Raw genomic sequence first — 56,484 nt, forward strand, 5'->3', positions numbered from 1 at the left:
CCCGAGGCCATCCAGTGGCCGGCTTCGCCATCCGGAGCCGCTTCGCCGGCCACCCCAGCTGTAGCGACAAGACACGTAATGCACTAAGATTGAAACCGGACCACCCGATAGGGGCAGGCCAAAGCGGTCAAAACGCGCCCTCAAGATAACTATTTATTCTCATTAGGTTACGCCTGCGCAGGTTATTCCTTTCCTGCGCAGGCTACTGCTTTTTTCAGTCAATCAGAGAGATTTGAACTGATTGAATCGATATATTTTTTTGATTCCTAGAATCGGCGTTCAGGCATGTCCTGCGCACGCTTTTCCTTTCTTTGGCAGCGTGACGGGGGCGGCCGCCGATCCCGCCCCTCAGGCCGGGTCGCGATAGCTGGCGGGTTTGATGCCGTGGCGGCTCAGCTTGTCATAGAAGGTCTTGCGGGGCAGGCCCAGCATCTCCATCGCCTGGGTGGCGTGACCCTGACAGTCGCGCAGCGTGTCGCGGATCAGCGCCGCCTCATAGGTGGCGACCATCTGGGCCAGCGGGGGGCGGGCAGGGACCGGGTTCCCGGCATCCTGATCCAGCCCCAGCAGGTGATGTTCCGCAAAGGCCTGCAATTCCCGCAGGTTTCCGGGCCAGCGATGCGCGGCCAGATGGGCCAGCGCCAGATCCGTCAGCGGCGGCACGCTGCGTGACAGGCGGTCGGCGGCCGATTGCAGGAAATGGCGGAACAGCGCAGGGATGTCCTGCATCCGTTCGGACAGGGGCGGGACCGTGACGATGGCGCGCGACAGGCGGTAATACAACCCCGGATGCAGATCGCCCTGCGACGCGGTTTCGGCGGTGGCGATGATCTGCAGGTCCAAGGGCCGCGGGGCGGCGGCTCCGGCGGGCCAGAATTCCGCCGCCTCGACCAGCTTCAGCAGGCGCGTCTGCGCGGCCTGCGGCAGGGCGGCGACATCGTCCAGGCAAAGAATGCCGCGATGGGCCTTTTCCAGCAGGCCCGGCGCGCGGGCATGACGCGCTTGCGGCCCGCCATCCTGGCCCAGCAGGGTGGCGTCGATCCGGTCGGGCGTCAGGGTCGCGCAATCCAGCGTCACGAAGGGCCTGGCGCGCCGGGGACCCTGCCTGTGGATGGCCCGCGCGACCAGCGACTTGCCCGCCCCGCCGGGCCCGGTGATCAGGGCATCGCTCTGGGCGTCGGCCACCCGCATCAGGCTGTCGCGCAGCTGCTGCATGGCGGGGCTGTCGCCCATCAGCGGCGGATGGGCCAGCGCGGCATCGGTCTGGGCCTGCCGCAGGCGGCGGTTTTCCAGCACCAGCCGCCGCGACGACAGAGCACGGCGCAGCGCGGCGGTCAGCACGTCCGAGGCGACGGGCTTGGTCAGGAAATCATAGGCCCCGGCATGCAGGGCGCGAACCGCCATCTGGACATCGCCATGCCCCGTCAGCAGGATCACCGGCAGATCAGCATCCATGGCGTGCAGGCGCGCAAACAGCTGCAACCCGTCCATGCCCGGCATGCGCACATCCGACAGGACCGCGCCGTCGAAATCGGGCGTCAGCATGGCCAGCGCCGAAGCCGCATCCGCGAAATCCTGCACCGCGATCCCCGCGATGGTCAGCATCTGCGTCAAGGCCGCGCGCAGGTCGTCATCATCGTCGATCAGGCAGATGCAGGGGGCGGGGGGCATCAGGCTCTCCTCAGGGTCAGGCGGAAGGTGGCGCCTTGGCCGGGGCTGGCGGGGTCCAAGGTCAGATCACCCCCGAAATCGCGGGCGATATCGCGCGAGATGACCAGCCCCAGCCCCATGCCCTGCGGCTTGTCGGTGGCAAAGGGCGTGAACAGGCGCGCGGCCCCTTCGGCATCCAGACCCGGCCCGTTATCGGTGACGGTCAGGGTGACGGCATCGGTGTCCCAGCTGGCCGCCAGCCTGATCCACGGGGCGGCGCAATCCTCTTGGGCGTCATGGGCATTGGTCAGCAGATTGACTAGGATCTGTTCCAGCCGCACGGATTCCGCCCGCACGCACAGGTCGTCGGGCAATTCAGGCAGGTCGAAGCGCATCGCGCTGGCCCGTCTGCGGCTGGCCGTCAGCATCAGCGAGGCCTGGATGGCCTGGTCCAGCGACACGGGCTGCAGCGTTCCCGTCGCCTTGCGTGAAAACCCGCGCAGGCGGTCGGTGATGACGGCGATGCGGTCGGTCATGCCGATGATGCGGGTCAGGTTGTCGCCTGTGGCCTGCGTCGCCTGCGCGGGCAGAAGGGCGCGGCCGTTTTCCGCCAGCAGGCGGATGGTGGCCAGGGGCTGGTTCAGCTCATGCGCGACGCCGGCGGTGATCTGGCCCAGGGTCGCCAGCTTGTTGGCCTGCACAAGGTCCGATTGCAGGCGGATCAGGCGCTGTTCGGCGGCCTTGCGTTCGCGCATCTCGTCCGAGAGGGCGCGGGTGCGGGCCTGGACGGCGTCTTCCAGATCGGCGCGATAGGCCGCCTGCGCGCGGGCCTGACGGGCGGTGCGGCGCATCCGGGCCGCGGTCAGCGCGGCGACGATGCCGCCCAGCAGCACGACCAGCAGGGCGGTCCCCGCAGCCAGCCCCGCAATGCGTCGTGCGCCGGCGGTGGGCGTCTGCACGACCAGCCGCCAGTCGCTGCGGCGCAGGGGCACGCGCGTCGTCACCAGACCGCGCGAGGACGGCAGGGTCTGGAACCTCAGCCGGGGCCTGCTGGTGATCAGCACCCGGTCGTCATCGCCCAGAACAAAGGTCGCGTCGCTGTCGCGGGCCCATGCGCGTTCCAGCTGGTCGAACTCGATCTTGACGACGATGACCCCGATGGGACGGCCTGCGTCGCGGATGTCATGGGCCAGATACAGCCCGTGCCGACCACTGACGGTGCCAAGCGCATATTCCTGGCCGGTGCCCTGCCGGATCGCCTGCTGGAAATAGTCGCGGAACCCGTAGTCATGGCCCACGAAGCTTTCGGGCCGATCCCAGTTCGACGCCGCGACCGTGCGCCCCGACGCGTCCATCAGATAGATCACGCTGCTTTGGGTTTCCTCGCGCAGCAGGTCCAGCTTGGCCGACACGTCCGGATCGGACAGACGTCCCGCGCGCAGGGTCGCCACGACCTGCTGATCGACCGACAGGACCGTCGCGACGGCACGCTGACGGTCCAGGATGCTGTCCAGCGCCAGCGCCCGCGTCTGCGCCGTGGCCAGGGCCGCTTGGGTCAGGCGCGCCACCGCGGCCCGTTCGGTCAGATGCCAGGTCGCCAGGGGAACCGTCAGCATCAGCAGGATCGACAGGGCGATGACGACGGGGCGGCGGAAGGGCGGGCTGCCCGAATCGGCGTGTCGGGCAGTGACGGACATGGGCGTGGGCCTTATGGGGCGCGGCGGCCCGGTGTTTCATTTCCGACACTAGCAGATGCGCATCGTGTGGGAAACCACACAGAAAACGACCCCTCCGGCGGCAGGAAAGCCATGTTTTCAATGCATTGCTGTCATGCAACGCCGCCCTTCGGAACCGTCCCGCATTCCTTATCCTGCGCGTGACATGACTGACACACGCAAAGGTAGGAGGAGACCTCATGCAGTTGGATCCATCCGCGCAGCCCCATGCGCCGACCCACAAACCCTTCTATGCCCATCTCTATTTCCAGGTCGTGACCGCCATCATCTGCGGCGCGCTGGTCGGGCATTTCTTCCCCCAGACCGGCGAGGCGCTGAAACCCCTGGGCGACGGCTTCATCAAGCTGGTCAAGATGATCATCGCGCCGGTGATCTTTCTGACCATCGTGACGGGCCTGGCCGGCATGGGCAGCCTGCGGGGCGTCGGTTCGGTCGTGGGCAAGGCCTTCGCCTATTTCCTGACCTTCTCCACGCTGGCGCTGATCGTCGGGCTGATCGTGGCCAACGTGGTCCAGCCGGGCAGCGGCATGAACATCGACCCCGCTACGCTGGATGCCAGCGCGGTCACGGGCTATGCCGAAAAGGCGCATGAAACATCGCTGACCGGCTTTGTCATGGACATCATCCCCGCCACGCTGGTTTCGGCCTTTGTCGAGGGCAACATCCTGCAGGTGCTGTTCGTGGCGATCCTGTTCGGCATCTCGATGATCCTGATCGGCGACAAGGCCAAGCCGGTGCTGGCCGTCTTCGAAAGCGCCAGCCTGGCGATCTTCCGCGTGGTGGACATCCTGATGAAGGCCGCCCCCATCGGCGCCTTCGGGGCCTTCGCCTTCACCATCGGCAAATACGGCATCAGCGCGGTCGCCAACCTGGCGGCTCTGGTCGGAACCTTCTATCTGACGGCGGCGCTGTTCATCATCGTGATCCTGGGCACCGTCTGCCTGCTGAACGGATTTTCGATCTTCAAGCTGATCAGCTATCTGCGGACCGAGATCCTGCTGGTGCTGGGCACGTCCTCCTCGGAATCGGCGCTGCCTTCGCTGATGGAAAAGATGGAGCGGGCAGGCTGCGCGCGTCCCGTCGTGGGCCTGGTCGTGCCGACCGGCTATTCCTTCAACCTGGATGGCACCAACATCTACATGACGCTGGCGGCGCTGTTCATCGCGCAGGCGACGAATACCGATCTGTCGCTGCAACAGCAGATCCTGCTGCTGCTGGTGGCGATGCTGTCATCGAAGGGCGCTGCCGGTGTCACCGGGGCGGGCTTCATTACGCTGGCCGCGACCCTGTCGGTGGTGCCGACGGTGCCTGTGGCGGGGATGGCGCTGATCCTGGGCGTCGACCGCTTCATGTCGGAATGCCGGTCGATCACCAACTTCATCGGCAATGCCGTCGCGACCGTCGTCGTCAGCCGGTGGGAAGGGGCGCTGGACCGCGATCAGCTGAACGCGGCGCTGAACGGCAACCTGCCCGAGGCCGCCGAGGAGGCGCTGGTGCCCGACGGCCCCACCGCGCGGTGACCGCAACCTGACCGGAATGGAAAAGGGGGCCCGCTGCGGCCCCCTTTTCGCGTCATGCCATCCCGCGAATGGGATAGTCGTTTTTCAGGATGAACTTCAGCCCCGACAGCAGGTCGTCGACCGTCGGACGCGCGAAGGGCACGTTCTGCAGATACAGCGAATAGATCCGCCCGTCGGGATAAAGGACCGCGATGCCCGGTTCGGCAAACCGCGCAGGTTCGGCATCCTTTTCCTTGTCCGAAATGAACAGGCCCCAGGCTCGGGCCGCATCCTCGGACAGGTTATGCCCGACATGCAGATCGCCCAGGTCCCATTCCTGCTGCTGGCGATCGAACCGCTCGCGTTCATCCATCGAAATGGCCGCCACATCGACACCCAAGTCGCGGAATTCACCCTGACGCCGTGCCAGTTCCTCGATCTGCTTCTTGCAGATCGGGCAATGGATGCCGCGATAGAAGAAGATCGCCGTCATCTTGTTGTCGGGCGTGGCGGGCAGGGCAAAGGCGTTGCCTTCGTGGTTATGGGCCTCGATCAGGGGGGCAAGCTGGCCGGGGATGGGCGTGGTGTGATGGGTCATGGTGTTCCTTATCCGTGAACGGTGAACTTGGGCCCCCAACGCGGCCGCGCAGGGGCGGTTGCAGGCGGTCCGAAAAACGATTGCGTGAATCGCGCCGGTGTTAACCATTTGTTCTTGCGCAAATCGGCGCTTTTTCCTAATTCGGTTCAAAAGGCTAGGGGTGGTTCCTGATACGTTTCGGGACGATCCGGCCAGCAGAAGGCCCGGTGCACGGGTCCGGCAGACAAAGGAACCCGTCCTTGGGCATCAAAGGCAAGCAACTTCGGACCGTGCGCGGCAGCTTCGACCTGTCCCGGACCGTCATCGTCGGATCGCCGACCAATCCCAACATCGTCTATGGCTATCGCTTTCCCAGCCACCCGCGACGCATCAAGATCGGCTATTCCAGCCGGGGACTGTCGCGGGTGGCCGAACAGGCGACCGCCTTTCCCGAAAAGCCGATCATCGAATTCGTCATCCACGACCGCCGCGCCCGCACCATCGAGGGCGCCTTTCACCGTGCCCTGCGCGGTCGCCAGGCCGATACGATCGGCACGGAATGGTTCGATGCATCCTGGGGCGACGTGCTGGCGGTGTCGCCGGTGCTGCGCAAGGCCAGCGTCGCCTATAACATCGTGCTGGGGGGCAAGATCATCGGGGCGGCCTTGCTGGGATTGGCGGGGTTGATGCTCTATCCGCTGCTGCTGGCGATGATCGCGGCACTGTTGAGGGGGGCTGCGATGGTGCCTTTGTGGGATTTCGGCCGCGACTATCTGCAAGGGGTCATCGCCCGTCCGCCTTCGGACAGCCTGGCGATGGCGCGATACCTGTTGCGGCAGGCGGCGATCCGGGATGTGCCGGGGCTGGTCCATCTGGTCGCGCTGGTGCCGGTGCCGCTGTTGGCCTGGTTGCCCTTCGCGCGCGTCAGGCCGCAGGCCTTCTGACGGTCACGTCCCCGAGTGTCACGCAATTCTGACGCGGGGACCCGCTTGCGGCCGCCCCCCGCTTGAGCGCATGGTTTCGACCGTGCTAGGCCGAAGGCCGATCAGGCCGGGCAGGCCGCAAGGGGGTGACAGATGCACAAGGAAATTTCCCAAAACGGGCCGGTGACGTGACGCCCGGCGCACGGGTTGCCGCCGCGATCACGGTTCTGGATCAGGTGCTGGCCGGTATGCCGGCGGAACAGGCTTTGCTGCGCTGGTCGCGGGGCAGCCGGTTCGCCGGGTCAGGCGACCGGGCGCGGCTGCGCGATCTGGTCTTTGGGGCGCTGCGTCAGCGCGACAGTCTGGCGGCCCTGGGCGGGTCGCTTGACGGTCGCGGGCTGATGATCGGCCATGCCCGCCGACAGGACATGGATGTCGCCGCGCTTTTCTCGGGCGAGGGGCATTCCCCCGCCCCCCTGACCAAAACCGAGCTGGACCATGTCGCGCCCGCCACCTTACCCGACGATCTGCCCGATTGGATCAGGCCGCGCTGGCACGCCTCGCTTGGGGATCGGGCCGAGCAGGTCGCGGCACTGATGGCCGATCGCGCGCCGGTCTGGTTGCGGGTCAATCCGCAGCGCGTCGACCCCGACAGCGCCGTCGATCAGCTGCAATCCGAGGATATTCCCACCCGTCCCGCCGACGACCTGCCCACGGCGCTGCAGGTGATGGGCAATGAACGGGCGGTGGCGCGCTCGGCGCTCTATCGCGACGGCGGGATCGAGCTTCAGGACCTGTCGCCGCAACTGGCCTGCGCCGCGCTGCCCTTGCGGGCCGATGACCGGGTGCTGGATTACTGCGCGGGCGGGGGCGGCAAGACCCTGGCGCTGGCTGCACGTCAGCCCAAGGCCCGATACGAGGCGCATGATGCCTTGCCCGCCCGCATGGGCGATCTGCCCGAACGGGCCGAGCGTGCGGGCGTTCCCGTGCGCATCCTGCGCAAGCCCGAAGGCAGCTATGACCTGGTCGTGGCGGATGTGCCCTGTTCGGGCACCGGCACATGGCGGCGCACGCCCGATGCGAAATGGCGGCTGACGCAGGATCAGCTGGTCCGCCTGACCGAAGTGCAGGCCCAGATCCTGGACCAGGTCGCGCCCATGGTTCGCCCGGGCGGTCATCTGGCCTATATGACCTGTTCGCTGCTGGATGACGAAAACGGCGATCAGGTCCGTGGTTTCCTGTCGCGTCATCCCGGCTTTGCGCTGGTTCAGGACCGGTCGTGGACGCCCATCGACGCGGGCGACGGGTTCTATCTGGCGGTGATGGCGCGCCGGTCCTGATGCCGCGGCGCGGGATCACGGTTAACGGCCTGTTAAGGTTGGGTCGGCTAGGCAGAGGATCGTCAAGGGACAAAAGGACGATTCGCATGGTGCATCTGGACCAACGCGCAGGACTGCCGAAGGGGGCGATCGCCGCCCTGCCGCTGCTGCTGACACCCATGGTGGCGGGGGCGGGCATCCTGGCCGTGGTGCCGGGGGCCGCGACCGGACTGACGGCGGTGGCCGTAGGGACGGTTTCGGTGGCATGGTACCTGCTGGGCGGGGCGGTCGGGTTGTCGCATCTGTCGCGCGGCATGGCCGCCAGGCGCGCCCTGTCCGCGATCCGGTCCGAGGTTGCGGCGGCCGCCGAACCGATCTGGTTGTGCGATGCGGATGGCCTGGTGCTCTATCAGAACCAGTCCGCCCATCTGGCCTTCGAGGATCTGACCGGCCGCAGCATCCTGTCGCTGATGACCCGGCTGCGGGCCGATGCGCCCGGCCATCTGCAGCAGATGTCCAGCCGCGCCCTGCGGCTTGGCAGCGCCGAGATGGACCTGCCCGAAGGCCATGTCCTGACGCTCAGCTGTCTGCCGGATGCGCCCTTGCAGGTCTGGTCCTATCTGCGTCCCGGCCAGATGGCCGAGCCTATCGAGGTCGCCATGGACCTGGAAGACGCCGAGGATCGCGACGAATTCGATGCCGTTCCGGTGGCCTTGCTGCGCCTGCGGTCGGACGGGGTGATCTGTCGCGCGAATGCCGCCGCCCGCGCCCTGCTGGACGGCATGCTGACAGGCGCCCTGGATCAGAACATCACCCAGCTTCTGGACGGACCGGGCAGGCCGCTGACCGACTGGCTGTCCGATATGTGCGCCGGGCGCGCCGTGAACCGGACCGAGATGCTGCGCCTGCGCCACCCCGACAGCCGCAACGGCGACATGCGCGACCGCCATTTCCAGGTGGCCCTGGCGCGCGACCCCCTGGACGGCGACCAGCTGATCGCGGTCCTGACCGATGCCAGCGCCTTGAAGACGCTGGAGGCGCAATTCGCGCAAAGCCAGAAGATGCAGGCCATCGGTCAGCTGGCAGGCGGCGTGGCGCATGATTTCAACAACCTGCTGACGGCGATCAGCGGGCATTGCGACCTGCTGATGCTGCGCCACGACAAGGGCGACCCGGATTTCGCCGATCTGGACCAGATCAGCCAGAACGCCAACCGCGCCGCCGCGCTGGTGGGTCAGCTGCTGGCGTTTTCGCGCAAGCAGACCCTGACGATGCAGATGCTGGACCTGCGCGACACGCTGGCCGATCTGACCCATCTGCTGAACAGGCTGGTGGGCGAACGGGTGGGGCTGACGATCATCCATGATCCGGCCCTGCATGCGATCCGCGCCGACAAGCGGCAGCTGGAACAGGTGATCATGAACCTGGTGGTGAATGCCCGCGACGCCATGCCGACGGGCGGCGACATCATCGTGCAGACCCGCAACGTCCATCTGGACACCCCCGAGCATCGCGACCGCGTCACGATGGCCCAGGGCGATTACGTCGCGATCACCGTGCGCGATGCAGGCAGCGGCATCGCGCCCGATCACCTGGAGAAGATCTTCGACCCCTTCTTCACCACCAAGAAGGCGGGCGAGGGGACCGGTCTGGGCCTGTCCACCGCCTATGGCATCGTCAAGCAGACCGGCGGTTATATCTTCTGCGACAGCGAGCTGGGCCGGGGCACGACCTTCACGATCTATCTTCCCGCCCATGCGCGGTCGTCGCTCAAGCCGGCGCCGGTGGCAGCGCCCGTCGGGCGGGCAGCACAGATGGCGCCCGGTCCCAAGGGGCGGGTCCTTCTGGTCGAGGACGAGGCCCCCGTGCGGGCCTTTGCGTCCCGCGCCCTGAAGCTGAAGGGCTTCGAGGTGGCCGAGGCGGCCTCGGGCGAGGCGGCGCTGGAATTGTTGGAAAAGGGCGATCGTCAGATCGACATCTTTGTCACCGATGTGGTGATGCCGGGCCTGGACGGACCGTCATGGGTGCGCCAGGCGCTGAAGCTGGTGCCGCAGGCCCGCGTCATCTTCATGTCCGGCTATACCGAGGATATCTTTGTCGACGGTCAGGTCCCGGTTGCCGACGCGGCCTTCCTGGCCAAGCCCTTCACCCTGACCGAGCTGACGGAACTGGTCCGCACCCGTCTGGCCAGCCCGGACCCGCAACCACCTCACAAGGTGTCGTAGAGGTCCAGGTCGAAGGACATCGCCTGGCGCAGATCGCGTTCGGCATCGCTGTCCAGATGCACATCGACGCTGGGAGGCACGTTGATGCGCGGCAGTTCGATCGCGCAATCCAGACGATTTTCCAGGAAATCGACGAAATCCTGAATGCGTTCGTACTGGAAGATGCAATCGACGCTGCGCAGCCCTTCGGTCAGGAAGGCGCCCTGCGATCCGATGCCCAGGGCCTCGGGGCCGCCTTCGCGGGCATATTCGGTGGCGAAATCGGCGAATGACATCCCCTCCATCGCGTGGTGGGGATCTTCGTGATCGTCGCGCAGCTTGAAGCGGTACCAGCTGCGCAGCCAATCGACCGGTTCGCGCATCAGGGCGACGGTGGTGAAGCGGTCCCCGGTCTGGGCCTCCAGCCAGGGGCCAAGATGGCGGTGATAGGTGCCGATATCGGTATGCTTGAGCTGCGCGGGGCGTTGCAGAGCGGCGGATGCCAGCGATTCGAGTGCCATTTCGATGGCGCTGGACCCCGCCTTGGGGGTCGCCAGGAAGACCAGTCTCTGATCCCAGAATATCAGCATTCGCAGTCGCTCCGATCATGTGGTTTGCTGCAATCGGGCCGTGAATATCGGTCGGGCGCTGCGGTGTAAACGCTTTGTTAACCCGTGGCGGGTCAACGTGGTGGAGGCGAATCAATTATTAACCACGCCATGCTTGAAAAGCCGGGGGCGATGGCGCATGTATGTGCGAACAAGGCGTGAACATTCGTTCCGTCGATGTGATTGCCCAGCCCGTTGGGCTGTGAAATAACGATGGGAATGACATGGCACAGGCGAGCATTTTCGACATGACCGACAAACGCACGGCAGACAAGCAGAAGGCGCTGGAAAGCGCCCTGTCCCAGATCGAACGCCAGTTCGGCAAGGGTTCGATCATGAAGCTGGGCAAGGACAATCCCGTAGCCGAGATCGAGTCGACCTCGACCGGTTCGCTTGGTTTGGACATCGCGCTTGGCATCGGCGGGCTGCCCAAGGGCCGCATCATCGAGATCTTCGGGCCCGAAAGCTCGGGCAAGACCACGCTGACGCTGCATGTGGTGGCCGAGGAACAGAAGAAGGGCGGCGTCTGCGCCTTTGTCGATGCCGAACACGCGCTGGACCCGCAATATGCCAAGAAGCTGGGCGTGAACCTGGACGAGCTGCTGATCAGCCAGCCCGACACGGGCGAACAGGCGCTGGAGATCGTGGATACGCTGGTGCGTTCGGGCGCCGTCAGCCTGGTCGTGGTCGACTCGGTCGCGGCGCTGACGCCCAAGTCCGAGATCGAGGGCGACATGGGCGACATGCAGATGGGCAGCCAGGCCCGCCTGATGAGCCAGGCGATGCGCAAGCTGACCGCCAGCATCGGGCGTTCGAACTGCATGGTGATCTTCATCAACCAGATCCGCATGAAGATCGGCGTCATGTTCGGGAACCCCGAAACCACCACCGGCGGCAACGCGCTGAAATTCTATGCCTCGGTCCGTCTGGACATCCGCCGCACCGGCTCGGTCAAGGATCGCGACGAGGTGACGGGCAACACGACCCGCGTCAAGGTGGTCAAGAACAAGGTCGCGCCGCCGTTCCGTCAGGTCGAATTCGACATCATGTATGGCGAAGGCATCAGCAAGGTGGGTGAATTGATCGACCTTGGCGTCAAGGCCGGCGTCGTCGAGAAATCGGGCGCATGGTATTCCTATGGCGATGAACGCATCGGGCAGGGGCGCGAGAACGCCAAGCAGTTCCTGCGCGACCGTCCCGAAGTGGCCTTTGCCATCGAGGACAAGATCCGCGCCAGCCACGGCCTGGAATTCGGCAGCGGCGAAGGCGACAGCGAGGAACTGACCGAGGATTGATCCCGGTCACGAACCGATCTGACAATGCGCGCGGGGGATCATCCTCCGCGCGCTTTCGTTTGCGATTGCTGGACAGCCGCACGGGCTGGCGATAGACCAAGCACCAAGCCCGGCCTGGCCGGAAGCAGCCAGAACATATTTGCGATGAAGGCCCGCCATGCCCAGTCTGAACGACATCCGATCCACCTTCCTTGGCTATTTCGAAAAGAACGGCCACCGCGTCGTGGACAGCAGCCCGCTTGTGCCGCGCAACGACCCGACGCTGATGTTCGCCAATTCCGGCATGGTGCAGTTCAAGAACCTGTTCACCGGCCTGGAAACGCGTGATTACAACCGCGCGACCACGGCGCAGAAATGCGTCCGCGCGGGTGGCAAGCACAACGATCTGGACAATGTGGGATATACCGCCCGCCACCACACCTTCTTTGAAATGCTGGGCAACTTCAGCTTCGGCGATTATTTCAAGGCCGAGGCCATCCCCTATGCCTGGGAACTGCTGACGAAGGAATTCGGCATCCCCAAGGACCGCCTGCTGGTCACCGTCTATCACACCGATGACGAAGCCGCCGCGATGTGGAAGAAGGTCGCGGGCCTGACCGACGACCGCATCATCCGCATCCCCACGTCGGACAATTTCTGGCAGATGGGCCCGACCGGCCCCTGCGGTCCCTGCACCGAGATTTTCTTCGACCATGGTGACAAGATCTGGGGCGGCCCTCCGGGCAGCAAGGATGAGGATGGCGACCGCTTCATCGAAATCTGGAACCTGGTCTTCATGCAGAACGAGCAGTTCGAGGACGGCTCGATGCGGGCGCTGGACATGCAGTCGATCGACACCGGCATGGGTCTGGAACGCATCGGCGCGCTGCTGCAGGGCAAGCACGACAATTACGACACCGACCTGATGCGCAGCCTGATCGAGGCCAGCGCGAACGTCACCAGCGCCGATCCCGACGGTCCCGGCAAGGTGCATCACCGCGTCATCGCCGATCACCTGCGTTCGACCAGCTTCCTGTTGGCCGACGGGGTGATGCCCAGCAACGAAGGGCGCGGCTATGTCCTGCGCCGCATCATGCGCCGTGCAATGCGCCATGCTCACATGCTGGGCGCGCAGGATCCGGTCATGCACAAGCTGGTGCCCGAGCTGGTTCGCCAGATGGGCGCGGCCTATCCCGAACTGACCCGCGCGCAGCCGATGATCGAGGAGACCCTGCGCAGCGAGGAAACCCGCTTCCGCCAGACGCTGGATCGTGGCCTGCGCCTGCTGGACGACGAACTGGCCAAGCTGCCCGAAGGCGCGAACCTGCCGGGCGAGGCGGCCTTCAAGCTCTATGACACCTTCGGCTTCCCGCTGGACCTGACGCAGGACGCCCTGCGCGAAAAGGGCCGCGCGGTGGAGACCGAGGGCTTTGACAGCGCCATGGCCGAACAAAAGCGCATGGCGCGGGCGGCCTGGTCCGGTTCGGGCGAAGCGGCCGACGCCAAGGTCTGGTTCGAGCTGGCCGAAAAGCACGGCGCGACCGAATTCCTGGGCTATGACACCGAAACCGCCGAGGGCCAGATCGTGGCGCTGGTCGCCGACGGGGCCGACGCCGCGGAAGCAGGCCAAGGCAGCACTGTCAGCATCGTCGTGAACCAGACGCCGTTTTATGGCGAAAGCGGTGGTCAGGTCGGCGATACCGGCCTGATCAAGACCGACACTGGGGCCGCACGCGTGACCGACACCAAGCGCGTCGCCGGGGTCTTTGTCCACATGGCCGAAGTCACGATGGGCACCATCAGCCGCGGTCAGGGCGCGACCCTGACGGTCGATCACGACCGGCGCGGGGCGATCCGGGCCAACCACTCGGCCACGCACCTGCTGCACGAGGCGCTGCGCCGCGCGCTTGGCGATCACGTCTCGCAGCGGGGCAGCCTGAACGCGCCCGATCGCCTGCGTTTTGATTTCAGCCACAACCACGCCGTCAGCGCCGAGGAAATGGCCCAGATCGAGGCCGAGGTGAACGAGTTCATCCGCCAGAACAGCCCCGTGGTCACCCGCATCATGACGCCCGACGACGCCCGGAGCCTGGGCGCGCAGGCATTGTTCGGCGAGAAATACGGCGACGAGGTTCGCGTCGTGTCGATGGGCAGCCTGGATGGCAGCGGCAAAGGCGCTGACGGGGCGACCTATTCGCTGGAGCTGTGCGGCGGCACCCATGTGGCCCGCACGGGCGATATCGGGGCCTTCGCGCTGCTCGGCGACAGTGCCTCCAGCGCGGGTGTGCGCCGGATCGAGGCGCTGACGGGCCAGGCCGCGCTGGACCACCTGCGCGATGCCGACCGCAAGCTGACCGAGATCGCGGGCATCCTGAAGGCGCAATCCGCCGAGGTGGTGAACCGCGTGCGCGCCATGGCTGACGAACGCAAGGCCCTGGCCAACGAGGTCGCGCAGCTGAAGCGCCAGCTGGCCATGGGCGGCGGCGGAGCCTCCGAGGCGAAGGAGATCGCCGGCATCAAGTTCATCGGCCGCAAGGTCGAGGGCGTGGGCGGCAAGGAACTGGGCGCGCTGGTCGATGAGATGAAGGCCCAGTTGGGCAGCGGCGTCGTGCTGGTCCTGGCGGAAGCCGACGGCAAGGCGACGGTGGCTGCCGGCGTCACGGGCGATCTGACCGATCGTGTCAGCGCCGTGACCATCGTGCAGACGGCCACCGCCGCCTTGGGTGGCAAGGGCGGCGGTGGCCGTCCCGACCGTGCCCAGGGCGGGGCGCCCAGCCTGGGTGCCGCCGACGCGGCCTTTGCCATGGTGGAACATCTGATCGGAGAAATCGCATGACCGCGCTCTGGATTGCCCATGTGACCGTCACCGACGCCGAGGCCTATGGCCGCTATGCCAAGGAGGCTGGCCCCGCCATCGCCCAGCATGGCGGCGTTTTCCTGGCCCGCGGCGGCCGTTATCACCAGCTGGAGGGCAACGACCGCGCGCGCAACGTCGTCGCCCGCTTTCCCAGCCTGGAGGCGGCGGTTGCCTGTTATCACAGCACCGAATACCAGGCGGCGCTGGCCCATGCCAAAGGCGCAAGCGAACGCGACCTTGTGATCGTGGAAGAAACGCCGCCCGCCGCGGAATAAGGTGATTGCGTCATACCTTTGTGCTAGATCTGTCACAAAGAAGACGCAAAGGGGCAGGGCATGTGTCGTTGGGCGGCCTATCTGGGCCAGTCTATCTTCCTTGAGGATATCGTCAGTCTGCCGGCGCATTCGCTGATCCGGCAGTCGCAGGGCGCGATGCGCTGCCCCACACCCGTCAATGCTGACGGCTTTGGCATTGCCTGGTACGGTGAACGACCGGAACCCGGGCTTTATCGCGATGTCTTGCCGGCCTGGTCGGACCCGAACCTGCGCAGCCTTGTGGGGCAGGTCCGGTCCGGGCTGTTCATGGCCCATGTCCGCGCCTCGACCGGGACGGCCACCAGCCGCAACAACTGTCATCCCTTTGCCGTCGGCCGTTGGAGCTTCATGCATAACGGTCAGTTCGGCGGCTATGACAGCTATCGCCGCCATGCCGATGCGCTGATCCCCGACGACCTTTACTCTCACCGCAAGGGCGCGACCGACAGCGAGGCGCTGTTCCTTATCGCGCTTGGGCAGGGTCTGGACCTGGACCCCAAGGGGGCGATGCAGCGTGCGATCGGACTGATGGGGGATCTGGCGTCAAAGCGGGGCGAGGCGCCGCATATCCGCGCGGCTTGCGCGCTGTCCGATGGGCGGCGGCTTTTCGCCCTGCGCTACAGCAGCGACGAACATGCGCCGTCGCTTTACTACCGGTGGTCGGCGTCACGGCAGGGATGGGCGGTCGTGTCCGAACCGTTGGAAACCGACCAGGGCGACTGGTCCGAGGTTCCCCCGGGCAGCTTCTGCATCTTTGACGGCGACAATGTCGCGATCAGCAGCTTCTGCCCGGACAGCCTGCAGGCGGCGGCCTGAACGATCAGAACTTGGGGTCGATCGCCGGTTCGGGCTTTTGGGGTTTCGGCGCGACCTTGCCCTTGCCCGTCGCGCGACGGAAGACCAGAACGTTGTGATAGACCGTGGTGCGTCCGGTCAGGCCGCTGCGTTCCTCGGATGGCAGGACGTCGGCGCGCAGGTATTCCCACCCTTCGGCCGCCATGCTGTTCAGCTGCGCCGTCAGCGCCAGCGCATAGCGGTCGGTCGGTGTCTTGGCATCCTTGTCCTTTTCCCCGCGCATGGGGGCGGCAACGACGGAATATTCAAAGCCCGGTTCAGAAACGCCCATCTTGATCCTGCCATTCGCGAAATTCGGGGCCGTGCCCGGTGGGAAAGAGGAATGACCCCGCCGTGACGGGCGGGGTCACGATGTCACTGCGCCAGCTTTTTGGCGACCAGTTCGTTGACGGCGGCGGGGTTGGCCTTGCCGCCGGTGGCCTTCAGAACCTGACCGACGAACCAGCCTGCCAGTTTCGGGTTGGCCTTGGCCTTTTCGACCTGCGCGGGGTTGGCGGCGATGATCTCGTCCACGGCGGCCTCGATCGCGCCAAGGTCGGTGACCTGCTTCATGCCGCGATCCTCGACGATGGCGGCCGGGTCGCCGCCTTCGGTCCACAGGATCTCGAACAGGTCCTTGGCGATCTTGCCGGAAATGTCGCCCTTGGCGATCAGATCGACCACGCCACCCAGCTGCGCCGCCGAGATGGGCGAAGTCTGGACCGTCAACCCTTCCTTGTTCAGCCGGCCGAACAATTCGTTGATGACCCAGTTCGCGGCCATCTTGCCGTCGCGACCCGATGCCACGGCCTCGAAGTAGTTGGCGTTTTCCAGTTCGGCGGTCAGGACGCCCGCGTCATATTCCGACAGGCCCATGTCCTTGACGAAGCGGGCCTTCTTTTCATCGGGCAGCTCGGGCATCGCGGCGGCGATGTCATCGACCCAGGCCTGCTCGATCTCCAGCGGCAGCAGGTCGGGATCGGGGAAGTAGCGATAGTCATGCGCCTCCTCCTTGGACCGCATCGACCGGGTTTCGCCCTTGTCCGCATCATAGAGCCGCGTTTCCTGCACGACCGTGCCGCCATCCTCGATGATGGCGATCTGGCGGCGCGCCTCGTATTCGATGGCCGCCTGGATGAAGCGCATCGAGTTCATGTTCTTGATCTCGCAGCGCGTGCCCAGATGGCTGAAATCGCCGGTTTCGGCAAAGCGTTCGTAATCGCCCGGCTTGCAGACGCTGACGTTCACGTCGGCGCGCAGGTTGCCGTTCTGCATATTGCCGTCGCAGGTGCCCAGATAGCGCAGGATCTGGCGCAGCTTGACCACATAGGCGGCGGCCTCTTCGGGGCCGCGGATGTCGGGGCGGCTGACGATCTCCATCAGGGCGACGCCGGTGCGGTTCAGGTCCACGAAGGACATGTTGGGGTCCATGTCGTGGATCGACTTGCCCGCGTCCTGTTCCAGGTGGATGCGTTCGATGCGCACATGGCGGGCGACGCCCGGACCCATGTCGACGATGATCTCGCCCTCGCCCACGATGGGGTGGTACAGCTGGCTGATCTGATAGCCCTGCGGCAGGTCGGGATAGAAATAGTTCTTGCGGTCGAAGGCGCTGCGCAGGTTGATCTGCGCCTTCAGGCCCAGACCCGTGCGGACGGCCTGCGCCACGCAGAATTCGTTGATGACCGGCAGCATGCCCGGCATGGCGGCATCCACGAAGGCCACGTTGCTGTTCGGCTCGGACCCGAATTCGGTCGAGGCGCCCGAAAACAGCTTGGCATTCGATGCGACCTGCGCGTGAACCTCGAGGCCGATGACAAGCTCCCAATCGCTTTTGGCGCCTTGGATCACCTTGGGCTGCGGGGCGGTATAGGTCAGGTCTAGCATCTGGTCGGGCCTCATCGTGCGGCGGATCGGTCGTTGCGCGGGTTTTAGGGCAAGGCCGCGGGATTGTCACGGCCTGCCGCAAGGCCATCTGTCGATCGCCCTCCGAATCGCCGCGATGGACGCGCCAAACGAATTGCGCGTGTGTTTTGTCGTGTTTTGGAGGGCCATCGGCGGGAATCCGTCACACCGGGCGGCGCGGGGTGGCACGTTCCCGCCGACGCCGGAACGCGTCGCTTGCGGCATTTCGGGCTTCGGCTAAGCCAATGCCTGACGAAACTGACCCACGAGGTTCCGATGCGCGCTGCGCTGTCCCTGGCCGCCCTGGCCGTTCTTGCCGCCTGTTCCACGACGCCCGGTGCCGACAAGGCCGAGGCCGTGAAGATGGAGGCCGAAGAGCTGGCCCTGGTCGCCGAGCCGCCGATGCGGTGGGACGCGAAAGGCGGGTCCGATGCCTGGACCCAGGCCACATTGGCCGCGCTGGACAAGGAAGGCGTGACGATCATGTCGCGCGTTCCCCAGGACATCAACGAATTCTGCCCCAACTACCGCCAGTTGACCCAGACCGGGCGCAAGGCTTTCTGGGCGGGGCTGCTGTCGGCGGTCGCCAAGCATGAAAGCACCTATAACCCGCAGGCAGCCGGTGGCGGCGGTCGTTGGCTGGGCCTGATGCAGATCGCCCCCGCGACCTGGCGCCATTACGGCTGCAGCGGCAATATCCGCAACGGTTCTGACAACATGACCTGCGCGGTCAAGATCATGTCCCACCAGGTCGGGCGCGACAATGCCGTCGCCCATGATGGCCAGGGATGGCGCGGCGTCGCGCGCGATTGGGCGCCCATGCGCAGTTCGTCCAAGCGGGCCGACATCGCGAACTGGACGTCCAGCCAGAGCTATTGCAGCACCCAGGGCTGATCCGTCGAAATTTGGGTTTGGATAAGGGGCGGCACCGGGTGCCGCCCCTCTTTCGTCAGCGCAACGCCGCCAGGATGCGCACCCAGGACCGCGCGCCCTTGGCAAAGCTCTCGACGTCGTATTTCTCGTTCGGGGAATGGATGCGGTCGTCGTCGCGGGCAAAGCCCACCAGCATCGAATCCATGCCCAGCAGCTCCTTGAAATCGCCCGCGATGGGAATGGACCCGCCGCCACCGATATATGCGGCCTCCTGGCCCCATTCCTGGGTCAGCGCGTCCTTGGCCTGGCCGAAGGCCGGATCGCTGATGTCCATGACGCTGGCGGGGCCGGCGCCGTGATCGTGGAATTCGACCCGGCAATCGGCGGGAACAAAGCGGCGCACGTGATCCTGGAAAGCCTGGCGCACGGCCTGCGGGTCCTGGGTGCCGGTCAGGCGGAAGCTGACCTTGGCGCGCGCCGTTGCCGGCAGAACGGTCTTGAACCCGGCCCCGGCATAGCCGCCGGCGATGCCGTTGATTTCGGCTGTGGGCTGGTTCCAGACCATCTCCAACGGCGTGCGGCCCTGTTCGCCGATGGGCTGGGACAGCCCCACGCGCGACAGGTAATCGGTGGCGTCAAAATTCAGCGCCTGCCAGTCGCGGGCCAGTTCCGGCGACAGGTCGGCCACGCCGTCGTAAAAGCCGGGCAGGGTGACACGACCTGTGTCGTCCTTCAGCGCCGACAGCGCCTGCGCCAAGATCATGATCGGGTTCGCTGCCAGACCGCCGAAGCTGCCCGAATGCAGATCGCGGTCGGCGGCGTGGATCACGACCTCCTGTCCCACCAGCCCGCGCAGCTGCGTCGTGATGGCGGGGCGGCCATCGGCATAGCGCGCGGTGTCGCAGATCATTGCCAGATCGGCGCGCAGATCGTCGGCATGGGCCTGCAGGAAGGGCCGCAGCGAGGGAGAGCCCGATTCCTCCTCGCCCTCGAACAGCAGCGTCAGGTCGGTGGGCAGGGCGCCATGCACCGTCTTCCAGGCGCGGAACGCCTCGACGAAGGTCATCAGCTGACCCTTGTCATCGGATGCGCCGCGGCCGCGGATGACGGGACCGTCGGGCGTCTCCTCGATCGCGGGTTGGAAGGGCGGGCTGTCCCACAGTTCCAGCGGGTCGACCGGCTGGACGTCATAGTGGCCATAGAACAGCACGGGACGCGCATCGCCCGCGGGGGATTTCGCCACGATCATCGGATGGCCCGGTGTGTCGTGCAGCGTCACGTCGAAACCAAGGTCGCGCAGCTGGGCCACCAGCCATTCCGCAGCCTGCCGCACGTCGCCCTTATGCGCCGGATCGGTCGAGATCGAGGGAATGCGCAGGAACTCCAGCAGCCTGTTCAGCGCCGCATCCAACCCCTTGTCCAGTTGCGACAGCATGTCCTGCGTCGATGCATCTTCCACCATGTTTCCCGCCTTTCCGAGAAGAATTGTCGGTTTTCGGACTGGACCTTTTGTCCCAGTCCGACGTTTTCGACTGTCATTTTCGCGGCTTGCCCTTTATTCAGGTGGGGCCGCGCGTGGTCGGACCATGATCGCACCCAGCCAGCTATGCAAGGGAACGCCCGCAATGAAATATGATGCCGCACTGGACCAGGCGATTTCGCGTCTGCACGATGAGGGACGTTATCGCACCTTCATCGATATCGAACGCGCGAAAGGCCGGTTTCCCCAGGCCGTCTGGAATCGTCCGGATGGCCAACAGCAGGAAATCACCGTCTGGTGTGGCAATGACTATCTGGGCATGGGCCAGCATCCCGTCGTCCTGGCGGCCATGCACGAGGCGCTTGACGCCACCGGCGCAGGCTCGGGCGGGACGCGCAACATCAGCGGCACCACGGTCTATCACAAGCGGCTGGAGGCCGAGCTGGCCGACCTGCATGACAAGGAAGCGGCGCTTGTCTTCTCCAGCGCCTACATCGCCAATGATGCGACCCTGTCGACGCTGCCCAAGCTGTTTCCCGGGTTGATCATCTATTCCGACGAATTGAACCATGCCTCGATGATCGAGGGGATCAAGCGCAATGGCGGCGCCAAGCGCATCTTCCGCCACAATGACGTCGCACATCTGCGCGAATTGCTGGAGGCCGATGATCCGGCGGCCCCAAAGCTGATCGCCTTCGAATCCATCTATTCCATGGATGGCGATTTCGGCCCCATCGAGGCGCTTTGCGACCTGGCGCAGGAATTCGGCGCACTGACCTATCTGGACGAGGTTCACGCAGTGGGGATGTACGGTCCCCGCGGCGGCGGCGTTGCCGAACGCGACAACCTGTCGGGGCGCATCGACATCATCAACGGCACGCTGGGCAAGGCTTTCGGTGTCTTCGGCGGCTATATCGCGGCCAGCGCCAAGATGTGCGACGCGATCCGCTCCTATGCGCCGGGCTTCATCTTCACGACGTCTCTGCCACCTACGGTTGCAGCAGGGGCGGCCGCGTCGATCGCCTTCCTGAAGACCGCCGAAGGCCAGGAACTGCGCGACGCCCAGCAGCTGCACGCCCGCATCCTGAAGATGCGGCTGAAGTCGCTGGGCATGCCGATCATCGATCATGGCAGCCACATCGTCCCCGTGCATGTCGGCCATCCGGTCCACTGCAAGGCGCTGTCGGACATGATGCTGCGCGATTACGGCATCTATGTGCAGCCGATCAATTTCCCCACCGTTCCGCGCGGTACGGAACGCCTGCGCTTCACGCCCTCGCCGGTGCATGATCCCAAGCAGATCGACCACCTGGTCCGCGCCATGGATACGCTGTGGTCACATTGCGCGCTAAATCGCGCCGAATTGAGCGCATAGACAAATCGCCCCGTGAACTGCTCTCGCCCGCGTGATAACGTGCGGGTAAAGAAGCAGCGATACTCTCCGATTCGGAGAGTGACGCATAACCGTCGGATGAGGCATTCGGGATGAGCAGGCTGCGGGCAACACACCCAGCAGAGGAGTTCGCGCAGGTGGAGGATAACGAACAGTTCCTCGACGATGACACGCGTCTGGGCGACCTGATGCGCGGTGAACGGGCCACATTGGGCAAATCGCTGCTTGATGTGCAACGTGAATTGCGGATCCGGGCATCCTATGTCGCGGCCATCGAGAATTGCGATATTTCCTCGTTCGACACGCCCAGCTTCGTGTCGGGCTATGTCAGATCCTACGCGCGCTATCTGGGCATGGACCCGGATTGGACCTTCCGTCGCTTCTGCGCGGAATCGGGCTTCATGCCGACCCATGGAATGGCGCCTGCCGCGTCGGGGCCCAAGCCCGCGCGGCGGCCGTCCGACCCCGCCGAGGCGCTGGCCAACCCCCGTGCGCTGTTCATCCCGCAGGAGCAGAGCTTCTGGTCGGATATCGAACCACGCGCGATCGGGGCGATCTTCGTGCTGATGGCGCTGATCGGCGGTCTGGCCTATGGCGGCTATGCCGTCCTGCAAGAGGTCCAGCGCGTCACCCTGACCCCCGGCGACGACATGCCCGGCATCGTGACCGAACTGGACCCCACCCAAGGAGCAGGCCTGTCCGATCCCGCGCTGGACGGGGCCGAGGGCGCGGAAATTGCACGCAACCTTCCCCAGCCCGAGTCGCTGGACCGTCTCTATCGTCCCCAGATCCTGGAAGCGCCGGTCATGACCGCGCGTGACGGCCCCATTGCCGCCATCGATCCCGGTTTGCTGGATGGCAGCCCCAGCGTGGATTCGATCATCGCATCCGCAGGCCAGATCACCCAATTCCCGCAGCCCCAGGCGGGCGTGGCCATGCCGGGTGAGGTTGCAGGCCCCGTGGCACCCGCGGGTGATCAGCCGCTGGTCGGTCCCCGTGTGGCCGATACCGGCGCGGCAACCGAAACCGCCGTTCGCACCCTGGCCCCCGACGCCCCCGAGGTTCAGCTGATGGCCGTCCGTCCGGCATGGGTGCGCGTCACCTCGGCCGATGGCACGGTGCTGCTGGAAAAGATCATGGATGCGGGCGAACGGTTCACCCTGCCCAAGCTGGAAGAGGCGCCGCGCCTGCGGACCGGCAATTCGGGTGCGATCTATTTCGCCGTCAATGGTCAGGCCTATGGTCCCGCAGCCCCCGGTGCTCAGGTGGTCAGCAAGGTCGAACTCTCGACCGAAAGCCTGACCGAGCGTTATGCCCTGGCCGATGTCAGCTCGGACCCCGAACTGGCGCAGATGGTCGCCGTGGCGCAGATCGCCCCCGAGCCGGAACAGGGTGGCGAAACCACGGAATGACTTTGAAACCGATGACTTTGACACTGCCGGGCCCCACGCCCGGCAGTTTCCGTTTCGGGGATCAGTCCTTCCAGGTCCGCTTCAGAACGCCGATCCAGTTGTCGCAGGCGATCTTGGCGATCAGCGCATTACCATAGCCATGGTCGCGCATCGCGTCGATCAGCGTCGGCAGGGCGCTGGCATCGGGAATATCCTGGGGCATCAGCGCGCCGTCGAAATCCGACCCGAAGGCGACGCCATCCTCGCCCAGGATGGACAGCAGGTGGTCCAGATGGCGCAGCATGACATCCGACCGTTCCAGCGGCAGGCGCTTGCCATCGGGCCGCAGGAAGCTGGAGGCGAAGTTCAACCCCACCAGCCCCTTGCTGTCGGCAATCTGGTGCAGCTGCCTGTCCGTCAGGTTCCGCGAGCTTTCGCAGATCGCGTGGACGCCGCTGTGGCTGGCGACCAGGGGGGCATCCGACAGGGCGGCGATGTCGTTGAATCCGGCCTCGTTCAGGTGCGACAGGTCCAGCATGATGCCAAGCGCATTGCATTCCGCCACCATGTCGCGACCTGCCTGCGTCAGCCCCGTGCCAATATCGGGCGAGGCCGGAAAGGCGAAGGGCACCCCATGGGCAAAGCTTGTCGGGCGCGACCAGACCGGGCCAAGCGAGCGCAGTCCCGCCGCGTGCCACAGGTGCAGGTCGTCGGGGGTGCGGATGGCCTCGATCCCCTCCATATGCATGATGGCGGCGATCCTGCCCTGATCCATCAGGTCGGTCAGATCGGCGGCCTTGCGCGCGATGCCCAGGGTGCCGGTCCGCTCCAGCGACAGCAGCGCCGCCGCTTGCGCGAAGGCGTGGGGCAGGGCATCTTCGGCCGGGATCTGGTCGGGTAGGGGCATGTGGAAGGGCGGGTTTTCCATCTTCTGCTGCGCGTCCGCGTCGCTGAACCCCGCGGCCGAAGGAATCCAGATGGCGAAGAATCCGCCCGCCAATCCGCCCTGCTTCATCCGTGGCAGGTCCAGATGACCGGTGCCGTCACCCTTCAGCCAGAGATCCGCACCCCCCTGTCCGGCGGCAACCACGCGTTGCAGAAAATCGTTATGTCCATCGAAGATGCGTGTCATATTGCGTTCCCCTGTCCTGTTCGGGCGCAAGATGCACAGCATGCAGCCCCGGCGCAATGGCATCTGCGGGCTTTGCGAAACGGCGGCGCGCGATTAGGCTGGCCCTGATCAAGCAAGGGGGGAACCATGCCACAGATCATGTCCGATTTCACCGGCCAGACCGTCATCACCACCTTCGAGGTGACGCCGGGCAGTGCGCATGACGTGCTGGACCTGCTGACGGCGGCCTGGGAGCAGGTCATCAGCCAGCAGCCGGGCTGCATCGGCGGCGCCATCCATCTGAACGATGCCCAGACCCGGATCGCGACCTATTCCCAGTGGAACCAGCGCGGCGATTACCAGGCCATGCTGCGCAGCACCGAAATGCGTCGTCGCAACCGAGAGATCCACGACATGTGCAAAAGCTTCGAGCCGGTGATGTACGAGGTGCAGGCCGTCTTCGGCCGCTGATGCTGCGCCTGCATTATGGGGGTGCAATTGCCCGCGCGCCTGATAACGTCGCGCCAAGGGACAGCAGAAGGATCGGCGTATGGCGGGACGTATCATCACCGTGGCCCAGCAGAAGGGCGGTTCGGGCAAGACGACGCTGGCGGTGAACCTTGCGGTGTCGCTGCATGGTCGTGGCCATTCGGTGGCCCTGGTCGATACCGACCCGCAGGGCAGCATGGGCCGCTGGTTCATGGAACGCATGCAGGCGCAGGGAGAGGACGAGGCGATGGATTTCTCGACCTCGTCCGCCTGGGGGGCCAGCTATGAGAGCGAGAAGCTGAAGAAGCGTTTCGATTTCGTCATCATCGACACGCCGCCCAAGATCGACAGCGATCTGCGCCCTTCGCTGAAGGTGGCGGATCTGGTGCTGGTACCCGTCGCCACCAGCCATGTCGATCTGTGGGCGACCGAAGGGGTGCTGGACCTGGCGCGGCGTGAAAAGGCCGATGTTCTGGTCGTCCTGAACCGCGCCCGTCCCAACACGCGCCTGTCGGCCGAGGTCGCCGAAAAGGCGCAGGAGCTGGGCGCTAGCGTCGCCCAGGTGCAGATCGCCAACCGCGTCAGCTATGCCGAGACTTTGGGCCAAGGCCTGGGCGCCATCGAAGCCCCCCGGTCAGGTCCCGCCCGGACCGAGATCGCAGCCCTGACCGATGAGGTCCTGGCCAGGCTTGAGGTCTAGACCGGCAGGATCGCCAGCCCGTCTGGGGTCCGGACACGGCGCAGGGTGATCCCGAACGCCCGGGACATCAGGTCGTCCCGCAGGACCTGGTCCGGCGTGCCGTCGGCGATGACGCGCCCCTGTGCCAGCAGCACCAGCCTTGTGCAGAAACGCGCCGCCAGCCCCAGGTCGTGGATCGAGGCGATCACGCCGTGTCCCTCCTGCGCCAGGGCGGCGAACAGGCGCATCGTCGCCAGCTGTTGCGCGGGGTCCAGCCCCGCGATCGGCTCATCGGCCAGCAACAGCGGCGTGTCCTGTGCCAAGGCGCGGGCGATCAGCACCCGCGCCTGTTCCCCGCCCGACAGGCGCTGCGCCGTGCGATGCGCGAATTCGCCCAGACCCATCCGCGCGATGGCACGGTCGATGGCATCGCGGTCGGCTGCCGTCCCGCCGCCGCCGGGCCATGGCAGACGTCCAAGTGACACCAGATCGCGCACGCTGACGGGCCACGCGATTTCCTTGGCCTGCGGCAGATAGGCGGCGTGACGCGCCCGTGCGGGGGCCTCCATCATGGCCAGCGACGACCGGCCCGTGGCGGGGATCAGGCCAAGGGCGGCCTCCATCAAAGTGGATTTTCCCGCACCGTTCGGGCCGATCAGGCCGATGAATTCGCCCGGACCGATGCCCAAGCTGACGCCCGTCAGGACGGGCCGGTTGCGGCGGGTCACGCAGAGGTCGTGCAGTTCCAGCATCAGATGCGTCCCCCGCTGCGGGTCTTCCAGATCAGGTGCAAGAACAGCGGTGCCCCCACGATGGCGGTCAGCACGCCCAGCTTCAGGTCGCGTTCAGGAACGATGACCCGCACCGCGATATCGGCCGCCAGCAACAGCGCCGCCCCGCCCAATGCCGAGGCGGGCAGCAGCCGGGACGGCCGCGCCCCGACCCAGGGGCGCAGCAGATGCGGCACGACCAGCCCGACGAAGCCTATGGCCCCCGCAACCGCCGTCGCGGGACCCACGATCAGCGCGACGCCCGCGATCAGCCGCCAGCGCAGGGCGGTGCCGTCGATCCCCAAGGCCTGGGCCGCAGCCTCGCCCAGGGTCAGGGCGTCAAGACCCCGCGCCGTGGTGGCGATCAGGGCCGCGCCCAGGATCATCGGCGGCAAGGCCAGCGCGACATGGACCAGCGACCGGTCGGCCAGCGATCCCATCAGCCAGAAGATGATCTCGTTCGCGGCATAGGGGTTGGGCGACAGGTTCAGGACCAGCGCCGTGCCCGCGCCCGCCATGGCCGAAATGGCGACCCCTGCCAGGATCAGCGTCACCGACCCGCCACGCGGGCCCGCCAGCGCCACCAGAAGGCCGATGCCAACCGCCGCCCCGGCCAGCGCCGCCACAGGCAGCGCCAGCGCGAAGGCCAGCGCGGCCCCGGTCTGGATGGCGATGACCGCCCCCAGGGCCGCCATGCCCGACACGCCGATCAGCCCAGGTTCGGCCAAGGGGTTTCGCAGATAGCCCTGCATCGCCGCCCCGGTCAGGCCCAGCCCCGCACCCACGGCCAGTCCCAGCATCGCGCGGGGCAGGCGGATCTGACGCATCACGATGGGCAGGGGGCCGTCGCCGCCAAGCGTCAGCGCCTTGAGGCTGGCCAGCGTCCCGACCGCCGCAGGCCCGATCAGCACCGAGGCCATGAACAGCGCCAGCACCAGCGCGATCAGCAGGCGAAAGAGCGGCGTCATGGCAGGCTTTCGATGGCGTGCAGGATGAAGGGCGTGCCGCAGATCCAGGCGCTGTCGGTGGTGACGGTCGGTGTCCGCGCGGCATGGCGAAGGGCGGGATGGTCCAGGATCGCTTCGGCCCGGGACCGGCCCGGCCAACGCGCCCCGGTGACGATCAGGTCAGGTCGGGCCATCACCAGCTGCTCCAGCGGCAAGGTGCCGGAATGGGTGATGCCCAGATCATCGGCGATGTTGTGCCAGCCCGCCTGTGCCAGAACCGTCCCGGTCAGCGTCTGCCCGCCCGCGGTGAAGCCGTTGGCGTCGTAAAAGACCGCGCGGCCCTTGTGGCTGTGCGCGATGGCGGCCAACCCGGCATCGAACCGGGCCAGCAGGGAACGGGCGGCGTCCTGACGGCCCAGCAGGTCGCCCATCAGGGTGATCTGGTCGCGGATCTGGGGGATCGTGTCGGCCGGCGGCAGGATCTGCACGGGGATGCCAAGATCCTGCAGCATCGCCACGGCGGGCCCCGCCGAGAATTGCCCGGTCAGCACAAGGTCGGGGTCCATCAGGTAGATTTCCTCGGCCAGGCCATGATTGGCGGGCAGGGCCTTGGCGGCCTCGGCCATGGGCGACAGTGCCGGGTCCTGGGCATAGCTGCCGACAGACACCAGCTGCCCCGGCGCCGCCAGCATCAGGGCCAGCTGATCCGTGCACAGGTTCATCGACACCACCCGTTCAGGGGCGGCCAGCGCCGGTGTGCCCACCAGCGCCAGCAGAAGGCAGGCTTCAGAAGGACGCACGCAGCCCCGCAAAGATCGCCCGGTCCGAGGTGCCGTAACCCTCCAGCACCTGGTATTCGCGGTCCAGCAGGTTCTCGACCCGCAGATAGCCGGTGGTGGTTGCGGTCAGGTCGCGTTCGATCTGGGCGTTCAGCACCGTGAACGAGGGCATTTCCGTGCCGTCATCCAGCAGCCCGTCCTGATAGGTCGCCTGAAGGCTGGCCCGGGTGGCGGGGTCCAGATCGGCCTCGATCCGCAGGGTCGCGCTGCGTTCGGGAACGCGGTTCAGCGGGTCGCCATCGGGGTCGCGCGTGTCGGTATAGGTCAGGTTGCCCGACAGGCGGATGCGCTCGGTGATGGCGGCCCGGCCCGTCAACTCGATCCCCTGGGTGCGGCTGTCGCCGGTGATCTGCTCATAGCCGAAACTGTCCAGAGAATAATCGATCAGGTCGGTGACCTTGGTGTGGAACAGGGTCACGCCGATGCTGCTGTCGGCGGTGGGGGTGTAATCTACGCCGATCTCGGCCCCGGTGGCGGTTTCGGGGGTCAGATCGGGGTTGCCGCCCCAAGTGGCGTAAAGTTCATAAGGGGACGGCGCGCGATAGCCGCTGCCATATTGGCCGCGCAGCGTCACGGTATCGGTGGCCCGCCAAGCTATCGCCAGACGCCCGGTTTCCTTGCCGCCGAATTGCGAATTGTGGTCGTGCCGCGCCGACAGGGCCAGGTCCAGATCCGGCGTCGCCGCCCATTGGGCCTCGGCATAGAGCGAATTCGTCAGATAGCGCGCATCGGTCGCATCGCCCTGAAAGCGTTCGTCGCTGTGGCTTGCGCCCCATGCCAGCGTGACGTCCCGCCCCACAAGGGTCGAAGCGTCATAGGCATATTCCGTCCGCTCTCCTTCATAGGGATAGGTGACGCCGTCAAAGGTTTCCTGACGCGATGTTTCGCTGCGCTGAACCGAAAACCCGTGACGCGCAGCACCGATGGCATAATCCGCAAAGATCCGCGCGCCGCGCATGATGCCCGCGCTGCGATCGGCATTGTCGACCAGCGTCGGGAAATCGCCGTCGGTCTCCACGCGGGTCTCCTGCCAGAAGCCTGCCACGCCCACGGTCAGGTCGGGCGTCAGGTCCTGGCTGGCCGACAGGGTGACGCGGGTGGCGCGGGCACCGTCATCTTCGGTGTTGCCGTCGTTTTCATCGGCGACCGAAAAGCCGTCGGTTTCGTAATGCTGCACCGTCAGGGCGGCGCGCTGGGTGTCGTTGGCGGCCTGCAGCCCATAGGACAGGCGGGTGCTGGCATTGCTGCCATATTCGACGCCTGCCTGCTGATGCAGCCCCTGGCGGTCGGCATCCAACGTGGTGATCGAAATGACACCGCCGATCGCCTCGGAGCCATAGAGCGCGCTTTGCGGACCCTTCAGCACCTCGATGCGGGCGATGTCGGCGGTCAGCATCGCGCCCGCGTCAAAGCGGATCTGCGGTGCGGATGGGTCGCTGACATCGATGCCATCGATCAGGACCTTGACGTATTGGGTCGGCAGGCCGCGCAGGCGCAGGGTCGATTGCGTCCCGAACCCGCCATTCGACGTGGCCGAAACGCCCGGCAGGGTGGCAAGGTAATCGACCAGGCGCGTGGTGCCGCTGCGCCGCAGGTCATCTTGGGTGACGATCTGGACATCGGCGCCGGTGCGCCCCAGTTCGGTTTCGGTCTGGTTCGCCGACAGCACGATTTCGGGCAGCAGGATCGGTTGGTCCTGTGCTGCGGCGGCACAGGGGGCTGTCAGGGCGGTGGCAAGGAAAAGGCGGGTCAGCAAGGGCACGTTCTGCATCCTTCGGGATGCCCGGACCAGTCGCGGCCGGGCGGGTATGGTCAGTCGCGACCCCAGGGGGACCCGACGGCGAATACCACCACGACGGAAGATCCGTTTCGCATATGCGCCCCGCATATGCTTTGGGTGATCGCGCTCGGCAGGTCTCCTGGCTGGGCGGGTCGTCGCTTGGCCGGACCTTCCCATCCCTTTGGGGACAGTGGCATTCCCGACGTTGCTGACCGCTGACAGTTGCGGGGGCAGCCGCAGATTCACACTGCGTTCCCTTTTCACCGGGCGAACCCGGAACCGAGGCAGGACGGGCCTAGCCCATCGCCCCCCTGCGACGCAAGATTTATCCGATGTCAGCGCCGGCAGATGTCGTCGACCCAGGCGGGCACGGTCCGGCTGGCGGGGCCCAGGATCTGATCGTCGAAATCGGCGGCGTTCATGCTGGCGTCCAGGTTCAGCTCCAGGCAGGTGGCGCCATTGCGTCCGGCGTGCTGGGCAAAGCCTGCCGCCGGATAGACATTGCCGGAGGTGCCGATCGCGACGAACAGATCACTGGCTTCAAGCGCCTGCCAGATGCGTTCCATGTGCTGGGGCATTTCCCCGAACCAGACGATGTCCGGTCGCGTCGCCGGCTTGCCGCAGGCGGGGCAGGGATCGTCAGGGGACATGACCATCGGGGCGGGCCAGCCATGCCCGCATTCGGCGCAGGTGGCACGGTTCAGCGCGCCATGCATGTGGATGACATCGGTGCTGCCTGCGCGTTCGTGCAGGTCGTCCACGTTCTGGGTGACCAGGGTCACGTCGTGACGGGTGGCCAGGCGCAGCAGCGACAGATGCGCGGCATTCGGCCGGGCCGCGGCGGCTGCCTTGCGGCGCATGTTGTAGAAATCGTGGACCAGCGCGGGGTCCTTGGCAAAGCCTTCGGGGGTGGCCACATCCATGATGCGGTGGTTTTCCCACAGCCCGTCGCTGGCGCGAAACGTCGCCAGCCCGCTTTCGGCCGATATTCCGGCGCCGGTCAGGATCGTGATGCGCATCGCGCCGTCAGCGGCAGAGACGTTCCGACTGGGACGCGAAATTGCGATAGCGGCGCCAGAACGAATTGTCCGAATCACGCTTGGAGGTCCGAACCTCCTGGGCGCGGTGCGGGTCGCGGAAGAAGGCCGCGGCCTTGCGCTGGTCCGAACGCGACAGGGTCTGGTTCGCGACCTGCTGGATGCAGCCGCACAGGGGCGCGTTTCCACGGGCCCGGTCCGAGCGCACGCAGGCATTGTCGATGGGTCCGGCCATGGCCAGGGGCGTGGTCAGCATGACGGTGGCTGCCGCGATCACAAGACGGTTCAGCATGGGGCTGTCTCCTCGATTCTCGTCCTCGGATGTCGAGGATGCCGGTTGGTTCCGGTCTTTCTTGCCCCGACGGATGGTCATTCATACCAAAAAGGGGGCCGCGTCTCAATCACGTTACAGGCATGGGTTGTCCGGAGAGGGGCCTTTCGTCGGCATCTTGTGGCGCGCCGGGGGTTGCCAGACGCGCGTTCCCCCTGCATTCCGTGCAAAAGCCGACGCGCAAACAGGAGCATTGGGATGATCGACGCCATCGGATTGGATGCTGATGACACCCTGTGGGAGAACGAGACCTTCTTTCGCGTGACCGAGGCCGAGTTCGCGGCGCTGCTTGGCGATCACGGAGAGGCCGAGACCATCGCCTCGCGGCTCTATGACGTCGAGCGGGCGAACCTGCAGCGCTATGGCTATGGCATCAAGGGGTTCACGCTGTCGATGGTGCAGACGGCGGTCGAACTGACGGATGGTGCGGTGGACGGACGCACCATCGGGCGCATCCTTGAAATGGGACGCGAGATGCTGGCCCATCCGGTGCATCTGCTGCCCGATGTCGCCACGGCGCTGGAGGCGTTGCAGGGACGGCGGCTGATCCTGATCACCAAGGGCGACCTGATGGACCAGGAGCGCAAGGTCGCGGCATCGGGCATGGCGGATCTGTTCGACGCGGTCGAGATCCTGGCCGACAAGACGCCCGAGGCCTATTCGCGGGTGATGAACAGCCACGGCATCGCGCCGGACCGGTTCCTGATGGCGGGCAATTCGATGAAAAGCGACGTGATCCCGGTGCTGCGGATCGGCGGTTGGGGGGTCCATATCCCCCATGGGCTGACATGGATCGCCGAACATGCCGAAGCGCCGGATCACCCCCGGCTGCGCGAATTGCCGACCATTGCGGGATTGCCGGGACTGGTCGCGGATCTTGAGGCATCGGCATGAGCGCCTTTGCCCGCCTGTCCGACAACGGCAAGGCATCGTTGTTCATGAGCGCGTCCATGGCGATGTTCGCCTTCGAGGATGCCTTCATCAAGACCCTGACCCGATCCATGCCGGTCTGGGAATTGCTGGCGATCACCGGGCTGGCGGCGATGGGGGTCTTCTGGATCAAGTTGGCGATGCAGGGGCAGTCGCTTTGGACGCGCGACCTGCTGCACCCGATGGTCGTCCTGCGCAACATCGGAGAGATCATCGGCGCCTTCGGCTTCGTGACGGCCCTGGCACTGGGTGAACTGGCGACGACATCGGCCATCCTGCAGGTGCTGCCGCTGACGCTGGTTCTGGGGGCGGCGCTGTTTCTGGGCGAACAGGTCGGATGGCGGCGCTGGTCATCGGTGGCGGTGGGGTTCGCCGGGGTGCTGCTGATCCTGAGGCCGGGAACGGCGGCGTTTCATCCGTCGATGCTGCTGGCGGTGATGGGGGTGATCGGGTTGACCCTGCGCGACCTGGCGACGCGCAGAATCCCGAAGGGCGTGCCGTCGGACCAGTTGTCGGCGTCTGCCTATGGCGCAATGGTGCCTGCAGGCGTGCTGCTGGCGATGCTTAGTGGCGAGGCGGCGGTCATGCCCGACCCGACGCAGGTGGGGTTGCTGCTGGGCACGCTGGTCTTTGGCGTGTTGGGATACACCGCGCTTGTGGCCGCGTCGCGCATGGGCGAGGCATCGGTCGTGGCACCGTTCCGCTATTCCCGGCTGGCCTTCGCGCTGGTCGTGGCGGCAGTCGTTTTTGGCGAGCGTCCCGATCTGCCGATGCTGATGGGGGCTGCGCTGATCGCCGGGGCAGGTGGTTATGCCATGTGGCGCGAGGCGGGGCTGCGTCGCAAACCGCTGGCCGGCGCCATGCGCCCCGGAAACGGTCCCCTGACCTGAAAGCGGCAAGCCGGCCACGGCCCCGTCGAGGGGCCTTGCCGGCTGCGTGTTCACGGAACACGCCACCCCGACCCGCATTCGGCGCACCCTGTCGCCGCGTCTTTCAAAACAAACGCGCGCGGGTTGCGAAATCCTCTTTTCGCGGCCCGCGCAACCCAGTATAGCCCGGCCATGACCGAGTTGTCCCTCATCCGCAATTTTTCGATCGTGGCTCATATCGACCACGGCAAATCCACCTTGGCCGACCGGCTGATCCAGTTGACGGGGACGGTCGCCGAACGCGACATGAAGACCCAGATGCTGGACAGCATGGATATCGAGCGCGAGCGTGGAATCACCATCAAGGCGAACACGGTGCGCATCAACTATCCTGCCAAGGATGGGCACACCTATGTGTTGAACCTGATCGACACGCCCGGCCATGTCGACTTCGCCTATGAAGTCAGCCGGTCGATGCGCGCCGTCGAAGGATCGCTGCTGGTCGTCGATGCGACGCAAGGCGTCGAGGCGCAGACGCTGGCCAATGTCTATCAGGCCATCGATGCGGACCACGAGATCGTCCCCGTGCTGAACAAGATCGACCTGCCCGCCGCCGAACCCGATCGGGTCAAGGCGCAGATCGAGGATGTCATCGGCATCGACGCCAGCAACGCCGTGTCGATCAGCGCCAAGACCGGCATCGGCATCCCCGACGTGCTGGAGGCCATCGTCACGCGTCTGCCCGCACCCAAGGGCGATCGCGACGCGCCGTTGAAGGCGATGCTGGTGGACAGCTGGTACGACAGCTATCTGGGCGTCGTCGTCATGATCCGGGTCATGGACGGGGTCGTCCGCAAGGGCGACCAGGTCAAGATGATGCAGACCGGTGCGACCTATCGCCTGGACAAGCTGGCGGTTCTGACCCCTGCGATGAAGGACATCGCAGAGCTGGGGCCGGGCGAGATCGGCGTCTTCACCGCCTCGATCAAGCAGGTGCGCGACACCCGCGTCGGCGACACGATCACGACCGAGAAGAAGGGCGCCGAGAAGGCGCTTCCCGGCTTCAAACCCGCGCAGCCGGTCGTCTTCTGCGGGCTGTTCCCGGTCGATGCCAACGATTTCGAGCCGCTGCGCGATGCCATCGAGAAGCTGGCGCTGAACGATGCCAGCTTCAGCTATGAGATGGAAACCTCGGCCGCGCTTGGCTTTGGTTTCCGCTGCGGGTTCCTGGGCCTGCTGCACCTTGAGGTGATCCGCGACCGTCTGGAACGCGAATACGATCTGGACCTGATCACCACCGCGCCAAGCGTGGTCTTCAAGCTGCATATGCGCGACGGCGAGGTCATGGACCTGCACAATCCCGCCGACATGCCCGACCCCTCGATCATCGATCACATCACCGAGCCGCGGATCAAGGCCACCATCATGGTGCCCGACGAATATCTGGGCGACGTGCTGAAGCTGTGCCAGGACCGCCGCGGCATCCAGCTGGACCTGACCTATGCGGGCAGCCGGGCCATGGCCGTCTATGACCTGCCGCTGGCCGAGGTGGTCTTCGATTTCTACGACCGGCTGAAATCGGTCACCAAGGGCTATGCCAGCTTCGACTATCAGATCAGCGAATACCGTGAGGATTACCTGGTCAAGATGTCGATCCTGGTGAATGACGAACCCGTCGACGCGCTGTCGATGATGGTTCATCGCGACCGCGCCGAAAGCCGGGGCCGCGCGATGGTGGAGAAGCTCAAGGAACTGATCCCGCGGCACATGTTCAAGATCCCGATCCAAGCCGCCATCGGCAGCCGCGTGATCGCGCGCGAAACCCTGTCGGCGATGCGCAAGGATGTGACGGCCAAATGCTATGGCGGCGACGCCACGCGCAAGAAGAAGCTGCTGGAGAAGCAGAAGGCCGGCAAGAAGAAGATGCGCCAGTTCGGCAAGGTCGAAATTCCGCAGACGGCCTTTATCCAGGCGCTGAAGATGGACAGCTGATATCGGACGGACAGGACCCTGCGGGGCCCTGTTTTCCATCCGTGGTCATGCGTCCGTGAAAACCTGGCCTAGAGGTCGGGAATGATCGGGTCGCAATATGCCGTGACCGCGCGGCCGATCGACATCGATCCATCCCGCTGCCCTGATCCGAACTGGGACAGGCCCGCACCTTCCGCCTTGCGGGTTTCATCCAGAGTGAAGGTGATGCCCTCGCCGCTGCTGCGGGGTTTGGGGCTGGCACGCCAAATGCGGGTGCTGACAGGTTGCTGCAGTTGCTGCCTGGCCAGGTCGCCGGCGGCACACCAGTATTCCGTTGTCAGGCGGCCGCTTTCGAAGGGAACGGCGATGTCGGTCTGGTTGATCTGGTGGGCCTCCATTCCGTTGCGGGCGGTGAAGGCCGAAACGGGCAGGGGCAGAGCGATGAGCATGATCGCGAAAAGTCGCATGTCGATGTCTCCTCGGTTTGGATTGTCGAATGACAGGGCCGAATGGTCCCACAGATCAGCAATCGATGCAAATCAGGCACGGTGGCGTGCAGGGAACCCGTCAAAGAAAAGGCCCCCGGCAGCGTGAACTGCGGGGGCCCGGAGCCTGAGGGGCAGGAGCTTACATGCCTGCCTGTGCCTCGGCGCTTTCTTCCTGAACCACGGCGCCGGCGGTCGAAATATCGCGCCCTGCGCCTTGAACGGTCTCGCATGCCGACAGCGCCATCATGGCCAGAATCGCGCTAAGCCCCAGAAATTTCTTTTGCATTGGTTGGTCTCCTGTTGATCACCATCTGAGGTTGCAACGCCGGTGATGGCCTTGGGTTCCGCCTCAGAAGGCAACACCGGCCCACAAGCAGATATTTGCATATGGGGTGCATTCGCCGCTGCGGATGATGGCGTGGGCCGACGCGGTTTCACGCTTGAAATCGTCATGCGGCAAGCGCGTAACGGACCCGATCTGACGGTCGGTGAAATCGGCGACCAGTTGATCGGAAGCTTCCTCTGCGATGCAGGACCGTTCGACGACCAGTTCGCTCAGCAGCGCGTCCAGAACCTGCATGGTGCCGGGGACCCCTCGCGTCAGGGCCAGGTCGATGCAGCGCACGCCGGGGGGGACGGGCAGGCCCGCGTCCCCGATCACGATCAGGTCGCCATGGCCCATGCCAGCCACCAGCCCCGACAGTTCCGCATGCAGCAAGGTCGTTCGTTTCATCGTCTTATCCGTTCGCATCGGGCAGGATCTGCCCCAAATAGGTCATCATGTTGCCGCCCATCACCTTGGCGATCTGATCCGAAGTCAGACCCTGGTCGATCAGCGCCTGCGTCAGCGCGGCAAGATGCGCTGCATCGAAGGGGGAATCAACCGATCCATCCCAATCGGACCCAAGGGCGACGTGATCTTCGCCGGCAAGGGCGATGGCTGCGGCGATCGCGCCCGCGACATCGGCGGGTGTCTTGCCGCAGACCACGTCCGACCAGAAGCCGATCCCGATCAGCCCACCCGCCTGCGCAACCTGGGCGACCAAGGCATCCGAGAGATTGCGCGGGCTGGGGCAATGCGATGCGATCCCGGTATGCGAGACGATCGGCCGGGCCCCCGGAACGGCCAGAACGTCGCGCACCATCGCGGGCGAGGCATGGGCCAGGTCGATCACCATGCCCTTTGACACCATCTGCCGGACCACCTGCCGCCCGAAATCCGACAGGCCGGCCGCGTCCTGACCATGCAGGCTGCCGCCCAGTTCATTGTCGAAGAAATGCGTCAGACCCATCAACCGGAAGCCCGCGTCATGCATCACCTGCAGGTTCGCCGGGTCACCCTCCAGCGGGTGCCCGCCTTCGGAACCCAGCACCGCGCCCAGCACCTGCTGACCCGCAGCGCGATCGGCCAGCAATTGCTGCAGGTCCTGGCGGGTGCGGATGATCCGCAGGCTGTCAGGGGATCGCGCCGCGGCATCGGCCAGCGCCTCGGCCTGGACCAGCGCGCGTTCCCGCAGCGAAAACCACGACCGGGGCGGGCGCAGCTGTCCCATGAACAGGGGGGTGATGTTGTCCCCCGCATCGGTGCTGTTGTGGTCGTAATTCTGGCCGCGCGGACTTTTGGTGACGGTGGTGAAGACCTGCACCGCCATGTTGCCCTGCAGCAGGCGCGGCACGTCGCTGTGGCCGCGATCGACCTGGCGCAGCAGGTCGCGGTCCCACAGCAGGGCGTCCGAATGCAGATCACCGATGGTCAGGGATTGGTGCAGGGCCCGTGCCTCGTCGGACACGGGCCAGCCTTCGGGGGGCATCGTCACCGGGTTCATCATGCGCTCGGCATAGGGCGGGGCGAAAATCAGGAAGGCCGTCAAGGCCCCTCCGACCAGAACCGCAGCCCCCACCGCCAGCTTTTTCCACATTGCCCGCCCCCCATGACATTCCGCAAAATCCTGTCCGCAAAACGGCGCGGGGGCAAGTCCGGGCATTGATCGTGACGACAGATCAGGCGCGACGGGGACCGGTCAGGGCCCCGCCGGCGGTGTCAGTCTTCCAGCGCTTCCAGTTCGTCGATGAAGCCTTCGATCATCGACAGACCCTTGTCCCAGAAGGCCGGGTCGGACGCGTCCAGCCCGAAGGGGGCCAGAAGTTCCTTGTGATGCTTCGAGCCGCCAGCCGAAAGCATCTCGAAATACTTGGACTGGAAGTCGGGCAGGCCGTCTTCATAGGCGGCATAGAGCGCGTTCACCAACCCGTCGCCGAAGGCATAGGCATAGACGTAGAAGGGCGAATGCACGAAATGCGGGACATAGGTCCAGAAGGTCTCGTATCCCGGCATGAATTCGAAGACCGGGCCAAGGCTCTCGGCCTGCACGGACATCCACAGCGCATTGATGTCGTCGGGCGTCAGCTCGCCCTCGGCACGCGCGGCATGCAGCTTGCATTCGAAATCATAGAACGCGATCTGGCGGACGACGGTGTTGATCATATCCTCGACCTTGCCGGCCAGCAGGGTCTTTTTCTGCTGGGGATCGGTCGTCTTGGCCAGAAGCGCGCGGAAGGTCAGCATTTCGCCAAAGACCGATGCCGTTTCGGCCAGCGTCAGGGGCGTCGACGACAGCAATTCGCCCTGGCCCGCCGCCAGACGCTGGTGGACGCCATGGCCCAGTTCATGCGCCAGGGTCATCACGTCGCGCGGCTTGCCCAGATAGTTCAGCAGCACATAGGGATGCGCGGTGCTGACGGTCGGATGGGCAAAGGCACCCGGCGCCTTGCCCGGCGTGACGGCGGCATCGATCCAGCCCCGGTCGAAGAACGGCTCGGCCAGTTCGGCCAGCTTGGGGTCGAACCCGGCATAGGCATCCAGAACGGTGCTGCGGGCCTCGGGCCAGTCGATGGTCCGCGGGTTTTCGGTGGGCAGTGGCGCATTGCGGTCCCAGACCTGCAGCGTGTCCAGACCCAGCCATTTCGCCTTCAGCGCATAGTAGCGGTGCGACAGGCGCGGATAGGCGGCGGTGACGGCGTTGCGCAGGGCCTCGACGACCTCGGGTTCGACATGGTTGGACAGGTGGCGGCCATATTGCGGCGTGGGCATCTTGCGCCACTTGTCCTCGATGGCCTTTTCCTTGGCCAGCGTGTTGTGGATGCGCGCGAACAGACCGACATTGTCGCCGAAGACCTTGGCCAGCGCCTTGGCACCCGCCTCGCGGCGCGCGCGGTCGTGGTCGGTCAGCAGGTTCAGCGTGGCTTCCATGCCAAGCGTCTCGCCGTCGACCTCGAAGGTCAGCGCGGCGGTGGTTTCGTCGAACAGCCGGTTCCAGGCCGATGCGCCCACGACCGAATTGTCATGCAGGAACTGTTCCAGTTCGTCCGACAGCTGGTGGGGCCGCATGGCGCGCATCCGGTCGAAGACGGGGCGATAGCGTGCGGGCCCGTCCGGCGCATCGAACATCGCCTGATAGGTCGCGTCGGGGATGCGGTTGAATTCCAGGCTGAAGAACACCAGCGGCGTCGTCAGATCCGTGATGCGGGCCTGCAGATCGCCCATCTGCTTGGCGCGGGTCGGATCGGTGGTGTTCTGGTAATAGCGCAGCCCGATATAGGACATCAGCTTGCCCGCAATGATGTCGATCTGCTGATAGGTCTCGATGCATTCCAGCATCTGGGCGGGGGTCAGATCGGCCAGCTTGCCTTGGTAATCGGCGGCAAACCCCTGGACCAGCTGTTCCAGCCGCGCCAGATCGTCATTCAGCTGCGGGCTGTCTGGGGCGGGGTAAAGGTCGGTCAGGTCCCATTCGGGAAGCGTGCCAAGATCGGGGGCCTTGCGGGCCTTGGCGGGGTCGGCTGCGTCGAAAACCTGCGGGTCTGCCATATCGGGTCCTTTCCGTCTGTTGCGACAGATGTGGACCCTGCATGGGGCGGGCGCAAGATCCACCCGCGGGGTCGCGGTCAAAGATCGCTGAAGGCTGCGGCATGGATGATGGTGCTGCCCTTGGGCAGATCGCCGAAGATCTGCAGCGCAGGGCCGGCATAGGGCGATTGCAGATTGGCAGGGACAAAGCCCATGCGCCCATAGAAGGCCGGATCGCCCAGCACCACCACCGGACGCTCGCCCGCCGCCTGCAGCGCCATATGCACCAATGCCGTCCCAAGGCCGCGTCCCTGCAATGCAGGATGGACTGCCAAGGGGGCCAGTGCCAGTGCCGGACGTTCAGCCGACAGGCGCGACAGGGCGACATGGCCGACGGGCACGCCTTTGGCATGGGCCACCAGCGACATCTCCAGATCGCCGCTGTCACGCAATCCGCGCAGCAGCTGCCCCTCGGCGGGGGATCCGAAGGCCGAGGTCAGCAGCCGGTCCAGCGGCGCGTGATCACCAGCGACCTCGGCGCGCATCAGGGGGTGCAGGTCGTGGCGGTGAAAGTCGCGGGCCATGTCGCCGCTGTCCCGGCCCCAGACGCTGTCGGCGGTGCGGGCCTGATGGGCGGCGAAGGCGTCGGCATCGGCAAAGACCTCGGACAGGGTCCAGACCATCGGGTCTTCGGCCTGGGTGATGTCAAAGCGCAGGCATCCCGGTTCGGCCCGGCTGAGCTCGACATGATCGGGCAACAGCGACAGCGCGGTCATCATCTGCCCCATGTCGGTGCAGGTCAGGCTGCCATGCAGCTCGACCATCGGCACCGACAGCCGCGCGGGCGTGCCGGCGTCATCGGTGCGGGTGGTGTGGTGATGTCCGCAGGCGCAGCTCATGTCGGTCCCCTTTTCGTCAAGCTATCCCCGCCGTGCCCGGCTGCGTCAAGCCGCCTAGACGGTTTCGCCCGCATCCATCCGGTTCAGGAACTGCGCAGCCTCGGTCAGGATGGTGTCGCGCCGGTCCTTGTCCATCCGGTCCCATGTGGCAAAGGCGCGCCCGATGCGCGGATTGTCCTGCAGGCGGTCGCGGTGGCGCAGCAGAAAGTCCCAATAAAGCAGGTTGAAGGGGCAGGCCCCGTCGCCGGTCTTGGTGGTCACCGAATAATGGCAGGTCTTGCAGTAATCCGACATCTTGTTGATGTAATTGCCGGAACTGACATAGGGCTTTGATCCGACCAGCCCGCCATCGGCGAATTGGCTCATGCCGATGGTATTCGGGGCCTCGACCCATTCATAGGCGTCGATATAGACCTCCAGATACCATTCATGGACCTGCGCGGGGTCGATCCCCGCCAACAGGGCGAAATTTCCGGTGATCATCAGACGCTGGATGTGATGGGCATAAGCATGGACCCGCGTCTGCCCGACGGCATGGGACAGGCAGTTCATCCGCGTTTCCGCCCCCCAATAGAGGCCGGGCAGGTTGTGGCGGTGGTCCAGCGCGTTGCGGCTGGTGTAATCCGGACCTTCCAGGAAATAGATCCCGCGCATGAATTCGCGCCAGCCCAGGATCTGGCGGATGAACCCTTCGGCCGAGTTCAACCGCACCTTGCCCGCCTGCCAGGCGTCGGCTGCGGCCTGGCAGACCTCGGACGGGGACAAGAGCCCGCAATTGAGGTAGGGCGACAGGATCGAATGGTGCAGGAACGGGTCATCGACCAGCATCGCGTCCTGATAGGGCCCGAACAGGTCCAGCGAATGCTCGATGAAATGGTCCAGAACCCTCAGCGCACCGGCCCGGTCGGTGGCATAATCGAAAGGCAGCAGATCGCCGAAATTGTCGCCAAAGCGGTCCTGCACCAGGTCCAGAACCTGCTGCGTGATATCATCGGGCGGAAATCGCGGGGGCCGGGGGCGGAACAGGTCGGGGGCGGCCGGCTTGCGGTTGTCGTGGTCATAGTTCCACTTGCCGCCCGCGGGTTCGGCGCCCTCCATCAGCAGGCCGGTCTTACGGCGCATCAGACGATAGAACCACTCCATCCGCAATTCCTTGCGGTCGCGCGCCCAGTCCTCGAACTCGGCATGGGTGGCCAGAAAGCGGTCGTCGGGCAGCTGGCGCAGGGGCAGGGGCATCTGCGACAGGATCTGGATCAGCCGCCATTCGCCCGGTTCCGTCGCGACGATGTCCTTGGCGCCATGTTCAGCGGCGCGGCGCAGCAATTCGCCGTCGATGCGCTGGCTGTTGTCAGGATCATCCAGCCGCGTATAGGCCACCTGCCAACCCCGATCGGTCAGTTCGGCGGCGAATTTCCGCATGGCGGCAAAGATCAGGGCGATCTTCTTGGGGTGGTGGCGGACATAGCTGGCCTCGGCCATCACCTCGGCCATGACGATGATGTCGCCCGGATCCGCCGCCCGCAGCGCCGACAGGTCGTGCGACAGCTGGTCGCCCAGGATCAGGATCAGCTTCGGCATCATGCCCCCCCCCGCACATGCAAAGGCGCGCAGGTTCCCCCACGCGCCTTCCGGTTACGATGCGACGCGGTGCCGCGTCATTCCCACTCGATCGTGCCCGGGGGCTTCGAGGTGATGTCATAGGTGCAGCGGTTGATGCCCTTGACCTCGTTGATGATGCGGGTCGCCGTTTCGCCCAGGAATTCGTGGGTGAAGGGATAGTAATCCGCCGTCATGCCGTCGACCGAAGTCACCGCGCGCAGCGCGCAGGCAAAATCATAGGTCCGCCCATCGCCCATCACGCCCACGGTGCGTACCGGCAGGATCGCCACGAAGGCCTGCCAGATGTCGTCATAAAGACCGTGCTTGCGGATCTGGTCGATGAAGACCGCGTCCGCCTTGCGCAGGATCTCCAGCTTTTCGCGGGTGATCTCTCCGGGGCAGCGGATCGCAAGGCCCGGGCCGGGGAAGGGATGGCGGCCGATGAAGCTCTCGGGCAGACCCAGTTCGCGACCCAGTTCGCGGACTTCGTCCTTGAACAGCTCGCGCAGCGGTTCGACCAGCTTCAGGCCCATCTTTTCGGGCAGACCGCCGACATTGTGGTGCGACTTGATCGTGACCGACGGGCCGCCGCTGAAGCTGACGCTTTCGATGACGTCGGGATAAAGCGTGCCCTGGGCCAGGAAATCCGCGCCCTCGATCTGGGTGGCGTATTTCTGAAAGACGTCGATGAACAGGCCGCCGATGATCTTGCGCTTGGTTTCGGGGTCGGAAACCCCCTCCAGCTTGCCCAAAAACAGGTCGGCCTCATCCGCCGCGATCAGCGGGATGTTGTAGTTGTCGCGGAACATCTTGACGACTTCGTCGCCCTCGTTCAGCCGCAGCAACCCGTGATCGACGAAGACGCAGGTCAGCTGGTCGCCGATCGCCTCGTGGATCAGGACGGCCGCCACCGACGAATCGACGCCGCCCGACAGGCCGCAGATGACCTTGCGGTCGCCCACCTGCTCGCGGATCTTGCGGATCGCCTCATCCTTGTAGGATGCCATCGTCCAGTCGCCGGTGAAGCCCGCCAGCCGAACGAAGTTTTCCAGCATGGTGCGGCCGTTCGGGGTGTGATGCACCTCGGGGTGGAACTGGACGGCGTAGAAGTGGCGCGCCTCGTCGGCGATCATTGCCATGGGCGCATTGGGCGAGGTGCCGATCACCTCGAAGCCGGGGGCCAGGCTGGTGACGCGGTCGCCATGGCTCATCCAGACTTCCTCGCGGCCGGTCCCGAACAGGCCGGCAAAGATGCCATCCTGCTTGTGGCCGGGGGCGGGCGCGATGAAGGCGCGGCCATATTCGGCATGGTGACCCGCTTCGACATGACCACCCAGCTGCTCCATCATGACCTGCTGGCCATAGCAGATGCCAAAGACGGGTACGCCCATCTCGAACACGGCCTGGGGCGCGCGGGGGCTGTCTTCCTGGGTCACGCTGGCCGGACCGCCGGACAGGATGACCGCCTGCGGGGCCATCTCGCGCAGCGACGCGTCGGTCACCGAATTGAAGGGGTGGATTTCGCAATAGACGTTCAGTTCGCGAAGGCGACGCGCGATCAGCTGCGTCACCTGGCTGCCGAAGTCGATGATCAAAAGGCGCTGGTGCTGGGTCATGACTGCGCTTTAAGCGGGCTTTTGCGCCCATGCAAGACCTTCGCATCAAGCGGTCGTGCGGAACCGCCCAAACCTCCTTGCGTTGGGCAGAAATGTATCAAGTCAGCAGCTGAGGTTACGTCATGGTCAAGGTTTCCCTAATTGCAGCATCCGCCGTCGTCGCGCTTGCCGGATGCCAATCGGGGTTCCCCCGGCTGACGCAACCCCAGCCCCCCGCCGAAGAGGCCCTGGCCCTGCAATGCAACGGCGACACCCTGGCCGCCCAGCAACTGCGCGAGGGTATCGCAGCCGCCCGGTCGATCGAGGGCAAGTCCGAACTGGCCGAAAGTGATCTTCTGAACCGCATCGCCGCATCCCATGCCTGCGACATGGCGCGCATGGGGCGTGCCGACGTGGCGGGATCGAACGGATCGAATGTCGTCGATCGGGCACGGGCGGTCGGGTATCCGACCTGTGGCGTCGTGCAGTTGGTCGGGTCCGGCAGCAGCGCGCCGGCGACCGTCGCCGGGTGGATGGTGCCGGGTGCGAACCGCGAACAGGTCCTGGGTCAGCTGAGCTATGAGGTCGGTTCGGGCGCCGCTCGCGGATCCGACGGACGCATCTGGCACAGCGTCGTCCTGGGCAACGATTGCAGCTGAAACGGAAACGGGGCGCCAGTGGCGCCCCGTTCGTCATTTTTCGGGCAGAAGGCCCCTTGGTGCAAATCGCAGGACCAGCAGCAGGACCAGCCCCATCGCGATGAAGCGCATATGCGGCGCGCTGTCCAACAGGTGCAGCTTCAGCGGCCCATCCGGCAGGGTCGCCGTCAGCAGGCCGATCAGGGCAGGGCCCCAGACCTCGACCTTGATCCACAGGAACCAGATGGTCACCGCGCCCAGCACCGCGCCCCAGTTGTTGCCCGACCCGCCCACGATCACCATGACCCAGATCAGGAAGGTATAGCGCAGCGGGTTATAGCTGGTCGGCGTCAGCAGCCCGTCCAGCGTCACCATCATCGCGCCCGCGATGCCGATGACCGCCGAACCCAGGATGAACACCTGCAGGTGACGGCGGGTGACGTCCTTGCCCATCGCTTCGGCCGCGGTTTCATTGTCGCGAATGGCGCGCATCATGCGGCCCCAGGGCGATTTCAGCGCCAGCTCTGCCAACAGGATCAGCACCAGCAGCACAACCAGGAACAGCGTCATGTAGGACAGCTTGACCCAGATCCCCGACGCCTCGGCGGCCTGGAAACCCCAGCTTTGCGCGAAACCGACGAAATCGGGGTTGTTCTGCAGATCGACCTCATAGGCGACGGGGCGCGGGATCGAGGTGATGTTCTTGACGCCGCGCGCCAGCCAGTCCTCGTTCTTCATGACGGCGACGATGATCTCGCCGATGCCAAGGGTGGCGATGGCCAGATAATCCGACCGCAGGCCCAAGGCGACCTTGCCGATGGCCCAGGCCGCCACGGCCGCGAAAAGGCCCCCGACCATCCATGACAGCAGGACCGGCAGGCCCAGCCCGCCGATATTGCCGTGGCGCGACGGGTTGTTCGCCTCGATCGCGATGACGGCGGGGTCGAAAAGATAGCGATAGGCGACAAAGCCCGCGATCAGGATCGCCGTGATGGCAAGCCCGCTGCGGGTCCGTGTCCAGACCAGCTTGGCGATGGCCAAGACCCCCACGCCGACGGCCAGCGCCGCCAGCAGCCTGCTGCCCCCGGCCTGCCAGGCGTTTTCGACCGGCGGCAGGGATACCAGCACCGGTGCCAGCCCCCCAAGCGCCAGAAAGCCCACGACGCCCACGTTGAAAAGGCCCGCATAGCCCCATTGCATGTTCACGCCCAAGGCCGTGATGGCCGACAGCAACCCCATGTTCAGGATCGCCAGCGAGGTGTTCCAGCTGCCCGAGAACATGCTGTTCCTCACGGTACCTTCCAGCACGAACAGGATCGCAAGGATGGCGAAAAGGATGGGCGCGCGCCACGCGCTGTAGCCTGCGGATTGACGAGTGTTGGACATATCCGTTCCCCCCTTACACCGACTTGCCGCGGAACAGCCCGGTGGGGCGGAACAGCAGGACCACGATCAGAATGACGAAGCTGACGGCGAATTTGTATTCCGTCCCCAGCAGCTGCATCAGCCCCCCCGGTTCATAGCCGGGCGCGATGTAGCCCACGACCTTGACCCAAGGATAGGTGACCGCCACTTCGGAAAAGGCGACCAGGAAACCGCCTGCGATGGCGCCAAGCGGACTGCCCAGGCCGCCCACGATGGCAGCGGCAAAGATCGGCAGCAGGATCTGGAAATAGTTGAAGGCCTTGAAGGACTTGTCCAAGCCGTAAAGCGTGCCGGCGATGGTCGCAAGGCTGGCGGCGATGATCCAGGTCAGGCGCACGACGCGTTCGGGGTCGATGCCCGACAGCAGGGCCAGATCCTCGTTGTCGGAATAGGCGCGCATCGCCTTGCCCGACTTGGTGCGGTTCAGGAACCAGAACAGCGCGGCCACCACGATGACGGCCACGACCAGCGTCAGCGCCTGCGTGCTGCGCAGCGCCAGGCCCTCGGGAAGGCCGGTCCAGTCGCGGAAATCGCGCACGTTGATGATGAAACGCGCGCCATCGTCAAAGCGGTATTCGCTGACGCCGATCAGCAGGCGCGTCAACCCGTTCATCACGAACATCACGCCCACCGAGGCCATGACCAGGATGATCGGCGCGGCCTTCTTGACGCGATAGAAGCGATAGACGGCCCGGTCGGTCGCCAGCACCAGCGCCGCCGTCGCCGCGATCCCGACGGGCAGGGCCAGCAGCGCCGTGGGCAGCGGCCCAAGCGTGATGCCAAGCGATTGCAGGCCCCATGTCACCAGGATCACGACGGCGGTGCCGAAGGCCATGGTGTCGCCATGGGCGAAGTTCGAAAAGCGCAGGATGCCATAGATCAGCGTAACGCCAAGCGCACCCAGTGCCAGCTGGGCGCCATAGGCGGCGGCGGGAATGAAGACGAAGTTCAGAAAGACCACGAGGGCATTCAGGATATCCATGGCTCAGCCCCCCAGGAAGGTGCGGCGCACCTCGTCATTGGCCATCAGTTCGGCGCCGGTGCCGGTATGGGCATTCGCGCCCTGCACCAGAACATAGGCCTTGTCGGCGATGTTCATCGCCTGCTGCGCATTCTGTTCCACCATCAGCACCGGCAGCCCGCCGCGGGCGATGGCGATGATGCGGTCGAACAATTCGTCCATGACGATGGGGCTGACGCCCGCGGTGGGTTCGTCCAGCATCAGGACCGAAGGCTGGGTCATCAGCGCGCGGCCCACGGCGACCTGCTGGCGCTGGCCGCCCGACAGCTCGCCCGCGGCCTGACGGCGCTTTTCGGCGACGGCCGGGAACAGGTCATAGACCTGCTGCATCGTCTGGCGGATGTCGTCGCCCCGGATGAAGGCCCCCATTTCCAGGTTTTCCTCGACCGTCATGGACGGGAAGATATTGTTCACCTGCGGCACGAAGCCCATGCCCGCCTTGACGCGGTCCTGCGGGTTCAGCGCGGTGATGTCCTGACCGTTCAGGCGCACGCTGCCCTGGCGCAGGTTCAGCATGCCGAAGATGGCCTTCATCGCGGTGGATTTGCCGGCGCCGTTCGGGCCGACGATCACCGCGATCTGTCCCTTTTCGACGGCGATGGTACAGTCATGCAGGATATCGGCACCCTTGCCGTATCCGCCGGTCATGCCTTCGCCGATCAGGAAGGGGTCGCCCGAGCGGCCGGCACCGACCGGGCCCGACCTGCGGGTGCCGTCGATGGTGCCCATGCCCTTCATGTTGACGACCGAGGCGTCGCGATTGCCGCGATTGCCAAAGCTGGAATTGCGATCGCTCATGCGCCCACCATGTCCTTGTTCTTCAGACCGGTGCCCAGATAGGCCTCGATCACCTGTTCGTTCTGCATGATGTCAGAGGCACTGCCCTGGGCCAGAACCTTGCCCTCGGCCATGACGATGACCGGGTCGCACAGCTTGCCGATGAAATCCATGTCATGTTCGATGACGCAGAAGGTATAGCCGCGTTCCTTGTTCAGGCGGATGATCGCGTCGGCGATGGTCATCAGCAGGGTGCGGTTCACGCCCGCGCCGACCTCGTCCAGAAAGACAATCTTGGCGTCGACCATCATCGTGCGGCCCAGTTCCAGCAGTTTCTTCTGACCGCCCGACAGGTTGCCCGCATGTTCGTTGGCCAGATGCCGGATGGTCAGGAAATCCAGAACCTCGTCGGCCTTCTTGCGCAGTTCTGCTTCCTCGCGGGCGATGCGGCCGCGCTGGAACCAGGTCTTCCAGATGGTTTCGCCCGATTGCATGCCGGGGACCATCATCAGGTTTTCCCGCACGGTCATGCTGGCGAATTCATGGGCCATCTGGAAGGTCCGCAGCAGGCCCTTGTGGAACAGCGCGTGGGGCGGAAGGCCGGTGATATCCTCACCGTCCATGAAGACCCGCCCCGAGGTGGGGGGCAGCACGCCCGCGATCACGTTGAACAGCGTCGATTTGCCCGCGCCGTTCGGGCCGATCAGCCCGGTGATCGAACCGGTCTCGATCGTCAGGCTTGCGCCATCGACGGCGTGAAAGCCCCCGAAATGTCTGTGAAGGTCTTCGACCCTGATCATGTCATCTACTTCCCTGTCTTCACGTCTTTGGCGAAGATCCGGCTGCAAAAGCCTGTTATCATTGCGAAAAGCCCGGCATCATGACGATGCCGGGCTTTCGGTCAGTCAGCCGGCGTCAACGATAGCCGACGACTTCCATCTTGCCATCCTTGAACTCCACCTCGCGGTAGACGCCCGAGGATTCGCCCGGCTCGATCAGTTCGACCGCGGTGGCGCCGACATAGTCGACATCGCCACCGCCATTGATGATCTCCAGCGCCTTGGCCAGCTCGCCGGGCAGGATTTCCTCGCCGGGGGCGTTGGCGACATCCATGACGCTGCCCTTGTAGGTCGCGGGATCGGTCGAACCCGACTTGGCCATGGCCAGCAGCATCAGGGCGGCGGCATCGTAAGCCTCGCCCGAGAAGGCGCCCGAGCCGTCAAAGCCCGCATCCGTCGCCATCTTCAGGAAGGTTTCGCGACCCGGACCGTCAGCGGCGGGGTTCTGGCCGAAGCTGCCGTCGATTTCCGAACCGAAATTAGTCTCCAGCGCGGCGCCGACCATGCCGTCGGGGAAGACGAAGGTTTCAAAGGCGCCGGTATCCAGCGCGGCACGGACCACGCCCGAACCACCCTGGTCGACATAACCCACAACCACCAGCGCGTCGCCACCGGCGGCTGCCAGTGCCGCGACTTCGGCGGAGTAGTCGGCCTTGCCGTCGTCATGGGCGCTGTTGACCGTGACGGTGCCGCCCTTTTCCTCGAACGCCTTGGCAAAACTGTCGGCCAGGCCCTTGCCGTAATCGTTGTTGGTATAGGTGACGGCGACGGTCTTGATGTCGCGGCCCAGAACGATGTCGGCCATCACGTCGCCCTGGCGGGCGTCCGACGGCGCGGTGCGGAAGAACAGGCCGTCATCCTCGATCGTGGTCAGCGCGGGCGAGGTGGCCGAGGGCGAGATCATCACCATGCCGTTCGCCTTGGCGACGTTTTCAAGGCTGGCGATCGTTTCGCCCGAGCACATGCCCCCCATGATGCCCTTGACGCCTTCTGCGGCGATCAGGCGTTCCACGGTGGCGGTGGCTGCGGCGGCGTCGATGCAGGTGCTGTCGCCGGTGACCGACGCGACGGTCGTGCCGTCCAGCAGCAGGCCGCTGTCGCTGACTTCCTTCATGGCCAGTTCGGCACCCTGCTGCATGGCCGGTGCCATGGATTCCAGCGGTCCCGTGAAGCCGAGCGATACGCCCAGCTTGATTTCTTCAGCGCCAGCGGCACCGGCCATCAATGCGCCAGCGGCGGTCGCAAGAAGAAGCTTTCTCATTGGTCGTCTCCCAGTTGGAACGTTGTCCTGCGGGTGACGTTAGAAGCCGATCTGCGAAAAAGAAAGCGCGATGTCGCTTCGATTTGCATGGTTTTTGGACAGATTGACAAGGTGACGTTACGCCAATCTGCACCATGCGGGAACCGACCGGCGGCGCGGGGCCGCCGGTCGGAAAGCCTTACTTGTCCTGAACCGACAGGCCCAGAATCGGCTGATAGATCTGCTGGACGCGCGCGATGGCGTCGCGCGCCGACATCTCGGTGCTTTCACCGCTGCGGCGGTCGGTCAGTTCCACCAGGTTGTTGGCCAGACCGCGCGGGCCGACCGTGATGCGCCAAGGCGCGCCGATCAGATCCATGGACGCGAATTTCGCCCCCGCCCGTTCGTTGCGGTCGTCATAGAGCGGGTCCAGACCGCGGTTCTGCAATTCGCCATAGATCGCCTCGCAGGCGCCATCGGTCGAACCGTCGCCCTGCTTCAGGTTGACGATGGCGACGTGGAAGGGGGTCACGCCTTCGGGCCAGATGATGCCCTTGTCGTCGTGGTTGGCCTCGATGATCGCGCCCAGCAGGCGGCTGACGCCGATGCCATGGCTGCCCATGTGGACCGGCACGCGCGCCCCGTCGGGGCCGACGACCGTCGCGCCCATCGGTTCGGAATACTTGGTCCCGAAATAGAAGATCTGGCCGACCTCGATGCCGCGGGCGGTGCGGCGGCGTTCCTCGGGGACCTGGTCGAAGATGGCCTGATCGTGGGTTTCGTCAGTGCGGGCATAGCGGCTGGTGAATTCCTCCAGCACGGCCTGGCATTCCTCGACATTGTCGTAATCGATCTGGCGGTCGCCGAATTTCAGGTCGGTGATCTGGCTGTCATAGAACACCTCGGATTCGCCGGTCTCGGCCAGCACCAGGAATTCATGCGTGTAGTCGCCGCCGATCGGTCCGCCGTCGGCGCGCATCGGGATGGCTTGCAGGCCCATGCGTTCATAGCTGCGCAGATAGGTCACCAGATGGCGGTTATAGGCGTGCAGCGCGTCTTCCTTGGTCAGATCGAAGGTATAGCCGTCCTTCATCAGGAATTCCCGGCCGCGCATCACGCCGAAGCGGGGGCGCATCTCGTCGCGGAACTTCCACTGGATGTGATACAGCGTCATCGGCAGCTCTTTGTAGCTGTTGACGTGGCTGCGGAAGATGTCGGTGATCATCTCCTCGTTCGTCGGACCATAGAGCAGGTCGCGCTTCTGCCGGTCGCGGATGCGCAGCATTTCCTCGCCGTAATCGTCGTAACGACCGGATTCGCGCCACAGGTCGGCAGGCTGCAGGGTCGGCATCAGCATCGGGATGTGACCGGCGCGCTGCTGTTCCTCATGGACGATCTGCTCGATGCGGCGCAGCACCTTGAAGCCCAGGGGCAGCCAGGAATAGATCCCCGCCGCCTGCTGCTTGATCATGCCCGCGCGCAGCATCAGCCGGTGGCTGACGATCTGCGCCTCTTTGGGGTCTTCCTTCAGTACGGGCAGGAAATAACGCGACATGCGCATGGGAAACGGTCCTTCAAAGCGGTTTGGCGCAGGGTTACCGGATCGGGGGCCACTTGCCAAGAACCTGCGGGGACCGCCGGAGTGCGAAGGCACCGCATCGCGCTTGCAACCGACCGCGTGCGAGGTCACATTTGCCGCGACGATCAAATCACAAGGGCAGATACATGCGCATCCCCGTTCGCAAGCAGATCATGTGGTGGGGAGTGGCGGCGGTTGCCCTGCTGCTGACGCTGTGGCTGCTGGGCCAGGCCGTTCTTCCGTTCATCCTGGGGGCAGGGGTCGCCTATCTGCTGGACCCGGTCGCCGACAGGCTGGAACGGATGGGCCTGTCGCGGACCATGTCCGTCGTGGTCATCACCTTCGTCGTCGTCCTGGTCTTCGTGGCGGTCGTTCTGCTGATCGTGCCGGTGCTGCTGCGCCAGGCCAGCGCCCTGATCGAGACCGCGCCGCAGATGCTGGACCAGGCCCGCGCCTTCGTCGACAACCGCTTTCCCGGCACCATCCCGCAGGGGGCGGGGCTGGAAAAGACGCTGGCCGACCTGCAGACCGCCATCGGCGAACGCGCGGGCAGCTTTGCCTCGACCATCCTGGGATCGGTGCGCGGCGTGATCGGGACCATCGCGCTTCTGGTCATCGTGCCGGTGGTGGCCTTCTATCTGCTGCTGGACTGGGACAACATGGTCGAGGCCGTCGACCGCCACCTGCCGCGCGAACATGCAGGCACCGTCCGCCAGCTGGCCTCCGAGATCGACGACGCGCTGTCGGGCTTTCTGCGCGGGCAGTCGCTGGTCATCCTGATCCTGGGGATCTGGTACGCGTTGGCGCTGATGTTCGTGGGGCTGCCCTTCGGCTTCTTCATCGGGATCATGGCCGCCTGCCTGTCCTTCATCCCCTATGTCGGCGTGCTGATCGGCGGGGCGACGGCCATCGGCGTCGCGTTGTTCAGCTTCTGGGGGGAACCGGTCTGGATCGGCGCGGTCGTCGCCATCTTCGGCATCGGCCAGGTGGTCGAGGGCAACTACCTGCAACCCAAGATCGTCGGCGGCCATGTCGGTCTGCACCCGGTCTGGCTGCTGCTGGCCCTGTCGGTCTTTGGCGCGCTGTTCGGGTTCGTGGGGCTGGTCATGGCCGTGCCGATGGCGGCGGCGCTTGGGGTTCTGGCACGTTTCCTGATCGCACGCTATCGCGACAGTTCCCTCTATACCGGTCAGTCGTCGCCATCCGATCCCGCCATGCCGATCCTGGTGGAAATCGTGCCGACGGGCACCGTTCGCGACAGCATGCGCCAGGCCCGGATCGCCGCCGATCATGCCCGCGGGCAGCAGGAGATCGAGCAGATGCAGGAAGACCTGCTGCGCCGCACGACCGACTGAACCGGAGGCCGCGTGACCCAAGCCTTGTCCCGCCAACTGACATTGGACCTGACCACGCCTCCGGCCCATGCGCGGGCCGATTTCCTGCCGGCCCCCGCCAACCGCGCGGCGCTGGCGGCCTTGGACGCACCGATGTCCTGGCCCAACGGGCGGATGCTGCTGATCGGGCCGGAAGGCGCGGGCAAGACCCATCTGGCGGCGTTCTGGGCGGCGGAAAACGGGGCGCGCCGGATCGCGGCCGGTGCGCTTCGTCCCGACGCCCCCGACATGCTGGCCGCCAAAGGCGGTGCGGTCGTGGTCGAGGATGCGGACCGTTCGGGCTTTGGCGCCGGGGTCGAACAGGCGCTGTTCCACCTGTGGAACCTCTGCGGGCCGCGCGACTGCCTGCTGATGATGACCGCCCGCAGGCCGCCGCGCGATTGGGGGCTGGTCCTGCCCGATCTGCGGTCCCGGATGGACGCGATGCCGCAGGTTCATCTTGGCCCCCCGGACGAGGCCTTGCTGGCCGCCGTGCTGGTCAAGCTGTTCGCGGACCGTCAATTGGCCGTCCCGGCCGGGCTGATCGACTGGCTGGTGCTGCACATGGATCGCGACCTGGGGCTGGCCCGCCGCCTGGTCGCCGCGATGGATCATGCCGCGATGGCCCAGAAAGGCCCCGTCACCCGCCGCATCGCCGCCGAGCTGCTGGACAAGCTGTCCGAGGCTGACGCATGATCCCGCCAACCTCCGCTGCTGGAACACCATGACCCAAGCCGATTTTCTCCGCTCGCCCTTTCCGCAACCCAAGGACCTGCCTGGTGGCGTGCCGCAGGGCGTGACCCGCTTTTTCAACCGCGAACTCAGCTGGCTGTCCTTCAACTGGCGGGTTCTGGATGAGGCGCGCAACCCACGCGTCCCCTTGCTGGAGCGGCTGCGCTTCGTGTCGATCAGCGCCACGAACCTGGACGAGTTCTATACCACCCGCGTCGCGGGCCTGCGCGAACTGGTCCGCGAAGGCAGCACGACGCCTTCGGATGACGGGTTGCTGCCCGCCGAACAGCTGGCCCTGATCAACGCCGATGCGCGACGGCTGATGGCCGCCCAGCAGGGCGTCTGGAACGGGCTGCGCCGGGAAATGGAACAGGCGGGCATTGTCATCCTGTCCCGTCAGCGGCTGACCCGCGCCGAGGAAGAATTCCTGCACCATTATTTCCAGAACCGGGTCTTTCCGGTCCTGTCGCCCCTGGCCATCGATCCCGCGCACCCGTTTCCCTTCATCCCGAACACGGGCTTTTCGCTGGCCCTGCAGCTGGCGCGCGAAACCGATGACCGCAAGATGCAGGCCCTGCTGCCGATCCCGGCGCAGCTGCCGCGCTTCGTGTCCCTGCCGGGGGGCGAGCGTTTCCTGCGGCTGGAAGACCTGCTGCTGATGCATCTGTCCAGCCTGTTCCCCGGCTATCGCGATGTCGGGCATTGCAGTTTCCGCGTGCTGCGCGACAGCGATCTGGAGGTCGAGGAAGAGGCCGAGGATCTGGTGCGCGAGTTCGAGACCGCGTTGAAGCGTCGCCGTCGCGGCAGCGTCATCCGTCTGAAGATCACATCGGGCGCGCCGGACCGCCTGCGCCGCCTGATCATGGACGAGCTGGAGGTGACCGCCGACGAGGTGATCGAGGTCGAGGGCCTGTTGGGCATGGCCGACCTGTCCGAGCTGGTGCTGGACAGCCGCCGCGACCTGCTGTGGCCTGCCTTTACCCCGCGCGTCCCTGAACGGGTGCAGGACCATGACGGCGACATGTTTGCCGCGATCCGGCAAAAGGACATGCTGCTGCATCACCCCTATGAGACCTTCGACATGGTGGTGCGCTTTCTGGCGCAGGCGGCGCGTGATCCCGACGTGCTGGCGATCAAGCAGACGCTCTATCGCACCAGCCGCGACAGCCCGATCGTGGACGCGCTTTGCGAGGCTGCCGAAGCCGGGAAATCGGTGACCGCGCTGGTCGAACTGAAGGCGCGTTTCGACGAAGCCGCCAATATCCGCCAGTCGCGTCGCCTGGAACGGGCCGGGGCGCATGTCGTCTATGGTTTCGTGAACTACAAGACGCATGCCAAGATCAGCACCATCGTGCGCCGCGAAGGCGACGCGCTGGTCACCTATACCCATTACGGGACGGGCAATTATCACCCGATCACGGCGCGGATCTATACCGACCTGTCGCTGTTCACCTGCGATGCGGCACTGGGGCGCGATGCGACCAAGGTCTTCAACTATCTGTCGGGCTATGTGCAGCCTGCAGGGCTGGAGAACCTGTCGATTTCGCCCATCGAACTGAAGGCACACCTGATCGCCCTGATCGCCGCCGAGGCCGAATTCGCCCGCCAGGGGCATCCGGCATCCATCTGGGTCAAGGTCAATTCCCTGACCGAAACCGATGTCATCGAGGCGCTTTACGCCGCCAGCGAAGCCGGGGTCAAGATCAGCCTTGTGGTGAGGGGCATTTGCGGAATTCGTCCTGGCATCAAGGGATTGTCGGAAAATATTCGCGTGAAGTCGATCGTCGGTCGCTATCTGGAGCATTCGCGGATCGTCTGTTTCGGCAATGGTTACGGGTTGCCCTCGATCAAGGCGCGGGTCTTCATCAGTTCGGCCGACTGGATGGACCGCAACCTGAACCGTCGGGTCGAGACGCTGGTCGAATGCCGCAACGATACCGTCAAGGCGCAGATCGTGAACCAGGTCATGGCCGCCAACATGGCCGATGAGGCGCAAAGCTGGCTGCTGCAGCCCGATGGCCGCTACCTGCGTTATCTTCCGCAGGGCCGAGAGGATCTGTTCAACTGCCACCGGTTCTTCATGGAGAACCCTTCGCTGTCGGGGCGGGGGACGGCCGGGGCGCGGGACGTTCCCGCCCTGACGCATTCTTCCGATTGACGCTTGGGCGTTGTCGGGCCAATGAACCTGAAGGCATTGCGAAAGGCTTGAAACATGAACGGGGTGCGAACCACCAGCGGACAGAAGATCGAGCCATTCGGTCGCAAATTCGGCAAGTTGCCCAAACGCGCTCTGAAACGCGTGGGCATCGTCGATGTGGGGTCGAACTCGATCCGCCTTGTGGTCTTTGACGGCGCGGCGCGGTCGCCAGCCTATTTCTACAACGAAAAAGTCATGGCCGGTCTGGGGCAGGACATGGCCACGACCGGTCGCCTGAACCCCGCCGGCGTCGAGCGGGGCTTTTCGGCACTGGCGCGTTTCGCAGCTTTGGCGAAAAGCATGGATATCGAACCGCTGACCTGCGTGGCCACCGCCGCCGTGCGCGAGGCCGAGGACGGCCCCGCCTTCCAGGCGCGCGTCGAAAAGGAAACCGGCCTGAAGCTGTGGGTCATCGACGGCCAGGAAGAGGCACGGCTGTCGGCACAGGGCGTGCTGTTGGGATGGCCCGATGCCAAGGGTCTGGTCTGCGATATCGGCGGCAACTCTCTGGAATTGGCCGTCGTCGAAAACGGCAAGGTCGGTAAGCGCGTGACGTCGCAGCTGGGCCCGTTCCGTCTGCAGCAGGTGCCAGCTGACAAGCTGCAGGCGCATATCACCGCCATCCTGACCGAACTGGCCCAGGAGGTCGGGACCGATCACGAACGCATCTATCTGGTCGGAGGGTCGTGGCGAGCCATTGCGCGACTGGACATGGAACGCAGCGATTATCCCATGACGGTGCTGCACGAATACCGGATGACCCCCGAGGCCGTCGCCCAGACCATCGACTGGATGGGCCAGCACGACCTGAACACGCTGCGCGGCAAGGTCGGCATCTCATCCTCGCGGATCGAACTGGTGCCGTTGGCGGGGCAGGTCCTGTCGCAGCTGATCGGGGTCTTCGCGCCGACCGAGCTGGCCGTTTCCAGCTTTGGCATCCGCGAGGGGCTGCTTTACGAGCATATGTCCGAAACGCTGCGCCGCCGCGACCCGCTGATCGAAGCCGCCCGCTTTACCGAAAAGCAGATGGCCCGCCTGCCGGGCTTTGGCAAGAAGCTGTACCAGTTCCTGCTGCCGCTGTTTCCCGACCTGCCGCCCGAACGCGACCGCCTGATGCAGGCGGCCTGCCTGCTGCATGACACGGCTTGGCGCGCGCATCCCGATTACCGCGCCGAGGCCTGCTTCGACAATGTGACGCGCGCCAACATGGCCGCGCTCAGCCACCCGGAACGGATCTATCTGGGGCTGGCGCTGCTGCATCGGTACAAGAACAACCGCGCCCAATCGCAGCTTGCCCCGCTGTTTGCACTGCTGTCCGAGGAGGAGATCCTGGCGGCCGAGATCCTGGGCAAGGCGATGCGTTTCGGCGCGATGTTCGCCATCGACGATCTGGCCGATGCGGCATCGCTGGTGCATGTGCCGGGGGAAAGCGTGACGCTGAACCTGACCAAGACAGGTCGCGCCCTGATGGGCGAGGTGGCACGGTCGCGTTTCCAGTCGCTGTGCAAGTCGATGAAGGTCGAAGGACGCATCGAGTAGCCGTCAGCGCACCTGCTGCAGATAGGGCGCCCGGCTCTGGGGGGCCGCGGCCGGTGGCGCGACCGGCACCGGCGTGGCGCTGACCGTCCCTGATCGCGGGCCGACC

The 56,484-nt window shown here is 65.4% G+C and carries 50 protein-coding genes and 1 riboswitch (1 of these 51 only partly in view); of the genes, 21 read left to right on the forward strand and 29 right to left on the reverse strand.

What is annotated here, in order from left to right:
• Positions 1–348: 348 nt before the first annotated feature.
• Together IE00_RS16630 and IE00_RS16635 are read right to left on the reverse strand one after the other, a co-directional pair.
• Positions 349–1,671 (reverse strand): sigma-54 dependent transcriptional regulator, encoded by a 1,323-nt coding sequence (locus IE00_RS16630; RefSeq protein WP_072298318.1) that lies wholly within the window; start codon positions 1,669–1,671, stop codon positions 349–351.
• Positions 1,671–3,347 carry an ATP-binding protein gene (locus tag IE00_RS16635; protein WP_072298319.1) on the reverse strand — a complete coding sequence of 559 codons (1,677 nt, stop codon included), beginning with the start codon at positions 3,345–3,347 and terminating at the stop codon, positions 1,671–1,673. The genes IE00_RS16630 and IE00_RS16635 overlap by 1 nt, the downstream gene beginning before the upstream one ends.
• A 218-nt stretch (positions 3,348–3,565) precedes the next feature.
• On the opposite strand from IE00_RS16635, the gene IE00_RS16640 reads away from it, so the two are divergent.
• A complete protein-coding gene (locus IE00_RS16640) occupies positions 3,566–4,906 on the forward strand; it encodes a dicarboxylate/amino acid:cation symporter (protein ID WP_072298320.1) in 1,341 nt (446 codons plus the stop codon).
• A gap of 52 nt (positions 4,907–4,958) precedes the next feature.
• Here IE00_RS16640 and IE00_RS16645 read toward each other — a convergent pair whose 3' ends face one another.
• Positions 4,959–5,483, reverse strand: coding sequence for a redoxin domain-containing protein (locus tag IE00_RS16645; protein ID WP_072298321.1), 525 nt, complete (start codon positions 5,481–5,483; stop codon positions 4,959–4,961).
• A gap of 239 nt (positions 5,484–5,722) precedes the next feature.
• Here IE00_RS16645 and IE00_RS16650 point away from each other — a divergent pair, with 239 nt between their 5' ends.
• From IE00_RS16650 to IE00_RS16660, 3 genes are all read left to right on the forward strand, one after another.
• Positions 5,723–6,406, forward strand: coding sequence for a GIY-YIG nuclease family protein (locus IE00_RS16650; RefSeq protein WP_072298322.1), 684 nt, complete (start codon positions 5,723–5,725; stop codon positions 6,404–6,406).
• A 167-nt stretch (positions 6,407–6,573) separates the two neighbouring features.
• Positions 6,574–7,725, forward strand: a complete 1,152-nt coding sequence (locus tag IE00_RS16655) for an RsmB/NOP family class I SAM-dependent RNA methyltransferase (RefSeq protein ID WP_072298323.1) — start codon at positions 6,574–6,576, stop codon at positions 7,723–7,725.
• An 86-nt stretch (positions 7,726–7,811) separates the two neighbouring features.
• Positions 7,812–9,929 carry an ATP-binding protein gene (locus tag IE00_RS16660; protein WP_072298324.1) on the forward strand — a complete coding sequence of 706 codons (2,118 nt, stop codon included), beginning with the start codon at positions 7,812–7,814 and terminating at the stop codon, positions 9,927–9,929.
• Here the strand turns inward: IE00_RS16660 and IE00_RS16665 are convergent.
• Complete coding sequence (locus IE00_RS16665) at positions 9,914–10,498, reverse strand: sulfotransferase family 2 domain-containing protein (protein WP_072298325.1); 585 nt, start codon at positions 10,496–10,498, stop codon at positions 9,914–9,916. The two genes, IE00_RS16660 and IE00_RS16665, sit on opposite strands and share 16 nt — an antisense overlap.
• A gap of 242 nt (positions 10,499–10,740) precedes the next feature.
• Here IE00_RS16665 and recA point away from each other — a divergent pair, with 242 nt between their 5' ends.
• The 4 genes from recA to IE00_RS16685 all read left to right on the forward strand — a co-directional run bounded on the left by recA (position 10,741) and on the right by IE00_RS16685 (position 15,777).
• Complete coding sequence (gene recA, locus IE00_RS16670) at positions 10,741–11,811, forward strand: recombinase RecA (protein WP_072298326.1); 1,071 nt, start codon at positions 10,741–10,743, stop codon at positions 11,809–11,811.
• Positions 11,812–11,968: 157 nt separating this feature from the next.
• Positions 11,969–14,626: an alanine--tRNA ligase gene (alaS, locus tag IE00_RS16675; RefSeq protein ID WP_072298327.1), complete on the forward strand. Its 2,658-nt coding sequence runs from the start codon at positions 11,969–11,971 to the stop codon at positions 14,624–14,626.
• On the forward strand, positions 14,623–14,922 hold the full coding sequence (locus IE00_RS16680) for a DUF1330 domain-containing protein (RefSeq protein WP_072298328.1): 300 nt from the start codon (positions 14,623–14,625) through the stop codon (positions 14,920–14,922). The genes alaS and IE00_RS16680 overlap by 4 nt, the downstream gene beginning before the upstream one ends.
• Positions 14,923–14,982: 60 nt before the next feature.
• Positions 14,983–15,777, forward strand: coding sequence for a class II glutamine amidotransferase (locus IE00_RS16685; RefSeq protein WP_072298329.1), 795 nt, complete (start codon positions 14,983–14,985; stop codon positions 15,775–15,777).
• A gap of 4 nt (positions 15,778–15,781) precedes the next feature.
• Here the strand turns inward: IE00_RS16685 and IE00_RS16690 are convergent, their stop codons facing one another.
• Together IE00_RS16690 and gatB are read right to left on the reverse strand one after the other, a co-directional pair.
• Entirely contained in the window at positions 15,782–16,087 is a 306-nt protein-coding gene (locus IE00_RS16690; RefSeq protein WP_072298330.1) for a hypothetical protein, read from the reverse strand.
• Between the two features lie 83 nt (positions 16,088–16,170).
• Entirely contained in the window at positions 16,171–17,682 is a 1,512-nt protein-coding gene (gene gatB, locus IE00_RS16695) for an Asp-tRNA(Asn)/Glu-tRNA(Gln) amidotransferase subunit GatB (RefSeq protein WP_072298331.1), read from the reverse strand.
• A gap of 294 nt (positions 17,683–17,976) precedes the next feature.
• Between gatB and IE00_RS16700 the strand changes: the two genes are divergently transcribed.
• On the forward strand, positions 17,977–18,594 hold the full coding sequence (locus tag IE00_RS16700) for a lytic transglycosylase domain-containing protein (RefSeq protein WP_170864192.1): 618 nt from the start codon (positions 17,977–17,979) through the stop codon (positions 18,592–18,594).
• Positions 18,595–18,649: 55 nt separating this feature from the next.
• Here IE00_RS16700 and IE00_RS16705 read toward each other — a convergent pair whose 3' ends face one another.
• Positions 18,650–20,035 carry a dipeptidase gene (locus IE00_RS16705; protein WP_072298332.1) on the reverse strand — a complete coding sequence of 462 codons (1,386 nt, stop codon included), beginning with the start codon at positions 20,033–20,035 and terminating at the stop codon, positions 18,650–18,652.
• A 163-nt stretch (positions 20,036–20,198) separates the two neighbouring features.
• Between IE00_RS16705 and hemA the strand changes: the two genes are divergently transcribed.
• Both hemA and IE00_RS16715 read left to right on the forward strand, forming a co-directional pair.
• Positions 20,199–21,428 carry a 5-aminolevulinate synthase gene (gene hemA / locus IE00_RS16710; protein WP_072298333.1) on the forward strand — a complete coding sequence of 410 codons (1,230 nt, stop codon included), beginning with the start codon at positions 20,199–20,201 and terminating at the stop codon, positions 21,426–21,428.
• Positions 21,429–21,538: 110 nt separating this feature from the next.
• The gene (locus tag IE00_RS16715; protein ID WP_072298334.1) at positions 21,539–22,858 is read left to right on the forward strand and encodes a helix-turn-helix domain-containing protein; all 1,320 of its coding nucleotides are present in this window, start codon (positions 21,539–21,541) and stop codon (positions 22,856–22,858) included.
• A 61-nt stretch (positions 22,859–22,919) separates the two neighbouring features.
• Here IE00_RS16715 and IE00_RS16720 read toward each other — a convergent pair whose 3' ends face one another.
• Complete coding sequence (locus IE00_RS16720; RefSeq protein WP_072298335.1) at positions 22,920–23,969, reverse strand: dipeptidase; 1,050 nt, start codon at positions 23,967–23,969, stop codon at positions 22,920–22,922.
• 126 nt (positions 23,970–24,095) lie between these two features.
• Between IE00_RS16720 and IE00_RS16725 the strand changes: the two genes are divergently transcribed.
• Together IE00_RS16725 and parA are read left to right on the forward strand one after the other, a co-directional pair.
• A complete protein-coding gene (locus tag IE00_RS16725) occupies positions 24,096–24,419 on the forward strand; it encodes an antibiotic biosynthesis monooxygenase (protein WP_072298336.1) in 324 nt (107 codons plus the stop codon).
• 79 nt (positions 24,420–24,498) lie between these two features.
• On the forward strand, positions 24,499–25,137 hold the full coding sequence (gene parA / locus IE00_RS16730) for a ParA family partition ATPase (RefSeq protein WP_072298337.1): 639 nt from the start codon (positions 24,499–24,501) through the stop codon (positions 25,135–25,137).
• Here the strand turns inward: parA and IE00_RS16735 are convergent.
• The 6 genes from IE00_RS16735 to IE00_RS16760 form a co-directional block, all read right to left on the reverse strand.
• Positions 25,134–25,868 carry an ABC transporter ATP-binding protein gene (locus IE00_RS16735; RefSeq protein WP_072298338.1) on the reverse strand — a complete coding sequence of 245 codons (735 nt, stop codon included), beginning with the start codon at positions 25,866–25,868 and terminating at the stop codon, positions 25,134–25,136. The genes parA and IE00_RS16735 overlap by 4 nt on opposite strands.
• Positions 25,868–26,854: an iron ABC transporter permease gene (locus IE00_RS16740; RefSeq protein ID WP_072298339.1), complete on the reverse strand. Its 987-nt coding sequence runs from the start codon at positions 26,852–26,854 to the stop codon at positions 25,868–25,870. Before IE00_RS16740 ends, IE00_RS16735 begins: the two co-directional genes overlap by 1 nt.
• Positions 26,851–27,633, reverse strand: coding sequence for an ABC transporter substrate-binding protein (locus IE00_RS16745; RefSeq protein WP_240493970.1), 783 nt, complete (start codon positions 27,631–27,633; stop codon positions 26,851–26,853). Before IE00_RS16745 ends, IE00_RS16740 begins: the two co-directional genes overlap by 4 nt.
• Positions 27,620–29,434: a TonB-dependent siderophore receptor gene (locus IE00_RS16750; protein WP_170864193.1), complete on the reverse strand. Its 1,815-nt coding sequence runs from the start codon at positions 29,432–29,434 to the stop codon at positions 27,620–27,622. Before IE00_RS16750 ends, IE00_RS16745 begins: the two co-directional genes overlap by 14 nt.
• Positions 29,435–29,563: 129 nt before the next feature.
• Positions 29,564–29,751, reverse strand: a riboswitch (cobalamin riboswitch).
• Between the two features lie 36 nt (positions 29,752–29,787).
• Positions 29,788–30,471, reverse strand: a complete 684-nt coding sequence (locus IE00_RS16755) for an NAD-dependent deacylase (RefSeq protein WP_072298342.1) — start codon at positions 30,469–30,471, stop codon at positions 29,788–29,790.
• A 7-nt stretch (positions 30,472–30,478) separates the two neighbouring features.
• Entirely contained in the window at positions 30,479–30,781 is a 303-nt protein-coding gene (locus IE00_RS16760) for a hypothetical protein (protein ID WP_083554484.1), read from the reverse strand.
• 237 nt (positions 30,782–31,018) lie between these two features.
• Here IE00_RS16760 and IE00_RS16765 point away from each other — a divergent pair, with 237 nt between their 5' ends.
• The 3 genes from IE00_RS16765 (at position 31,019) to lepA (ending at position 34,611) form a co-directional block, all read left to right on the forward strand.
• Positions 31,019–31,714, forward strand: a complete 696-nt coding sequence (locus IE00_RS16765; protein WP_072298343.1) for an HAD family hydrolase — start codon at positions 31,019–31,021, stop codon at positions 31,712–31,714.
• The gene (locus IE00_RS16770) at positions 31,711–32,640 is read left to right on the forward strand and encodes a DMT family transporter (RefSeq protein WP_072298344.1); all 930 of its coding nucleotides are present in this window, start codon (positions 31,711–31,713) and stop codon (positions 32,638–32,640) included. The genes IE00_RS16765 and IE00_RS16770 overlap by 4 nt, the downstream gene beginning before the upstream one ends.
• A gap of 171 nt (positions 32,641–32,811) precedes the next feature.
• Positions 32,812–34,611 (forward strand): translation elongation factor 4, encoded by a 1,800-nt coding sequence (gene lepA / locus IE00_RS16775; protein ID WP_072298345.1) that lies wholly within the window; start codon positions 32,812–32,814, stop codon positions 34,609–34,611.
• Positions 34,612–34,679: 68 nt separating this feature from the next.
• Here the strand turns inward: lepA and IE00_RS16780 are convergent, their stop codons facing one another.
• From IE00_RS16780 to guaA, 8 genes are all read right to left on the reverse strand, one after another.
• Positions 34,680–35,057: a hypothetical protein gene (locus tag IE00_RS16780; protein WP_072298346.1), complete on the reverse strand. Its 378-nt coding sequence runs from the start codon at positions 35,055–35,057 to the stop codon at positions 34,680–34,682.
• 160 nt (positions 35,058–35,217) lie between these two features.
• Positions 35,218–35,364 (reverse strand): entericidin A/B family lipoprotein, encoded by a 147-nt coding sequence (locus tag IE00_RS16785; protein WP_072298347.1) that lies wholly within the window; start codon positions 35,362–35,364, stop codon positions 35,218–35,220.
• Between the two features lie 63 nt (positions 35,365–35,427).
• Positions 35,428–35,811, reverse strand: coding sequence for a D-ribose pyranase (gene rbsD / locus IE00_RS16790; protein ID WP_072298348.1), 384 nt, complete (start codon positions 35,809–35,811; stop codon positions 35,428–35,430).
• Positions 35,812–35,815: 4 nt separating this feature from the next.
• Entirely contained in the window at positions 35,816–36,997 is a 1,182-nt protein-coding gene (locus IE00_RS16795) for a dipeptidase (protein ID WP_072298349.1), read from the reverse strand.
• Positions 36,998–37,119: 122 nt separating this feature from the next.
• A complete protein-coding gene (locus IE00_RS16800) occupies positions 37,120–38,946 on the reverse strand; it encodes a M3 family oligoendopeptidase (protein ID WP_072298350.1) in 1,827 nt (608 codons plus the stop codon).
• A 77-nt stretch (positions 38,947–39,023) separates the two neighbouring features.
• A complete protein-coding gene (locus IE00_RS16805; RefSeq protein WP_072298351.1) occupies positions 39,024–39,824 on the reverse strand; it encodes a GNAT family N-acetyltransferase in 801 nt (266 codons plus the stop codon).
• 54 nt (positions 39,825–39,878) lie between these two features.
• The gene (locus tag IE00_RS16810) at positions 39,879–41,405 is read right to left on the reverse strand and encodes a cryptochrome/photolyase family protein (RefSeq protein ID WP_072298352.1); all 1,527 of its coding nucleotides are present in this window, start codon (positions 41,403–41,405) and stop codon (positions 39,879–39,881) included.
• A 74-nt stretch (positions 41,406–41,479) separates the two neighbouring features.
• The gene (gene guaA, locus IE00_RS16815) at positions 41,480–43,039 is read right to left on the reverse strand and encodes a glutamine-hydrolyzing GMP synthase (protein ID WP_072298353.1); all 1,560 of its coding nucleotides are present in this window, start codon (positions 43,037–43,039) and stop codon (positions 41,480–41,482) included.
• 122 nt (positions 43,040–43,161) lie between these two features.
• Here guaA and IE00_RS16820 point away from each other — a divergent pair, with 122 nt between their 5' ends.
• On the forward strand, positions 43,162–43,677 hold the full coding sequence (locus IE00_RS16820; protein WP_072298354.1) for a CAP domain-containing protein: 516 nt from the start codon (positions 43,162–43,164) through the stop codon (positions 43,675–43,677).
• Positions 43,678–43,710: 33 nt separating this feature from the next.
• On the opposite strand, the gene IE00_RS16825 is transcribed toward IE00_RS16820, so the two are convergent.
• The 6 genes from IE00_RS16825 to proS all read right to left on the reverse strand — a co-directional run bounded on the left by IE00_RS16825 (position 43,711) and on the right by proS (position 50,519).
• Positions 43,711–45,042, reverse strand: coding sequence for a branched-chain amino acid ABC transporter permease (locus IE00_RS16825; RefSeq protein ID WP_072298355.1), 1,332 nt, complete (start codon positions 45,040–45,042; stop codon positions 43,711–43,713).
• A 13-nt stretch (positions 45,043–45,055) separates the two neighbouring features.
• Positions 45,056–46,063 carry a branched-chain amino acid ABC transporter permease gene (locus IE00_RS16830; protein WP_072298356.1) on the reverse strand — a complete coding sequence of 336 codons (1,008 nt, stop codon included), beginning with the start codon at positions 46,061–46,063 and terminating at the stop codon, positions 45,056–45,058.
• Between the two features lie 3 nt (positions 46,064–46,066).
• A complete protein-coding gene (locus IE00_RS16835; RefSeq protein ID WP_072298357.1) occupies positions 46,067–46,900 on the reverse strand; it encodes an ABC transporter ATP-binding protein in 834 nt (277 codons plus the stop codon).
• On the reverse strand, positions 46,897–47,679 hold the full coding sequence (locus IE00_RS16840; protein ID WP_072298358.1) for an ABC transporter ATP-binding protein: 783 nt from the start codon (positions 47,677–47,679) through the stop codon (positions 46,897–46,899). The genes IE00_RS16835 and IE00_RS16840 overlap by 4 nt, the downstream gene beginning before the upstream one ends.
• A gap of 115 nt (positions 47,680–47,794) precedes the next feature.
• Positions 47,795–48,979 carry an ABC transporter substrate-binding protein gene (locus tag IE00_RS16845; protein WP_072298359.1) on the reverse strand — a complete coding sequence of 395 codons (1,185 nt, stop codon included), beginning with the start codon at positions 48,977–48,979 and terminating at the stop codon, positions 47,795–47,797.
• 178 nt (positions 48,980–49,157) lie between these two features.
• Positions 49,158–50,519 (reverse strand): proline--tRNA ligase, encoded by a 1,362-nt coding sequence (gene proS, locus IE00_RS16850; RefSeq protein ID WP_072298360.1) that lies wholly within the window; start codon positions 50,517–50,519, stop codon positions 49,158–49,160.
• Between the two features lie 164 nt (positions 50,520–50,683).
• Between proS and IE00_RS16855 the strand changes: the two genes are divergently transcribed.
• The 4 genes from IE00_RS16855 to IE00_RS16870 are packed head-to-tail and all read left to right on the forward strand — an operon-like array spanning position 50,684 to position 56,378.
• Positions 50,684–51,892: an AI-2E family transporter gene (locus tag IE00_RS16855; RefSeq protein ID WP_072298361.1), complete on the forward strand. Its 1,209-nt coding sequence runs from the start codon at positions 50,684–50,686 to the stop codon at positions 51,890–51,892.
• Between the two features lie 12 nt (positions 51,893–51,904).
• A complete protein-coding gene (locus tag IE00_RS16860) occupies positions 51,905–52,606 on the forward strand; it encodes a chromosomal replication initiator DnaA (protein WP_240493973.1) in 702 nt (233 codons plus the stop codon).
• A gap of 28 nt (positions 52,607–52,634) precedes the next feature.
• Positions 52,635–54,800: an RNA degradosome polyphosphate kinase gene (locus IE00_RS16865; protein WP_072298362.1), complete on the forward strand. Its 2,166-nt coding sequence runs from the start codon at positions 52,635–52,637 to the stop codon at positions 54,798–54,800.
• A gap of 54 nt (positions 54,801–54,854) precedes the next feature.
• Complete coding sequence (locus tag IE00_RS16870; protein WP_072298363.1) at positions 54,855–56,378, forward strand: Ppx/GppA family phosphatase; 1,524 nt, start codon at positions 54,855–54,857, stop codon at positions 56,376–56,378.
• 3 nt (positions 56,379–56,381) lie between these two features.
• Here the strand turns inward: IE00_RS16870 and IE00_RS20250 are convergent, their stop codons facing one another.
• Positions 56,382–56,484, reverse strand: the 3' portion of a protein-coding gene (locus IE00_RS20250; RefSeq protein ID WP_205949702.1) for a hypothetical protein. 65 nt of this gene lie beyond the right edge of the window; only the last 103 of its 168 coding nucleotides appear in the window; the start codon falls outside the window, past its right edge; the stop codon is at positions 56,382–56,384.

The sequence above is a fragment of the Paracoccus sp. SM22M-07 genome, from assembly GCF_001887735.1.
In the GTDB taxonomy this organism is placed as follows: domain Bacteria; phylum Pseudomonadota; class Alphaproteobacteria; order Rhodobacterales; family Rhodobacteraceae; genus Paracoccus.

What these genes read in the sequence shown, in the direction of transcription:
- IE00_RS16630 (WP_072298318.1), bottom strand. Translation starts at nt 1,671, where the DNA reads ATGCCCCCCGCCCCCTGCATCTGCCTGATCGACGATGATGACGACCTG.
- IE00_RS16635 (WP_072298319.1), bottom strand. Translation starts at nt 3,347, where the DNA reads ATGTCCGTCACTGCCCGACACGCCGATTCGGGCAGCCCGCCCTTCCGC.
- IE00_RS16640 (WP_072298320.1), top strand. Translation starts at nt 3,566, where the DNA reads ATGCAGTTGGATCCATCCGCGCAGCCCCATGCGCCGACCCACAAACCC.
- IE00_RS16645 (WP_072298321.1), bottom strand. Translation starts at nt 5,483, where the DNA reads ATGACCCATCACACCACGCCCATCCCCGGCCAGCTTGCCCCCCTGATC.
- IE00_RS16660 (WP_072298324.1), top strand. Translation starts at nt 7,812, where the DNA reads ATGGTGCATCTGGACCAACGCGCAGGACTGCCGAAGGGGGCGATCGCC.
- IE00_RS16665 (WP_072298325.1), bottom strand. Translation starts at nt 10,498, where the DNA reads ATGCTGATATTCTGGGATCAGAGACTGGTCTTCCTGGCGACCCCCAAG.
- recA (WP_072298326.1), top strand. Translation starts at nt 10,741, where the DNA reads ATGGCACAGGCGAGCATTTTCGACATGACCGACAAACGCACGGCAGAC.
- alaS (WP_072298327.1), top strand. Translation starts at nt 11,969, where the DNA reads ATGCCCAGTCTGAACGACATCCGATCCACCTTCCTTGGCTATTTCGAA.
- IE00_RS16680 (WP_072298328.1), top strand. Translation starts at nt 14,623, where the DNA reads ATGACCGCGCTCTGGATTGCCCATGTGACCGTCACCGACGCCGAGGCC.
- IE00_RS16685 (WP_072298329.1), top strand. Translation starts at nt 14,983, where the DNA reads ATGTGTCGTTGGGCGGCCTATCTGGGCCAGTCTATCTTCCTTGAGGAT.
- IE00_RS16690 (WP_072298330.1), bottom strand. Translation starts at nt 16,087, where the DNA reads ATGGGCGTTTCTGAACCGGGCTTTGAATATTCCGTCGTTGCCGCCCCC.
- gatB (WP_072298331.1), bottom strand. Translation starts at nt 17,682, where the DNA reads ATGCTAGACCTGACCTATACCGCCCCGCAGCCCAAGGTGATCCAAGGC.
- IE00_RS16700 (WP_170864192.1), top strand. Translation starts at nt 17,977, where the DNA reads ATGCGCGCTGCGCTGTCCCTGGCCGCCCTGGCCGTTCTTGCCGCCTGT.
- IE00_RS16705 (WP_072298332.1), bottom strand. Translation starts at nt 20,035, where the DNA reads ATGGTGGAAGATGCATCGACGCAGGACATGCTGTCGCAACTGGACAAG.
- hemA (WP_072298333.1), top strand. Translation starts at nt 20,199, where the DNA reads ATGAAATATGATGCCGCACTGGACCAGGCGATTTCGCGTCTGCACGAT.
- IE00_RS16715 (WP_072298334.1), top strand. Translation starts at nt 21,539, where the DNA reads ATGAGCAGGCTGCGGGCAACACACCCAGCAGAGGAGTTCGCGCAGGTG.
- IE00_RS16720 (WP_072298335.1), bottom strand. Translation starts at nt 23,969, where the DNA reads ATGACACGCATCTTCGATGGACATAACGATTTTCTGCAACGCGTGGTT.
- IE00_RS16725 (WP_072298336.1), top strand. Translation starts at nt 24,096, where the DNA reads ATGCCACAGATCATGTCCGATTTCACCGGCCAGACCGTCATCACCACC.
- parA (WP_072298337.1), top strand. Translation starts at nt 24,499, where the DNA reads ATGGCGGGACGTATCATCACCGTGGCCCAGCAGAAGGGCGGTTCGGGC.
- IE00_RS16735 (WP_072298338.1), bottom strand. Translation starts at nt 25,868, where the DNA reads ATGCTGGAACTGCACGACCTCTGCGTGACCCGCCGCAACCGGCCCGTC.
- IE00_RS16740 (WP_072298339.1), bottom strand. Translation starts at nt 26,854, where the DNA reads ATGACGCCGCTCTTTCGCCTGCTGATCGCGCTGGTGCTGGCGCTGTTC.
- IE00_RS16755 (WP_072298342.1), bottom strand. Translation starts at nt 30,471, where the DNA reads ATGCGCATCACGATCCTGACCGGCGCCGGAATATCGGCCGAAAGCGGG.
- IE00_RS16760 (WP_083554484.1), bottom strand. Translation starts at nt 30,781, where the DNA reads ATGCTGAACCGTCTTGTGATCGCGGCAGCCACCGTCATGCTGACCACG.
- IE00_RS16765 (WP_072298343.1), top strand. Translation starts at nt 31,019, where the DNA reads ATGATCGACGCCATCGGATTGGATGCTGATGACACCCTGTGGGAGAAC.
- IE00_RS16770 (WP_072298344.1), top strand. Translation starts at nt 31,711, where the DNA reads ATGAGCGCCTTTGCCCGCCTGTCCGACAACGGCAAGGCATCGTTGTTC.
- lepA (WP_072298345.1), top strand. Translation starts at nt 32,812, where the DNA reads ATGACCGAGTTGTCCCTCATCCGCAATTTTTCGATCGTGGCTCATATC.
- IE00_RS16780 (WP_072298346.1), bottom strand. Translation starts at nt 35,057, where the DNA reads ATGCGACTTTTCGCGATCATGCTCATCGCTCTGCCCCTGCCCGTTTCG.
- IE00_RS16785 (WP_072298347.1), bottom strand. Translation starts at nt 35,364, where the DNA reads ATGCAAAAGAAATTTCTGGGGCTTAGCGCGATTCTGGCCATGATGGCG.
- rbsD (WP_072298348.1), bottom strand. Translation starts at nt 35,811, where the DNA reads ATGAAACGAACGACCTTGCTGCATGCGGAACTGTCGGGGCTGGTGGCT.
- IE00_RS16795 (WP_072298349.1), bottom strand. Translation starts at nt 36,997, where the DNA reads ATGTGGAAAAAGCTGGCGGTGGGGGCTGCGGTTCTGGTCGGAGGGGCC.
- IE00_RS16800 (WP_072298350.1), bottom strand. Translation starts at nt 38,946, where the DNA reads ATGGCAGACCCGCAGGTTTTCGACGCAGCCGACCCCGCCAAGGCCCGC.
- IE00_RS16805 (WP_072298351.1), bottom strand. Translation starts at nt 39,824, where the DNA reads ATGAGCTGCGCCTGCGGACATCACCACACCACCCGCACCGATGACGCC.
- IE00_RS16810 (WP_072298352.1), bottom strand. Translation starts at nt 41,405, where the DNA reads ATGATGCCGAAGCTGATCCTGATCCTGGGCGACCAGCTGTCGCACGAC.
- guaA (WP_072298353.1), bottom strand. Translation starts at nt 43,039, where the DNA reads ATGACCCAGCACCAGCGCCTTTTGATCATCGACTTCGGCAGCCAGGTG.
- IE00_RS16820 (WP_072298354.1), top strand. Translation starts at nt 43,162, where the DNA reads ATGGTCAAGGTTTCCCTAATTGCAGCATCCGCCGTCGTCGCGCTTGCC.
- IE00_RS16825 (WP_072298355.1), bottom strand. Translation starts at nt 45,042, where the DNA reads ATGTCCAACACTCGTCAATCCGCAGGCTACAGCGCGTGGCGCGCGCCC.
- IE00_RS16830 (WP_072298356.1), bottom strand. Translation starts at nt 46,063, where the DNA reads ATGGATATCCTGAATGCCCTCGTGGTCTTTCTGAACTTCGTCTTCATT.
- IE00_RS16835 (WP_072298357.1), bottom strand. Translation starts at nt 46,900, where the DNA reads ATGAGCGATCGCAATTCCAGCTTTGGCAATCGCGGCAATCGCGACGCC.
- IE00_RS16840 (WP_072298358.1), bottom strand. Translation starts at nt 47,679, where the DNA reads ATGATCAGGGTCGAAGACCTTCACAGACATTTCGGGGGCTTTCACGCC.
- IE00_RS16845 (WP_072298359.1), bottom strand. Translation starts at nt 48,979, where the DNA reads ATGAGAAAGCTTCTTCTTGCGACCGCCGCTGGCGCATTGATGGCCGGT.
- proS (WP_072298360.1), bottom strand. Translation starts at nt 50,519, where the DNA reads ATGCGCATGTCGCGTTATTTCCTGCCCGTACTGAAGGAAGACCCCAAA.
- IE00_RS16855 (WP_072298361.1), top strand. Translation starts at nt 50,684, where the DNA reads ATGCGCATCCCCGTTCGCAAGCAGATCATGTGGTGGGGAGTGGCGGCG.
- IE00_RS16865 (WP_072298362.1), top strand. Translation starts at nt 52,635, where the DNA reads ATGACCCAAGCCGATTTTCTCCGCTCGCCCTTTCCGCAACCCAAGGAC.
- IE00_RS16870 (WP_072298363.1), top strand. Translation starts at nt 54,855, where the DNA reads ATGAACGGGGTGCGAACCACCAGCGGACAGAAGATCGAGCCATTCGGT.